Origin of the sequence: Rhodoferax mekongensis (genome assembly GCF_032191775.1) — a bacterium.
GTDB classification, from domain to species: Bacteria; Pseudomonadota; Gammaproteobacteria; order Burkholderiales; family Burkholderiaceae_C; genus Allorhodoferax; species Allorhodoferax mekongensis.
In genome coordinates this window covers 3,087,076-3,144,560 of sequence record NZ_CP132507.1, presented here as the reverse complement: position 1 = coordinate 3,144,560, position 57,485 = coordinate 3,087,076, and the positions used below count along the sequence as shown (strand labels likewise).

At 62.1% G+C, this 57,485-nt stretch carries 47 protein-coding genes (2 of these 47 only partly in view); 16 read left to right on the top strand and 31 right to left on the bottom strand.

Annotated features, from left to right (window positions below; translation table 11 throughout):
• Positions 1-1,114: the 3' portion of a methyl-accepting chemotaxis protein gene (locus RAN89_RS14955; protein WP_313867044.1), read on the top strand. Its footprint begins 485 nt before the window's first position; the window shows 1,114 of its 1,599 coding nt (coding positions 486-1,599); its start codon lies off the left edge, out of view; it ends in the stop codon at positions 1,112-1,114.
• 8 nt (positions 1,115-1,122) lie between these two features.
• Here RAN89_RS14955 and RAN89_RS14950 read toward each other — a convergent pair whose 3' ends face one another.
• From RAN89_RS14950 to RAN89_RS14940, 3 genes are all read right to left on the bottom strand, one after another.
• Entirely contained in the window at positions 1,123-1,581 is a 459-nt protein-coding gene (locus RAN89_RS14950; RefSeq protein ID WP_313867043.1) for a RidA family protein, read from the bottom strand.
• 101 nt (positions 1,582-1,682) lie between these two features.
• A complete protein-coding gene (locus tag RAN89_RS14945) occupies positions 1,683-2,678 on the bottom strand; it encodes a transglutaminase family protein (protein WP_313867042.1) in 996 nt (331 codons plus the stop codon).
• Positions 2,678-5,299, bottom strand: coding sequence for a circularly permuted type 2 ATP-grasp protein (locus RAN89_RS14940; RefSeq protein ID WP_313867041.1), 2,622 nt, complete (start codon positions 5,297-5,299; stop codon positions 2,678-2,680). Before RAN89_RS14940 ends, RAN89_RS14945 begins: the two co-directional genes overlap by 1 nt.
• Positions 5,300-5,396: 97 nt before the next feature.
• Between RAN89_RS14940 and RAN89_RS14935 the strand changes: the two genes are divergently transcribed.
• Complete coding sequence (locus RAN89_RS14935; RefSeq protein ID WP_313867040.1) at positions 5,397-6,017, top strand: flavin reductase family protein; 621 nt, start codon at positions 5,397-5,399, stop codon at positions 6,015-6,017.
• A gap of 61 nt (positions 6,018-6,078) precedes the next feature.
• Here RAN89_RS14935 and RAN89_RS14930 read toward each other — a convergent pair whose 3' ends face one another.
• The 4 genes from RAN89_RS14930 to RAN89_RS14915 form a co-directional block, all read right to left on the bottom strand.
• A complete protein-coding gene (locus RAN89_RS14930) occupies positions 6,079-6,381 on the bottom strand; it encodes a high-potential iron-sulfur protein (RefSeq protein ID WP_313867039.1) in 303 nt (100 codons plus the stop codon).
• A 140-nt stretch (positions 6,382-6,521) separates the two neighbouring features.
• A complete protein-coding gene (locus RAN89_RS14925; protein ID WP_313867038.1) occupies positions 6,522-7,229 on the bottom strand; it encodes a P-loop NTPase family protein in 708 nt (235 codons plus the stop codon).
• A gap of 35 nt (positions 7,230-7,264) precedes the next feature.
• A complete protein-coding gene (locus RAN89_RS14920) occupies positions 7,265-8,350 on the bottom strand; it encodes an AbrB family transcriptional regulator (protein ID WP_313867037.1) in 1,086 nt (361 codons plus the stop codon).
• 42 nt (positions 8,351-8,392) lie between these two features.
• Positions 8,393-11,944 (bottom strand): transglutaminase family protein, encoded by a 3,552-nt coding sequence (locus tag RAN89_RS14915; protein ID WP_313867036.1) that lies wholly within the window; start codon positions 11,942-11,944, stop codon positions 8,393-8,395.
• A gap of 157 nt (positions 11,945-12,101) precedes the next feature.
• Between RAN89_RS14915 and RAN89_RS14910 the strand changes: the two genes are divergently transcribed.
• The 4 genes from RAN89_RS14910 (at position 12,102) to RAN89_RS14895 (ending at position 18,115) form a co-directional block, all read left to right on the top strand.
• Positions 12,102-14,606, top strand: coding sequence for a DNA internalization-related competence protein ComEC/Rec2 (locus RAN89_RS14910; RefSeq protein ID WP_313867035.1), 2,505 nt, complete (start codon positions 12,102-12,104; stop codon positions 14,604-14,606).
• 59 nt (positions 14,607-14,665) lie between these two features.
• Positions 14,666-16,180 (top strand): circularly permuted type 2 ATP-grasp protein, encoded by a 1,515-nt coding sequence (locus RAN89_RS14905; protein WP_313867034.1) that lies wholly within the window; start codon positions 14,666-14,668, stop codon positions 16,178-16,180.
• Between the two features lie 18 nt (positions 16,181-16,198).
• On the top strand, positions 16,199-17,155 hold the full coding sequence (locus RAN89_RS14900; protein ID WP_313867033.1) for an alpha-E domain-containing protein: 957 nt from the start codon (positions 16,199-16,201) through the stop codon (positions 17,153-17,155).
• A gap of 90 nt (positions 17,156-17,245) precedes the next feature.
• The gene (locus tag RAN89_RS14895; RefSeq protein ID WP_313867032.1) at positions 17,246-18,115 is read left to right on the top strand and encodes an HDOD domain-containing protein; all 870 of its coding nucleotides are present in this window, start codon (positions 17,246-17,248) and stop codon (positions 18,113-18,115) included.
• A gap of 39 nt (positions 18,116-18,154) precedes the next feature.
• Here RAN89_RS14895 and RAN89_RS14890 read toward each other — a convergent pair whose 3' ends face one another.
• Both RAN89_RS14890 and mltB read right to left on the bottom strand, forming a co-directional pair.
• Positions 18,155-19,576 carry an SPOR domain-containing protein gene (locus tag RAN89_RS14890; protein ID WP_313867031.1) on the bottom strand — a complete coding sequence of 474 codons (1,422 nt, stop codon included), beginning with the start codon at positions 19,574-19,576 and terminating at the stop codon, positions 18,155-18,157.
• Positions 19,577-19,579: 3 nt separating this feature from the next.
• Entirely contained in the window at positions 19,580-20,626 is a 1,047-nt protein-coding gene (gene mltB, locus RAN89_RS14885; protein ID WP_313879248.1) for a lytic murein transglycosylase B, read from the bottom strand.
• 185 nt (positions 20,627-20,811) lie between these two features.
• Here mltB and RAN89_RS14880 point away from each other — a divergent pair, with 185 nt between their 5' ends.
• Positions 20,812-22,170 (top strand): DUF945 family protein, encoded by a 1,359-nt coding sequence (locus RAN89_RS14880; protein WP_313867030.1) that lies wholly within the window; start codon positions 20,812-20,814, stop codon positions 22,168-22,170.
• A 4-nt stretch (positions 22,171-22,174) separates the two neighbouring features.
• On the opposite strand, the gene RAN89_RS14875 is transcribed toward RAN89_RS14880, so the two are convergent.
• The 3 genes from RAN89_RS14875 to RAN89_RS14865 are packed head-to-tail and all read right to left on the bottom strand — an operon-like array spanning position 22,175 to position 26,193.
• The gene (locus tag RAN89_RS14875) at positions 22,175-24,181 is read right to left on the bottom strand and encodes a transglutaminase TgpA family protein (protein ID WP_313867029.1); all 2,007 of its coding nucleotides are present in this window, start codon (positions 24,179-24,181) and stop codon (positions 22,175-22,177) included.
• Between the two features lie 24 nt (positions 24,182-24,205).
• On the bottom strand, positions 24,206-25,276 hold the full coding sequence (locus RAN89_RS14870; RefSeq protein WP_313869409.1) for a DUF58 domain-containing protein: 1,071 nt from the start codon (positions 25,274-25,276) through the stop codon (positions 24,206-24,208).
• Entirely contained in the window at positions 25,273-26,193 is a 921-nt protein-coding gene (locus tag RAN89_RS14865) for an AAA family ATPase (RefSeq protein WP_313867028.1), read from the bottom strand. The genes RAN89_RS14870 and RAN89_RS14865 overlap by 4 nt, the downstream gene beginning before the upstream one ends.
• A 40-nt stretch (positions 26,194-26,233) precedes the next feature.
• On the opposite strand from RAN89_RS14865, the gene RAN89_RS14860 reads away from it, so the two are divergent.
• The 6 genes from RAN89_RS14860 (at position 26,234) to RAN89_RS14835 (ending at position 33,364) form a co-directional block, all read left to right on the top strand.
• The gene (locus RAN89_RS14860) at positions 26,234-27,187 is read left to right on the top strand and encodes a histone deacetylase family protein (RefSeq protein ID WP_313867027.1); all 954 of its coding nucleotides are present in this window, start codon (positions 26,234-26,236) and stop codon (positions 27,185-27,187) included.
• A 19-nt stretch (positions 27,188-27,206) separates the two neighbouring features.
• Entirely contained in the window at positions 27,207-28,493 is a 1,287-nt protein-coding gene (locus RAN89_RS14855) for a mechanosensitive ion channel family protein (protein WP_313867026.1), read from the top strand.
• Positions 28,494-28,710: 217 nt separating this feature from the next.
• Positions 28,711-29,460 (top strand): electron transfer flavoprotein subunit beta/FixA family protein, encoded by a 750-nt coding sequence (locus RAN89_RS14850; RefSeq protein WP_313867025.1) that lies wholly within the window; start codon positions 28,711-28,713, stop codon positions 29,458-29,460.
• Positions 29,461-29,462: 2 nt separating this feature from the next.
• Positions 29,463-30,395: an electron transfer flavoprotein subunit alpha/FixB family protein gene (locus tag RAN89_RS14845; RefSeq protein WP_313867024.1), complete on the top strand. Its 933-nt coding sequence runs from the start codon at positions 29,463-29,465 to the stop codon at positions 30,393-30,395.
• Between the two features lie 99 nt (positions 30,396-30,494).
• Complete coding sequence (locus RAN89_RS14840) at positions 30,495-32,285, top strand: acyl-CoA dehydrogenase (protein WP_313867023.1); 1,791 nt, start codon at positions 30,495-30,497, stop codon at positions 32,283-32,285.
• Positions 32,286-32,398: 113 nt separating this feature from the next.
• A complete protein-coding gene (locus RAN89_RS14835) occupies positions 32,399-33,364 on the top strand; it encodes an NAD(P)H-dependent flavin oxidoreductase (protein WP_313867022.1) in 966 nt (321 codons plus the stop codon).
• A 97-nt stretch (positions 33,365-33,461) separates the two neighbouring features.
• On the opposite strand, the gene RAN89_RS14830 is transcribed toward RAN89_RS14835, so the two are convergent.
• From RAN89_RS14830 to RAN89_RS14790, 9 genes are all read right to left on the bottom strand, one after another.
• Positions 33,462-35,855 carry a DUF1631 family protein gene (locus RAN89_RS14830; protein ID WP_313867021.1) on the bottom strand — a complete coding sequence of 798 codons (2,394 nt, stop codon included), beginning with the start codon at positions 35,853-35,855 and terminating at the stop codon, positions 33,462-33,464.
• Positions 35,856-36,045: 190 nt separating this feature from the next.
• On the bottom strand, positions 36,046-36,696 hold the full coding sequence (locus RAN89_RS14825; RefSeq protein ID WP_313867020.1) for a glutathione S-transferase: 651 nt from the start codon (positions 36,694-36,696) through the stop codon (positions 36,046-36,048).
• An 18-nt stretch (positions 36,697-36,714) separates the two neighbouring features.
• The gene (gene trhO / locus RAN89_RS14820) at positions 36,715-37,656 is read right to left on the bottom strand and encodes an oxygen-dependent tRNA uridine(34) hydroxylase TrhO (protein WP_313867019.1); all 942 of its coding nucleotides are present in this window, start codon (positions 37,654-37,656) and stop codon (positions 36,715-36,717) included.
• A 49-nt stretch (positions 37,657-37,705) separates the two neighbouring features.
• Positions 37,706-39,070 carry an MBL fold metallo-hydrolase RNA specificity domain-containing protein gene (locus RAN89_RS14815; RefSeq protein ID WP_313867018.1) on the bottom strand — a complete coding sequence of 455 codons (1,365 nt, stop codon included), beginning with the start codon at positions 39,068-39,070 and terminating at the stop codon, positions 37,706-37,708.
• A 117-nt stretch (positions 39,071-39,187) separates the two neighbouring features.
• Complete coding sequence (dnaJ, locus tag RAN89_RS14810) at positions 39,188-40,318, bottom strand: molecular chaperone DnaJ (RefSeq protein ID WP_313867017.1); 1,131 nt, start codon at positions 40,316-40,318, stop codon at positions 39,188-39,190.
• Positions 40,319-40,409: 91 nt separating this feature from the next.
• Positions 40,410-42,356, bottom strand: a complete 1,947-nt coding sequence (gene dnaK / locus RAN89_RS14805; RefSeq protein WP_313867016.1) for a molecular chaperone DnaK — start codon at positions 42,354-42,356, stop codon at positions 40,410-40,412.
• Positions 42,357-42,475: 119 nt separating this feature from the next.
• Complete coding sequence (grpE, locus tag RAN89_RS14800) at positions 42,476-43,036, bottom strand: nucleotide exchange factor GrpE (RefSeq protein ID WP_087494374.1); 561 nt, start codon at positions 43,034-43,036, stop codon at positions 42,476-42,478.
• A 128-nt stretch (positions 43,037-43,164) separates the two neighbouring features.
• Entirely contained in the window at positions 43,165-43,524 is a 360-nt protein-coding gene (locus RAN89_RS14795) for an FKBP-type peptidyl-prolyl cis-trans isomerase (protein WP_313867015.1), read from the bottom strand.
• A 146-nt stretch (positions 43,525-43,670) separates the two neighbouring features.
• Complete coding sequence (locus RAN89_RS14790) at positions 43,671-43,982, bottom strand: winged helix-turn-helix transcriptional regulator (RefSeq protein ID WP_087494372.1); 312 nt, start codon at positions 43,980-43,982, stop codon at positions 43,671-43,673.
• Between the two features lie 263 nt (positions 43,983-44,245).
• Between RAN89_RS14790 and RAN89_RS14785 the strand changes: the two genes are divergently transcribed.
• Complete coding sequence (locus RAN89_RS14785) at positions 44,246-44,533, top strand: late competence development ComFB family protein (RefSeq protein ID WP_313867014.1); 288 nt, start codon at positions 44,246-44,248, stop codon at positions 44,531-44,533.
• A 33-nt stretch (positions 44,534-44,566) separates the two neighbouring features.
• Here the strand turns inward: RAN89_RS14785 and RAN89_RS14780 are convergent, their stop codons facing one another.
• Positions 44,567-45,409, bottom strand: a complete 843-nt coding sequence (locus tag RAN89_RS14780) for a shikimate dehydrogenase (RefSeq protein WP_313867013.1) — start codon at positions 45,407-45,409, stop codon at positions 44,567-44,569.
• 176 nt (positions 45,410-45,585) lie between these two features.
• Positions 45,586-47,889 (bottom strand): RNA polymerase sigma factor RpoD, encoded by a 2,304-nt coding sequence (rpoD, locus tag RAN89_RS14775; RefSeq protein WP_313867012.1) that lies wholly within the window; start codon positions 47,887-47,889, stop codon positions 45,586-45,588.
• A 300-nt stretch (positions 47,890-48,189) separates the two neighbouring features.
• On the opposite strand from rpoD, the gene RAN89_RS14770 reads away from it, so the two are divergent.
• Positions 48,190-48,954 (top strand): substrate-binding periplasmic protein, encoded by a 765-nt coding sequence (locus RAN89_RS14770; protein WP_313867011.1) that lies wholly within the window; start codon positions 48,190-48,192, stop codon positions 48,952-48,954.
• Positions 48,955-48,960: 6 nt separating this feature from the next.
• Here the strand turns inward: RAN89_RS14770 and dnaG are convergent, their stop codons facing one another.
• The 3 genes from dnaG to RAN89_RS14755 all read right to left on the bottom strand — a co-directional run bounded on the left by dnaG (position 48,961) and on the right by RAN89_RS14755 (position 53,591).
• The gene (dnaG, locus tag RAN89_RS14765; protein ID WP_313867010.1) at positions 48,961-50,988 is read right to left on the bottom strand and encodes a DNA primase; all 2,028 of its coding nucleotides are present in this window, start codon (positions 50,986-50,988) and stop codon (positions 48,961-48,963) included.
• Between the two features lie 136 nt (positions 50,989-51,124).
• Complete coding sequence (locus RAN89_RS14760) at positions 51,125-52,981, bottom strand: gamma-glutamyltransferase family protein (RefSeq protein WP_313867009.1); 1,857 nt, start codon at positions 52,979-52,981, stop codon at positions 51,125-51,127.
• 25 nt (positions 52,982-53,006) lie between these two features.
• Positions 53,007-53,591, bottom strand: coding sequence for a peroxidase-related enzyme (locus RAN89_RS14755; protein ID WP_313867008.1), 585 nt, complete (start codon positions 53,589-53,591; stop codon positions 53,007-53,009).
• Between the two features lie 275 nt (positions 53,592-53,866).
• Between RAN89_RS14755 and pcaC the strand changes: the two genes are divergently transcribed.
• Positions 53,867-54,271: a 4-carboxymuconolactone decarboxylase gene (gene pcaC, locus RAN89_RS14750; RefSeq protein WP_313867007.1), complete on the top strand. Its 405-nt coding sequence runs from the start codon at positions 53,867-53,869 to the stop codon at positions 54,269-54,271.
• Between the two features lie 22 nt (positions 54,272-54,293).
• Here pcaC and RAN89_RS14745 read toward each other — a convergent pair whose 3' ends face one another.
• The 5 genes from RAN89_RS14745 to RAN89_RS14725 form a co-directional block, all read right to left on the bottom strand.
• The gene (locus RAN89_RS14745; RefSeq protein WP_313867006.1) at positions 54,294-54,518 is read right to left on the bottom strand and encodes a helix-turn-helix domain-containing protein; all 225 of its coding nucleotides are present in this window, start codon (positions 54,516-54,518) and stop codon (positions 54,294-54,296) included.
• Positions 54,519-54,674: 156 nt separating this feature from the next.
• A complete protein-coding gene (locus RAN89_RS14740) occupies positions 54,675-55,085 on the bottom strand; it encodes a hypothetical protein (RefSeq protein WP_313867005.1) in 411 nt (136 codons plus the stop codon).
• 178 nt (positions 55,086-55,263) lie between these two features.
• Positions 55,264-56,163 (bottom strand): lyase family protein, encoded by a 900-nt coding sequence (locus RAN89_RS14735; RefSeq protein ID WP_313867004.1) that lies wholly within the window; start codon positions 56,161-56,163, stop codon positions 55,264-55,266.
• Positions 56,164-56,185: 22 nt separating this feature from the next.
• Entirely contained in the window at positions 56,186-57,088 is a 903-nt protein-coding gene (locus tag RAN89_RS14730) for a sugar phosphate isomerase/epimerase family protein (protein ID WP_313867003.1), read from the bottom strand.
• 5 nt (positions 57,089-57,093) lie between these two features.
• On the bottom strand, positions 57,094-57,485 hold the final stretch of the coding sequence (locus tag RAN89_RS14725; RefSeq protein ID WP_313867002.1) for a 4-hydroxyphenylpyruvate dioxygenase. 493 nt of this gene lie beyond the right edge of the window; only the last 392 of its 885 coding nucleotides appear in the window; its start codon lies beyond the right edge, outside the window; the stop codon is at positions 57,094-57,096.

Sequence of the window (57,485 nt, the reverse complement as noted above, 5' to 3'; positions counted from 1 at the left end):
TGCCGAGTTTGTAGCCATGCAGGATACCGAAAGCGAGCAGGCCCGCCAGAGCTTTGAGGCGGAAGGGCGCAAGCTCATCATGCTGTCCACCAGCGGGCTGGTGCTGGTGATTTGCGGCATTCTGGTAGGGGCTGCATTTCTGATCCGCTCCATCAAGCGCCCTCTGGTCCAGGCCAACCAGCTGGCATCCCGGATTGCCGAGGGTGACCTGACCAGTGTGGTGGATGAGTCCCGATCCGACGAATTCGGCGACCTGATGCGCTCACTGGCCGCCATGAACCGGGCGCTATCGCTGATGGTGGCGCAGGTCCGGCATAGCACGGACAGCATTGCGACTGCCAGCACGGAGATTGCCACCGGCAACAACGATCTGGCTCACCGTACCGAGGAAACCTCCAGCAACCTCGCCTCCACGGCATCGAGCATGGACAGCCTCACCCAAGCGGTACGTTTGAGTTCAGAGAACGCCCATCAGGCGGGCACCCTGGCGGCCAATGCCTCCAGCGTGGCCCAGCGCGGTGGCGAGGTCGTAACGCAGGTGGTGCGCACCATGCAGGAGATTGACGCCAGCAGTAAAAAGATTGCCGACATCATCAGCGTGATCGATGGCATCGCCTTCCAGACCAACATCCTCGCCTTGAATGCAGCGGTGGAAGCCGCCCGCGCCGGCGAACAGGGGCGGGGCTTTGCGGTGGTGGCGTCTGAGGTGCGTTCGCTGGCTGGTCGCAGTGCGGAGGCTGCCAAAGAAATCAAGGCACTCATAGGCACCTCGGTCGACAAGGTGGAGTCCGGCACCCAGCTGGTGACCCATGCGGGTTCTACGATGCAAGAGATTGTGCAGAGCGTGCGCCGCGTGGTGGATGTGATCAACGAAATCACCGCCGCTTCCAGTGAACAAAGTGGCGGCATTGCCGATGTGAACCACGCCATTTCCAATCTCGACCAGATGACCCAGCAGAATGCGGCCTTGGTCGAGGAGAGCGCCGCCGCAGCGGAGAGCCTGCGCGACCAGGCTGCACAGTTGGCGCAAGCCGTCTCGGTCTTCAAGGTGGATGCGTCGGCATCTGCAGCACGCCGGTTGCAGGGTCACCAAGCGCCGTTGATGTTGCGCTGAGCGGAGTTTCAGGCGACTTCGGCGATCAGCTCGATTTCCACGCAGGCACCCATGGGGATCTGCGCCACGCCGAAGGCGCTGCGGGCATGGGCGCCCACTTGAGGGCCGAAGACCTGGCCGAACAATTCGCTTGCGCCGTTGGTCACCAGGTGTTGTTCGGTGAAGTCGCCGGTGGAGTTCACCAGGGACATGACCTTCACGATGCGCTTGACCTTGTTCAGGTCACCCACGGCGGCGTGCAGGGTACCCATCAGGTCGATGGCGATGGCACGGGCAGCGGCCTTGCCTTCTTCGGTGCTGATGTTTTTACCCAGCTGGCCGGCCCAGACGGCGCCATCTTTTTTGGCGATATGACCGCTCAAAAACACCAGGTTGCCGGTCTGCACAAAAGGCACATAGGCTGCAGCGGGGATGGCCACAGGGGGCAGGGTGATTTGGAGTTCAGCGAGTTTGTCGTAAATGCTCATGGCGTCGATCTCAAAGGTTTATAGATAAAAAGTGCTGCTGGCGCCCATGGAATATGCGCGAGAAGCTATGAAAATAATAGTAAATGGCCGCTCGCCCGGACTCAGCCCGACTGGGACTGCGATTGGCTTTGCGTTGCCACAGGGGCGGCTTCCATCCGCAACGGTGCGTCATTATGGTCAGGCACCGGCGCGACCGGTGCTTCCATGCCGATTTCTTCCACCGTCACGCCCACGGTCAAGGTGTGCCGCGAGCCTCCATGGATCACACCACGCAGGGGCGATACATCGCCAAAATCCCGGCCGGTGGCCACCGTCACGTAGTCCACACCCGGCGCATGCCAACCCCAGCGATTGTTGGTGGGGTCGAAATCCACCCACCGTTCGCCCTCCGGCAGGTCTGGCACGTAAACGCTGACCCAGGCGTGGGAAGCGTCGCTCCCGATCAGCTTGACCTGACCGGGTGGCGGACGGGTCAGCAGGTAGCCGCTTACATACCGTGCGGGCAAGCCCATGCTGCGCCAGCAGGCCAACATGATGTGGGCAAAGTCCTGGCACACGCCCTTGCGCTGTTCCAGCGCCTGCAGTGCCGGGGTGTTGATCTGGGTGCTGTTGGTCTCGTAGGTGAAGTCGGTGTGGATGCGCTCCATCAGGTCGCGGGCCACGCTCAGCACATCGGTGCCGGCCACAAAACTGGGGCGTGCATAGCCAGCAAACTCCAGCTGGCGGGGCACAAAGGCGCTCGCAAACACAAACTCGGCGGCCGGTTCGTAAACGGTGCCTGCCTGGTAGCGCAAGCGGTCGCGCAGGGTTTCCCATGGTAGGTTGCTGGCCGGTTTTTCAGCCTCGCGGGTGGATACCAGGCTGCAGGCTCGCACCTGCAAAATGCCATGGGGCACCTGCAAGGAAAAGAAGCAGCGGTGGTTGCCGAACACATCGGGTGCGCTTCGCTGCTGGGCGGGTTGCGGGTTGATCAGCAGGCTGTGGCTCAGCACGCTCTGGCTACCGTGGGCGCGTGGCTCCAAGTAGGCTACATGCTGGGCGGTTTCTACTGCGGGCTGGTAGTCGTACCGCGTTTCGTGGGTCACTTGCAACAGCATCAGGTGCCTACGCTTTGCTTGGTTTCCCCGGAGTGGGTGAAATAGGTCGTGCTGATGTCTTCGGACACCGTGTACGCCGCCGTGCACAGCGATGCGAGCAGGTTGCGCAGCGGCTGCATCACAGGCTCGCCAGCAGGACTTTCGCACAGGGCAGCCAGGTCCCAGCTGTCGGGGGCGGGCACTTGCAGGCTCATGGAGCTCAGCTCGTTGGCAGGGCTCAGCGCCAGTTTCGCCAGGCGACCGCGCAGCGTGTGCGCCACCCAAGCCAGGGAGCGGGGGTTGTCGCGGTCCAGCACCAGCAGGTCAATCAGCGCAGCGACATCGCGGCTTTGCTGGTACTGGGCATGGAAGGTAATGGTGCTGTCGAACAGGCCCAGCAAGGCTTCAAATCCGCCGTCGGTGTCCACGGCGCCCGTGTCAAAGCACTGGTCCAGCGCAGTGGCCAAAAAGTTCAGCCGCTCCACGTGGCGGCCGATGCTGAGCAGGCGCCATCCATCGTCGCGGGTCATGCGATCGGTCTGGGCACCGGTGATCGCGGCCAGGTGGTCACTGGCATCCTTGAGGATGCGCAGGGCTTGGTTGGGCGCGTAGTCCCCCTGGGCGGCCAACTGGGCACAGCGCTGGAACACTTCTTCTTCCGCCCGGACGATGGTGCTCCAATGTTCTTGCGACAGGCGCTCGCGCACGGTGGCGGCGGCCATCTTGAGGGCCCGCATGTTGTAGCCTACGCTGGTGGCCCCGTCAGGCGAGGCCAGGCTGGCGATGATGGAGCGCTCAAAGACCCGCCGCGCCTGCACAGCGGATGGCACACCGGGGAGCACCAGGGTGTTGATCTGGGCCAGCTGCGTGAGCCACTGCAGCAAGGGCGCGCTGGACTGTTCTTCACCGCCCAGGTACTCCAGCGCCAGGCGGGCCAGTCGGATGGTGTTGTCAGCGCGCTCGGTGTAGCGGCCCAGCCAGTACAGGTTTTCTGCGGCACGGCTGGTGACCAGGCGTTTGCGTTGGGCCAGCACGGCTGGCGTTAGCGTGGTGGGCAGCAAGGTGGTGGTGTCCACTTCGCCGCGGGTGAGGGCCCACACGTCAGCGCTGCTGCCGCCGCGCTGCATGGAGGCGATGTCCGCGCTGGCTCCTGCCACGCGTGCCAGGCCGCCAGGGAGCACCCGCCATTGGGCTTGTCCGGCAGCGTCACGCCCGTCCGACACCGCGAACACCCGCAACATGACGGAGCGGGCTTCCATGCCGGGGTTGCCTTTGCCGTCTGCATCGCTGCGCCAGGTGGGCATTTGCGACAGGGGCATGTAGGCCTGCACCGTGTGCTCTTCACTCTGGCGTACGATGCGCCCGGCCAGGCGGTCCAGGGCGCTTTGTTGCATGGTGTGGCCCAGCACCGCCTCAAAGCTGGGGTGGATGCTGGAGCCGGGATAGGTGGGTTTGATGGTGCGCTCGCCCAGTAGCGGCAGCGCTGCTTCCATGGCACTGCGCTCACCGCACCACCAGGTCGGCAGGGCCGGCAAGCTCAGACTCTCGCCCAGCAATGCCTGGGCAATGGCCGGCAGAAAGCCGAGCAGCGCGGGAGACTCCAGAAACGCCGAGCCCGGGGTGTTGGCCACCAGCACGTTGCCGGCGCGGATGGCTTGCAACAAGCCGGGCACGCCCAGCGTGGAGTCGGGCCGCAGCTCCAGCGGGTCCAGGTACTGGTCATCCACCCGCTTGAGCAGCCCGTGTACCGGCACCAGGCCTCGCAGGGTCTTAAGGAACAGGCGCTCATCCCGCACGATGAGGTCGCTGCCCTCTACCAGCGTGAGGCCGAGGTAGCGCGCGAGGTAAGCGTGCTCGAAATAGGTTTCGTTGTACGGGCCGGGCGTGAGCAGGGCAATGTGCGCTTGGGCGCCGGCGGGACTGGCCGTTTTGAGACTGTCCATCAGCGCGCGATAGGTACTGGCCAGGCGCTGCACCTTGAGGGCCTGGAAGGCCTGTGGAAACTGCCGGGACACCGCCAGCCGGTTTTCCAGCAGGTAGCCCAAGCCGCTCGGTGCCTGGCAGCGCTGGCCTACCACCCACCAGTTGCCATCCGGCCCACGGGCCAGGTCAAAGGCGGCCACATGCAGGTGCACGCCCCCCACCGGTTGCACGCCCGCCATGGGGCGCAGGTAGCCGGGGTGACCCTGCACCAAGGCAGGCGGAAGCAAGCCGCGGCGCAACAGTTCCTGGGGACCGTAAACATCCGCCATGACGGCGTCCAGCAAGCGCATGCGCTGCTGCACGCCCGCTTCGATATGCGCCCAATCGGGGGCGTCCACAATCAGCGGGAACAGGTCCAGCGACCAGGGGCGCTGCGGTCCTTCCGCATCGGCATACACGTTGTAGGTGACGCCGTTGTCACGGATTTGTCGCTGGAGGCTTGCAACATGCTGATCCAGCGCTGCTTCGCTGCCGCCTTCCATATTGTTAAAGAATTGGCGCCAAACGCCCGTCAGATAAGCGTCGGCAGCTTGGGAATTGATAGCGCCCCGCAACTCGTCAAAGTGGCCGCTGGCCGCAGCACAGGCGCGCGCGTAGCGCAGCACATCTGCTGCAGCTTCTTCCGGGCGGTCAGGGGGGGATTCGTCGGCTTGTGTCACTGAACGAGAGTATGCCAGCCCGAGGACGGGCTGTATGTGCGCAAGCAATCGCCGTGCCGGTAATACTAGAGGTCTCTCCGCACTGAAGGCCGGCACCATGTCCTCCACGCAGCATTTTTATGAACCCCGGCTGGGTCACGGCCTGGCGCACGACCCCTTCAACGCGATCGTGGGCCCCCGCCCCATAGGCTGGATTTCCACCCGTAATGCCCAAGGCGCGCTCAACCTTGCGCCCTACAGCTTTTTCAACGCCTTTAATTACGTGCCGCCTATCGTGGGCTTTTCCAGCATCGGACACAAGGACACGGTGCGCAATGTGGAGGCGACCGGCGAGTTTGTCTGGAATCTGGTGACCCGGCCTCTGGCCGAAGCCATGAACCAGACCTGCGCTGCGGTGGGGCCGGAAGTCGATGAGTTTGCCTTGGCCGGCCTGACGCCGGTGGCATCCAGGCTGGTGGCGCCGCCCCGGGTGCGGGAGAGTCCGGTCAGTTTTGAATGCCGTTGCACCCAGATCGTGCAGTTGCAGACGGCAGCGGGTTCCACGGTGCCCAGTTGGTTGGTACTGGGTGAGGTGGTCGGGGTGCATATAGCCACCTGTTTGCTGGTGGACGGTGTGTATGACACCGCGGCTGCCGGCCATGTGCTGCGCGGTGGCGGGCCGGGTGACTACTTCACCATCGGGCCTGAGCAACTGTTCCGGCTATTCCGCCCCCAATAAAAAAAGCCACCTGCAGCGGCTGCTGCGGTGGCTTTTGCGTGGGGCTAGCGCCCCATGGCCATCAGGCCTTCTTGGCGTAGGCGCTGCACCAGCCTTTGCCGGCCACTTGCTTGCCGGCAAACAAGGGGCAGCCACCAGCGGCGTCTGCAGCTTTGCCCTGGTAGAGCGCGCAGTTGGAGCATGCCTGGCCTGCTGCGTACTTGGGGAACTTGGTCTTGTCCACCTTGGTGGCATCTGCCTTGTAGCCCAAGGCACCGGCTTGTGGGTCTTTTTCGTCGACCATGGCGGCTGCGTGTACCTGGCTTGCCAGCAGCGCAGTGCTGCCGAGCGCGACTTGAAGCATGAAAGTGCGACGTTGTGTCATGGCTTGGTTTCCTAAGGTGAATGTGGGGCCCGCACGATAGCGGACTTGCTTCGCATTGTTATGAAAAGGCCGCCGGAGCCTCTTGATCCTGATCAATACCCGGCTAAAGCACTCCAGTGTTGTGCCGGCCGGGTCCGCGCTCAGCCCAAAGGCAGCGCGTCCAAGGTGGCGTAACAGCTCTTGAGCCAGGTTTTGACGCGCTGCCGTTCCAGCATGCCCAGGGCATCTGCGCCTTCCTTGTGGTTCACCGCCGCCCAGAAGCTGGCGCTCTGGCGGTCGATTTTGCGCATGCTGGCTTCGTGCAACTGGGGAAGGCTGATGACATGGCCTCCCAGTGCCACGGCTTTCTTGAGCGCGGCAGAGTCTTCGAGCTGCGAGAAATCGCTGCCTCGGCCCAGGTTTTTCACCACGATGTAGTTGGGGCCGGCGCCATAAGTGGCCACCAGGCGGTCCAGCAGGTCCACCGAGTCTTTGCCCGCATCGGCCACATGCCAGAAGTTCACGGTGATGCCCATGCTGGCCATCAGTGAGACAAGGTCGGAGTCCTTCACCCAACGGGCCAGCGGCGCGGCGGTCTGGGCTGCCAGATCGACGATGACGTTGGGAAGAGGGCCAACGGCGGACTCTTCCTCAAACACCGCAGCAATCAGGTCCAGGCCTTCGTAGGTGTCCACCACCACGGGTGAGGCGTAGTCGGCATAAAAGCGGGTGAAGGAGGTGTGCGAGCGATCGGTGTCAAAGCCTGTAAAAGCGCGCCCCTTGTCAATGAAGTGCTGGGCCAGCAGGCGGGCAACCACTGATTTGCCGACGCCGCCTTTTTCGCCGCCGATGAAGTTGATAGAGGGCATAAACATCCTGTGTGAGTTGAAAAGAAGAAAAGGCTTCAGGCCGCAGTGCGCGCCGATAGACGTTGCACCAGCCAGCGCGAAAGGCGCGGACCCAGCAGCAACACCATGAAAAAACGCACCATTTGCATGGCCATGACAAAACCTGCATCGACTGCGCTGCCCACGGCAATCACCGCCACCGAGTCCGCACCGCCGGGGCTGGTGGACAAGTAGGCGGTGAGGGGAGCTACACCCGCAAACCCCATCAGGCAGCCTGCAATCAAAAGCCCAAGCACGATCAGCGCAGCGATGGCGACCAGCACCCGTGGCAGCACGCGCCAGGCGTGCTCCAGAATCGCGCGGTTAAAGCGCAGACCTATACCCCAGCCCAGCGCGGCATACGCCAGTGCCAGCAAGGGGCCCGGCAGCTCCAGCTTCCAGGGGCTGAAGTTGTCCATGGCCAGTGCCAACACCATGGGAATCAGCAAGGGGCCGCCCGGGAAGGCGAGGGTGCGGCCCAACCCGGCGGCGGCCAGCACCAGCGCAAGAGTCAGGCCGGCATGCAAGGGGTTCTGGATGTGCAGCCAATGGGCCAGCTGGACATCCCAACCGGCTGCGGTTTGCCCAAGGGAAGCGCCTGCTGCAAAGTGAGCCACCAGCGAAGCAATCGCCGTGACCAGAGCGACCCGCAGGTACTGCATGAACGCCACCAAGCGCGTGTCTGCGCCGAAATCGCCCGCCATCAGCACCATGGCGGAGGCCGCGCCGGGTGCCAAGCCCCAGATGGCGGTGCTGCCGGGCAGCAAGCCGCTGCGCATCAGCCAGAAGCCCAGCAGCGCACTGGCCGCCATGACGGAAAACGCAATCCCCAGAAACAGCGGCCATTCGCCGGCCACGCGATGCAGCACCTCGAAATGCAGGCTGCGTGCCATCAGGCAGGCAATCACCGACTGGCCAATGGCAAACAGCGGCGCGGGCACCCGCACATTCATGTCCTGCGTGGCAAGCAGGACGGCGGCCAGCATGCAACCCAGCAACATACCCGCAGGCACGCCCATGAGCAAAAAGGCTGCACTGGCCAAGGCGCTGCAGAGCAGTAGTGCAGGCCCGTGCAGCCGGGGCTGCAGGCGGAAGAAAGACATTCGCATCTGCTGGATTAGATGCGAACCGTGTGACGCTTCAGATCAGTTCCTGCGCATGTCTTTGGTGAACGGAAACTCCTTGCTGCCTGCCACGTTGATCGTGGCCGGTGGCACTACCAACTTGCCAGGCGTGTGGCCCATGGCGGCGAAGCGCGCCAAGCGGCGGCTTTCGGCCTCGTAGCTGTTGACCGGGAAGGTGTCGTAATTGCGCCCGCCGGGGTGGGCCACGAAGTACTGGCAACCGCCCAGTGAGCGCTTCATCCAGGTATCCACGATGTCGAACGTCAGCGGGGCGTGCACACCAATGGTGGGGTGCAGGCTGCTGGGTGGGTTCCAGGCCTTGTAGCGCACGGCGGCGACAAACTCGCCCACCGTACCGGTGCTTTGCATGGGCAGGGCTTCGCCATTGCAGGTGACCACATAGCGGCTCTCGTTGAGGCCGGTGACCCGCACTTCCAGCCGTTCCAGGCTGGAGTCCACATAGCGGGCGGTGCCGCCGGCGGAGCTTTCTTCGCCCATCACATGCCAAGGCTCCAAGGCGTTGCGCAGGGTCATCTCCACGCCCATGCTCTTGACCGAGCCCACCATCGGGAAGCGGAACTCGTAGTGCGGGGCGAACCAGCTGGTGTCAAACGCGTAGCCGGCCGCGTTCATGTCGGCGATCACGTCATCAAAGTCCATTTTGATGAAGGTGGGCAGCATGTAGCGGTCGTGCAGTTCGGTGCCCCAGCGGGTGACCGGGGCCTTGTATGGCGACTTCCAGAAGCGGGCGACCAGTGCGCGCAGCAGGAGCTGCTGCACGCTGCTCATGTGCGGGTGCGGCGGCATCTCGAACGCGCGCAGTTCCAGCAAGCCCAAACGGCCCGTGGACGAGTCCGGCGAGTACATCTTGTCGATAGAGAACTCGCTGCGGTGGGTGTTGCCGGTCACGTCAATCAGGATGTTGCGCAGCGTGCGGTCCACCAACCAGGGCGGCATGCTCTGGCCGTAGAGCTCGCGGTTTTTGTAGATCTGCTCGATGGCGATCTCCAGTTCGTAGAGCTGGTCGTTGCGGGCTTCGTCCACGCGCGGGGCTTGGCTGGTCGGGCCCACAAACATGCCGGAAAACAGGTAGCTCAGGCTCGGGTGGTTGTGCCAGTACAGCAGCAGGCTGGCAAGCAGCTCGGGTTTGCGCAGGAAAGGGCTGTCTGCAGGTGTGGCGCCGCCCATCACAAAGTGGTTGCCGCCACCGGTGCCGGTGTGGCGGCCATCGGTCATGAACTTCTCGGCACTCAGGCGCGACTCGAACGCTGCGTTGTACAAAAACTCGGTGTTGTAGACCAGCTCTTTCCAGTTGGTGACCGGGTGCACGTTGACCTCGATCACGCCCGGGTCCGGGGTAACTTGCAAAAGCTTCAAGCGCGGGTCGCGCGGGGGCGGGTAGCCTTCCAACACGATTTGCATTTTGAGTTCGGCTGCAGTGGCTTCAATGGCGGCCAGCAGGTCCAGGTAGTCCTCCAAGCGCTCCAGGGGCGGCATGAACACATACATCACGCCCGATTTGGAGCCCACGGCTTCGGCCTTGGGGCCGCTGGCGCGGCGGGGGTCGCGCACTTCCACGCACAGGGCTGTGCGGGTGATCCAGTGGGCGGACTCGAAGCGGTCCGGAGCCTGTGCATACATCGCGGGCTCAGGCTGCTTGGCGCTTTGGGCGTTGGTGGCAATGCTGGTGTCGCCGGTACCTTTGGCCGTTTGCATCTTGCGACCGGCTTCCGGCACGGCGAGGTTGCCGGCCAGGTAGGGCACGCCGTTGGCGGCAACTGATCCTGCACCTGCGACCCCGGCGGCGCCAGCGTTGGCGGTCGTCGCGACCGTGGTAGCGTGGGGCGCATAGCGCTGTGCAAAGGCTGCGTGGGAAGGCAGCGCGCCGCGGTCTACGGTCGGGTCCCGTTCCACCAGATACGGGTAGTCGCCCTGGCTCACCCAGGGCAGGGAATCCAGCGGCAGTCGCAGGCCCATGGGCGAGTCGCCTGGCATGAGGTACATGCGCTCGTCGCGGAAGAACCAGGGGCCGGTGGTCCAGCTCGGACCAGTGAGGCGCGGGCCATCTCCCACCTTGAGCGGCAGCACATAGCCCACCACCGAGTCCAGCTTCTGCTCGAAGACGCGGCGCAGACGGGCGCGCTCCATCTCGTCATCGAGTTTGCTGTTGAAGGGGTCCACATTCACCGGCAGGCGGCGCTCACGCCACAGGTAGTACCAGGTGTCTTCATAGCCCGCCTGCACATACTTGTCGGTCAGGCCCAGCTTGCCCGCCAGGGTGCGGATGAAGTAACCCGCATCTTCTGCGGTGTAGTGGGTGGGCTTGCGCTCGTCGGTGAACAGGGCGGGGTTGTTCCACACCTTTTGTTTGTCGGCACGCCAGTAGATGTTGAGCGCCCAGCGCGGCAGCTGCTCGCCGGGGTACCACTTGCCCTGGCCGAAGTGCAGAAAGCCGCCTTGGCCGTATTCGTCGCGCAGTTTGTGCACCAGCTCGGTGGCGAAGCCCCGCTTGGTGGGGCCCAGGGCGTCGGTGTTCCACTCGGGCGCATCACGGTCGTTCACCGCCACAAAGGTGGGCTCGCCACCCATGGTCAGGCGCACATCGCCGGCCACGAGTTCGGCGTCTACCGCGTCGCCCAGGGTCATGACCTCAGCCCACTGCTCGGGCGTGTAAGGCTTGGTGACGCGGGGGGACTCGTACATGCGGGTGACTTGCATGTGATGTTGGAACTCCACCTCGCACTTGTCCACGCCGCCCTCGATCGGGGCTGCGCCGCTGGGCTGCGGGGTGCAGGCCAGCGGGATGTGGCCCTCGCCTGCCAGCAAGCCGCTGGTCGCGTCCAGCCCGATCCAGCCTGCGCCGGGCAGATAGACCTCGCACCAGGCGTGCAGATCGGTGAAGTCGATTTCGGTGCCGCTGGGGCCGTCCAGGGATTTGACGTCCGGTGCCAGCTGGATCAGATAGCCCGACACAAAGCGCGCTGCCAGCCCGCAATGGCGCAGCAGTTGCACCAGCAGCCAGCCGGAGTCACGGCACGAGCCGCTGGCCAGGGTCAGGGTTTCTTCCGGCGTTTGCACACCGGGCTCCATGCGGATGGTGTAGCTGACGGCCTTGTGCACCAGCTGGTTGATGTAGACCAGAAAGTCGATGGTGCGACGTTCCTTGCGGTCTATGCCGTCCAGGAATTTTTGGAAGGTGGGGGTCAGTGGTTCGGCAGCCAGGTAGGGCGCCAACTCTTGGGCCAGCAGCTTGTCGTACTTGAATGGGAAGTTCTCGGCTGTGGGTTCCAGGAAGAAGTCAAAGGGGTTGTACACCGCCATTTCGACCACCAGGTCGACCGTGACTTTGAACTCCTTGGTTTTTTCGGGGAACACCAGGCGGGCCTGGTAATTGGCAAACGGGTCCTGTTGCCAATTGATGAAGTGGGTGCTGGGCTCGACCTTGAGCGAGTAAGAAATGATCTTGCTGCGGCAGTGCGGGGCAGGGCGCAGGCGGATGACTTGGGGACCGAGGTTGACCAGACGGTCGTACGAGTAATGGGTAACGTGGTTCAGCGCTGCGTGAATGGACATGGGCCGGTCTCGGTAGATCTCACAGGGGACGCTGTGCAGCGGTTGCCGCACGGCCCCCATACTAACAATCGGGTTTGACAGGCTTTCCAAGCAAGGTCCGCGCCATGGGCTTTCTGAGTGCTTCACACCACAATGTGGCTGGCGTTAGCATGAAGGCATGTATGCAGCGGCACCCCGACTGGCTGGAGGGTCCCGCACCGGCCTCGCGCTCGGTGCGGGCCTGTTGGCCGGCATCGCTTTGCAGCTGCAGCAGGCCGCATTGGCGGTGTGGTGGGTTTATGCAGTGTTTGTGCTGCTGGCGCCCGCTCTCTATGCGCGGGTAGCTACCAAAAGAATAGCAAGTGCACGGGTGCAATGCCTGGTGCTGATCGCCGGGCTTGCGTTTGCCTGGGGCCTCACCGGTTTGCGGGCGGTGGTGTTTGTGAACCAGGCCCTGAACCCGGCGCTTGAAGGGCGCGATGTGTGGGTGACCGGGGTGGTGGCCGACATGCCGCAGGCCACCGAGGCGGGGGTGCGCTTCCGCTTCGCCCCTGAAGAAGCCACGTTGGATGGTCAGCCCGTGCGCCTTCCGGCCTTGCTGGATGTGGGCTGGTACACCAGTGCCTACAACGCACAAGCCCAGCTTCCTGAGCTGCAGCGCCCGCCGGCGGACGTGCGGGCCGGCCAGCGCTGGCGCCTGCAACTGCGCCTGAAAGCGCCACACGGCAGCGCCAACCCCCATGGGTTTGACTACGAGCTGTACTTGTGGGAGCAGGGCGTGCAGGCCACCGCTTATGTGCGCGCCACTGCCAGCGCGCCGGTGCCGCAGTTGCTGGGGCAGACCTGGCAGGCGCCCGTCGCCCTGGCCCGCCAATGGACGCGGGAGCGCATCCTCACCCATGTGGCAGATGCCCGCTCAGCCGGCTTGCTGGCAGCGCTGGTGGTGGGCGACCAGCGGGCCATAGACCGCAATGACTGGGATGTGTTCCGGGCTACCGGGGTATCACATCTGGTCAGCATTTCGGGCATGCACATCACCATGTTTGCGTGGGCGGCTACCCTGCTGGCAGGCCGTTGGTGGCGGCGCTCCGTGTGGCTGTGCAACCGGTTGCCGGCAGCGCATGCCGGCTGGCTGCTGGGGGTGACCTTGGCTTGCGCCTACGCGCTGTTTTCGGGCTGGGGCGTGCCGGCGCAGCGCACGTGCTTAATGCTGGCCATGGTGGTTTTCCTGCGCGTCGTAGGGGCGCATTGGCCCTGGCCGTGGGTGGCGCTGTGGACGGCGGTGGTGGTGCTGATGTGGGACCCGTGGGCGATGTTGCAGGCCGGTTTCTGGTTGAGTTTTGTGGCGGTAGGCATCTTGTTCGTAAGCTCTGTTGCTACGAATTCAGGAGCTGCTCGCGCAGATTCCACGGGCACCGGAGGTCAAAATGACCAAGAATCCGGAATGGCAGCCCCGCAGAGGGCGTGGGCCCGATTCCTGCACTCCGTTTGCGGATTGTGGCGGGAGCAGTGGGTGATCACCCTCGCGCTGGCGCCACTGGTCTTGTTGTGGTTCGGGCAGGTGTCCTTGGTAGGGCTGGTGGCGAATGCATTTGCCATACCCTGGGTCACGCTGGTGATCACACCTTTGTCCCTGGCCGGCGTGCTGTGGCCGGAGGTGTGGACAGCCGCCACCGGAGCCGTCGCGCTGCTGTATGCGGCGCTCGATGGATTGGCCGCCTTGCCGTGGGCCACGCTCAATCTGCCCCTGCCGCCCCCCGCATTGGGTATCTGGGCGGTGGCGGGCGGCGTGCTGCTGGTGTTGCCCCTGCCTTGGGCAGTGCGGGCTATGGGGGTGATGCCGGTGCTGGCTTGCCTGCTCTGGCGGCCGCCGCTGCCGGCGGAGGGCGAGTTCTCGCTGTTGGCGGCGGATATCGGGCAGGGCAACGCGGTCTTGGTGCAAACCGCCGGACATGCCTTGCTGTTCGATGCCGGCCCGCGCTACAGCCTGGAAAGTGATGCGGGTAACCGCGTGCTGCTGCCCTTGATCAAGGCGCTGGATGTGCAGCTGGATACCGTGGTGCTCAGCCACCGCGATACCGACCATGTGGGTGGCGCTGCCGCCGTGCTGATGATGCAGCCACAAGCCGCCCTGCTGAGCTCCATCGACCCGCAGCATGCCTTGCAGCAACTGCGCAAGTCCAGCCGTTGTGAAGCGGGGCAACGCTGGGTGTGGGATGGGGTGGACTTCGAGGTGCTGCAGCCGCCGGCCGGTGCGTATGAACAGCAACCGGCACTCAAGGCCAATGCCCTGTCCTGCGTGCTGCGCATCAGCAACGGCAGGCAGACGGCCTTGCTCACCGGAGACATTGAGGCACCCCAGGAGCTCCAGATGGTGGGTGACCCGTACACGGCTTCCAAGCTGCGCGCCGATGTGCTGTTGGTGCCGCACCACGGCAGCAAAACATCCAGCACGCCCGAGTTCCTGCAGGCGGTGCAGCCACGCCATGCACTGGTGCAGGCAGGCTATCGCAACCGCTACGGCCACCCGGCCGCGCCTGTGCAGGAGCGCTATGCGGCTGTGGGCACCCATTTGGTGTTATCGCCCCGTTGTGGTGCGGCGCGCTGGCGCTCTGCGGAGCCCCAAAATGTGGCATGTATGCGGGAAGACGAGCGGCATTATTGGGCTCATGATGTGCCATAGTGGTGCATCGGCGCTGTGGCCCGAAGTTTGCATAAGAGGTAATCAGAGAGGTCTTTTACATGCAGAAATTCGACGAGATGTACACCCAGCTCCCTTATGAATTTTTCAGCAAGGGCAGCCAGATAAGAGACCACTACAAGATTTACGACGAATGGCTTGCTCGCCAGCCCGGCGACATGATGGCCAAACGCCGCGAAGAAGCGGAGATGATCTTCCGCCGCGTGGGCATCACCTTCGCCGTCTATGGCGAAAAAGACGAGGACGGCTCCGGCACCGAGCGCCTGATCCCGTTTGACCTGATTCCCCGCATCATCCCGGCCCACGAGTGGTCCAGCATGGAAAAAGGCTTGGTGCAGCGTGTCAATGCGCTCAACCGCTTCATCCACGACATTTACCACGACCAGGATATTCTGAAAGCCGGTGTGGTGCCGCGTGACCAGATTGAAGGCAACGCCCAGTTCCGCCCCGAGATGGTGGGGGTGGATGTGCCGCACCAGATTTATTCCCATATTTCCGGCATCGACATCGTGCGTGCGCCGGACGCCAAGGGCAAGGGCGAGTACTACGTGCTCGAAGACAATCTGCGCGTACCCAGCGGCGTGAGCTACATGCTGGAAGACCGCAAGATGATGATGCGGCTCTTCCCTGACCTCTTTTCAGCCCACCGCGTGGCGCCTGTGGCTCATTACCCTGACTTGCTGCTGGAAACCCTTCGACAGAGCAGCCCTGCCACCACGGCCGAGCCCACCGTGGTGGTGCTCACCCCCGGCATGTACAACAGCGCCTACTTTGAGCACGCCTTCCTCGCCCAGCAAATGGGTGTGGAGCTGGTGGAGGGGCAGGACTTGTTTGTCAAAGACAACTTTGTCTACATGCGCACCACCCGCGGCCCGCGCCGTGTGGATGTGATCTACCGCCGTGTGGACGACGACTTCCTGGACCCCACTGTCTTCCGCCCCACATCGACCTTGGGTTGCGCTGGCCTCATCAACGCCTACCGCGCGGGCAATGTGACCATCTGCAACGCCGTGGGTACCGGTATTGCGGACGACAAGTCCATCTACCCCTATGTGCCCAAGATGATCGAGTTCTATTTGGGTGAAAAGCCCATCCTGAACAACGTGCCCACCTACATGTGCCGCAACAAGGATGACTTGGCCTACACCCTGGCCAACTTGAAAGACCTGGTGGTAAAAGAAGTGCATGGCGCCGGCGGCTACGGCATGCTGGTGGGGCCTGCTGCCACCAAGGCCGAGATAGAAGACTTCCGCAAAGCGGTGCTGGCCAACCCCGCCGGCTATATCGCCCAGCCCACCCTCAGCTTGTCGAGCTGCCCCACCTTTGTGGAGAGTGGTATTGCCCCACGCCACATCGATTTGCGCCCCTATGTGCTGTCTGGCAAGACCGTGCAAATGGTGCCCGGTGGCCTGACCCGCGTGGCCTTGAAAGAAGGTTCGCTGGTCGTTAACAGCAGCCAGGGCGGCGGCACCAAGGACACCTGGATTCTGGAAGAAGACGTGCCTGCGGCCCCCGCTGCAACAGCCGCCACCCAGTCGCAAACACAGTCAGCTTAAGGACGAGGAAACTTTTGTATGTTGTCACGCACCGCTGACCACCTTTTCTGGATGTCCCGCTACACCGAGCGGGCCGAAAACACTGCGCGCATGCTGGATGTGAACTACCAGACATCGCTGCTTCCCCAATCACAAGCCGTCGCCCAGATGGGTTGGCAAGGCTTGCTGTCCATCAGTGAATTGCTGTACTCCTACAAAGAGCGGCATGGCGAAATTCAGGCCCGCGAAGTGATGGACTTCATGGTCAAGGACGAGAGCAATCCGTCTTCCATCATGTCTTGTCTGAGCGCTGCGCGCGAGAACGCCCGTGCGGTGCGCGGAGCGCTGACCACCGAGGTGTGGGAAACGCAAAACACCACCTGGCTCGAAGTCAAACGCATGATCAAGAGCGGAGACTTCGAGAAGGACCCTTCGCAGTTTTTTGAGTGGGTGAAGTTCCGCTCCCACCTGTCCCGCGGAGTGACCGTGGGCACCATGCTGATGGACGAGTCTTTGCACTTCATGCGCTTGGGCACCTTCTTGGAGCGGGCCGACAACACCGCGCGTTTGGTCGATGTGAAGTTCCATGCCGTGCAAAGTGATTTTTTTGGTGCTGCCAGCGAGAAGGACCAAGAGTACGACTTTTACCACTGGAGCGCGATTCTGCGCAGCGTGTCGGCGTTCGAGATCTACCGCAAGGTGTACCGCGATGTCATCAAGCCTGAACGCGTGGCGGAGTTGCTGATTCTCAAGTCCGACATGCCCCGCTCCTTGCACGCCAGCCTGAACGAAGTCGTGGGGAACCTGGCCCTGGTAGCCAGCAACCCGGAGAGCGAAACCCTGCGCCGCGCCGGCAAGCTGCGCTCGGAGCTGCAGTACGGACGTATCGACGAAATTCTGGCGACCGGCCTGCACGCTTACCTGACCCAGTTCCTGGACCGGGTCAACGACCTCGGCGCGCATATCAGCCGCGAGTTTCTGGTTCCAGTGACCTGAAGCAATGGGACAAACCCATAGAAAAAACGGCCCGCGAGGGCCGTTTTTTATGGGGTGTACTGAGCATAATGTTCAGACCAAGGAGCACCTATGCGCGTAGCCGATATTGACCGCGAGATTGAGACAGCGCGGGCCGAAGGGCCGCTGAAAGACATCGTCATCCAGCCCTGCCCGGCGCTGTTGTCCGACCTGCGTGTCGAGGTGAACCGTGAAGACCCGGAGCCTGCCACGATCGCCCGCATCGCTTCGCGCGATGTGGCCATGGCGGCAGCGCTCATCAAGGTGGCCAACAGCCCCATTTATGCCCGGTCCCGCCCGGCCGCCACGGTGGCCGAAGCAGTGGCGCTACTAGGGATTTCGCAGACGGTGTCCATCCTGACGGGCTTTCTGTTGCGCGAGACCATACGGGTCAAGTCGCCCTTGCTCGAACACTTTTGGGAAACGTCGACCCGGCGGGCCTATGCCATGGGCTACATCGCGAGGCAGATGTACGGCGTGAATGCGGACATCGCCCACACCTGCGGCTTGTTTTGCAATGTGGGCATACCGGTGATGTTGCAAGGCATCAAGGGCTACGAGGCCACGCTGGCCCATGCCTTGGCGCAGACGGAGAAAACCGGAACAGAGCTGGAGAACGATGCGCACCGTACCGACCATGCGGTGGTGGGGGCTATCGTCGCCAAAACTTGGCGCCTTTCTCCCAATGTGGCCCACGCCGTGCGACTGCACCACGATTTCACGGTGCTCAAGGACGACAACATTCCGTCCACGGTCCGCACCCTGGTGGCCATGGCCTTGCTCGCGGAACATCTGGTCGCCTTGCATGAGGGGGCACAGGAAAACCGGGAATGGGAGCTGCACGGAGCGGAGTGTCTGACCTTCCTGCACGTGAGCGGGGAGGAAATTCAGCACTGGTCGGACGCCCTGCACGAACAGTTCACCGGCCCTGCCGGTTTTTAAACTGTCAGGCGCCCGGCAAGCGGGCTTAAGCAACGTGGTTCAGGGCAGGGGGGCGACGCGGGCTTCCAGCTCCAAAGCGCGCACCTTGTCGGCCGCGGCGTCGGCCTCGGCCAAGGTATCAAACGGACCCACCTGGACGCGGGTGCGGTTGCCTTTGGGGAAGCGGATCTCTTTGCTCACCACCGGCAGTTCCGCGTCCATGAGTTTGACCAGCGCATTGCGTGCGTTGTTGGCATCGCCAAACAGCCCCACATTCACCACGAAGCGACCGGCAGCCGGCGTTTCTTCAGGCGCGATCACAGCAGTGCGTAGTGTTGCTGGTGCCACGGGAGCTGACTGTCCCAGGGATGCAGCCACTTCGCGCGCGGCGGACTCCGCAGCGGCAGAGCGCAACGCCACCGGTGCCGGCCCGGGTGGTTTGGGGGCAGCTTTTTCACCGGAGGACTTGGCTGGCGCAGGGGCCGGGGCCGGGGCCGGGGCAGATGCTACGGCGGTTGGAGCAGGGCGTACGGGAGTCACGGCACTCGCGGAGGCCGCTGGCTTGTTCGCGACGGCAGGCGCAGATGCGGATACCGGGGCTTTTGCGGCTGTTGCAGAGGCTGCGGCAGCGGGCAATTTGGCCGGGGTCGATGCGGCGGGGTCGGGCGCACTGGCTGCAGTCTGCCCGGGCTTGGCTGCGGGTGAAGAAGCCGCTACGGTGGGCGGCTTCGCGGCAATGACAGCGGAACTGGTCCCAGGGGCTGCAGGAGTTGCGGTTGAGCTGGCCGGCGCCGCTGCAGATGACGCCAGCGAAGGTACCGAAGCAGAGGCTTTGGCGCTGTCCGCCGCCGTGGCGTCTACCGCCCGGCCGCTCGCCACATTGCGCCCTTCAGGTGCTGCACTTACCGCCACGGGCGTGCCCGCGGGCAGGGGCTCAAAGCCGGAAAACATGGCATACGACTGGGCAGCGATGGCGGCTACTGCCACGTTGCACGCGGCAATGATGATCAAACCTTTGCGGGTACTGGCCTGTTTGCTGAGTTGGGCGCAGGCCTCCGGCACGGTCTGATTTTTGGCGAGGGCGTTTTGCACCCGTTGGCGGGTGGCTAGGTAATAAAGCGCGTTGCCACCCAAGCCGGGCACAGCAAAGGCCAAGCCCACCAAAGCTGCCAGCAAGCCCCACTGGGTGCCTTCCGAAAACTGGAACACCAGTTTGCCGATGCCGAACAACAACAGGGCCAATGCCACGATGCTGCCGCTGTACACCAGGGCTGCATGCCAGAGTTGGCGGAACATCAGCCAGTTCAGGGTATTGAGCGCAGCAGCCCAGTTCCAACTCAGCCCCGGACGGTCTGCTGCCTCGAACCGCGTAAAGCGGGGCAGGTAGTAGCCGTTGCTGATGTCACCGATGGCCGCACGGTAGAGCGCGGTGGTGGAGTGCTCGTCCGTGTTGTCCAGTGCGGTGGTGGGGGCGGTGGCCATGGCTTATTTTGGCATGCCTGTCTGGGCTTGTACGGCTTGGGCCACGGCCTGTCCGAGATCAATGACCGCCATGGCGTAGTAGCTGCTCCAGTTGTAGCGGGTAATGACGTAAAAGTTCTCGGTGCCTGCCACATAGGTCGGGGGCTCGGCCCCGTTTTGCAGTTCGATCAGGGCCAGCAGGCCGGGGTGCGCCTGGCCTGCGGCATCCAGCACCACACCTTTGTCCTGCATGGTGGGGGGGCTGAAGGTGGGCACGATGTCCGGCGCCATCAAGGCCGCTTGGTCCAGGCGTGCCATGTCGAACTGCACCGGGTAGTGGGTGGGCATGCCCCGTTGCCACTTGAAGGCCTGGAAGTAATTGGCCACGGAGCCGATTACATCGGCCTGGCTGTGGAACAGGTCTACCCGGCTGTCCGCGTCAAAGTCGATACCGTACTTGGCCCAACTCGAGGGCATGAACTGTGGCCAGCCCATGGCGCCGGCGTAGCTGCCGCGCAGGGCCATGGGGTCGGTGCCGGTGCGTTGGGTGAGGCTGAGGTAGGCCTCAAGTTCGGTCAAAAAGTAGGCAGCCCGTGCAGCCTTGCGCGGGTGGGCGTCCGGAAAATCAAAACTCAGGGTGGTCAACGCGTCAATGACGCGGTAGTTGCCGAGTTGCTGGCCGTAAATGGTCTCGACACCGATGATGCCGACGATGATGCTGGCCGGTACACCTGTCTGGGCTTCTGCGCGGGCCAGCGTCTCTTGGTTGGCGAGCCAGAATTTGACGCCTGCCTTGATGCGGATGGGCTCCACGAAGCGGCTGCGGTAGAGGGCCCAGTTTTTGGGGGTGCCTACCGCAGGTGGCGTGATCGCCCGCACGATGGCCGGCACCATACGGGCCTTGGACAAGGTGGCGCGGACCCAGGCAGGGTCCAAGTTGCGGCGCTGGGCGATGTCGTCTGCCGCGCGCATGACGTCTTCCCTCTGGCCGTACGGCGTGCCCTCGGTGGCTGCTACTGCAGGCTTTGAAGTGGCTTTGGTTTTATGGTGTTTTTTGCCATTGGCGCCCATGGAATGTGCGCAAGCAGCTATCAAAATGAGAGCGGTCAGGATTTTTTTCAGGGACACAATAGAGTCTTGCAAAGGGTGGGTGCCGGTCTGCCGTCAGAGGCCGGCATTTGCATGGCAGTGTAGCCAGTGCCGAAGGGCTTGCGGGCACAATGCCAGCTTGTTGTGTTCATCGGGTAGCAGTTTTCATGCGTCTTTCCTCTCGCCTCTGTGTCGTCCTGGCCGGCAGTGCCTTTGTTATCACTGCAGGCGCCCTGGCGGTTCCCTGGTACAGCTCGCGCATGTTGGCGGCCGGCTTGCAGGAGCTGGCGCTCGAGCACTCCAAGGGCGACTTGCGCATCCGTAATCTGGCGCACGAGGCCGGTTGGTTCAATTCTTCTGGAGCGCTGGATCTGGAATGGCATAACCAATGTGCCGAAGACTCCCAGGGGCCGACCGTAGTGCATCTGGAGTACCGCGCCCGCCATGTGCCGGATTGGAAGGGCCTGACGCGCTTTGACTGGTCTGCAGCGCCGGCGGGCGAGGCAGCTACCGGTGTGCAACAACTGCTGCGCGGGGGCAAACTCACCGGAACCGGGCACGCGGGCTTCGATGGCACTTTCAGTACCGAGATGCAACTGCCTGAGCTGGCCATGGTGGCCAAGGGCGAAACTCTGCAGGTGACGCCCTCCGGCGGGCGCATGGAGCTTGGGAAAACGGCCTTGCGCTTTGACTGGGTCTTTGAACGCATGGCATTGCGCGGCATTGGCCATGCCCTGGAGGCGAAACACATCGCCCTGAGCCTGGATCTGAAAAACCGGACGGTAGGTACGGGCCGCGCGGCTTTGGACATTGAAAGCATGAGTACCACCGGCGTGACCCTGCAAGGCCTTCGCGTCAGCAGCGAAACGACCGAGCGCGGTGACCGGCTGGACTCCAGGGTTACCGAGTCGGTGCGCAGTGCGCAGTTGCTGGGGCAAAACCTCCAAGACCTGGTGCTGGAGGCCGAAGTCAAAGGCTTGCATACCGCCAGCGTGCAGACGCTGAGCAAAGTGTTCAGTGAGAGTTGCGGCCTGCAAAACGCGACGGCCGACGAGAAGCTGCAAATGCGCACTGCCCTGAAGAAGCTGCTGCTCGCCGGGTTCAGTGTGGGCATCCCCAAGCTGCAGGGCAGCGGCAACGAAGGCGGTCTGGATGGCAATCTGGTGCTGACCCTGGCCCCCGCGCAGGGCGACGAAGTGTTGCTCGCCAGCCAGCTCTCCAGCAGCGGGCGCATCCATATCAAGGGCAAGCTCATGCAGCCTGAGCAAAAGGCATTCGCCTTGTCCACCGGGTACGTGAATGAAGTACCTGATGGGGTGCAAGCCGGCTTTGAGTACGGCGGCGGCATCCTGAAAGTCAGCGGCAAAACGCTGGATAGCGCCATGGTGCAACTGGGTCTCCAGAAGCTGGATGCCTGGATCAAAGCGTTTCTGGCGGGTGAGAGTTTGGCACTGCCCGAGGAGGAGCTGCCCGCAGTGGCGCCTTCAGAAGCGCCTGCGGGTCCCCCCGCCGCACCGGCTTCCTGAGCCCTCAGGCCTGGAGCCAGCGCAGGGTGTTCAGTTCGCCGCGCAAGTTGCGCAAATCCGCGGCGTTGCCGTTCTGTTTGGCATAGCGCCAGGCTTCCAAGCGCATGAGCCAAGCGATAGCCTCGGGCGTGGCCCGCGCGTCACCCTGAAGCAAGTTCGCCAGTGCGCGTGGCGTCCCATCGTCCGGCACCGGCAGGCCCAGTGCACGCAGGCGCTGTCTTGCAGCTTGCAACAAGCGCAGCCAGGGGTCCTGGCGTTGCCGCTCCCACCAGTTCCAGCCAGCGCCCGCCAGGCTGGCCGTGACGATCAGGACTATCAGCACGGTGCTCAGGTCCTGCCAATCTGGCGCGCTGAAGCCGATGTTGCGCAGCAAATCCATTTGCTTGGCCTGGCTGTAGTTCAGCACCCACTGGTTCCAACGGTTGTTGGTGGCTTCCCAGATCGCGCGCAGGTTCACCGAGAAGCCGGGGCTCACGGTGTTGAGGGCTTGGGTAAACACATTGGGTTGGGGCTGCAAGCGGGTGTAGGTGCCTATACCCACCCGGCCCGGCGAGACGGCCGATGTCGGGTCCACCCGCACCCAGCCGCGGCCGGCCATCCAGACTTCAGCCCACGCGTGGGCATCGCTTTGCCGTACGGTCCAGAAACCATCCACAGTGTTGACCTGCCCGCCCTGGTAACCGGTGACTACACGGGCGGGTATATCCAAAGCGCGCATCAGGATGACAAAGCTCGACGCAATGTGTTCGCAAAAACCGGCCTTGCGGTCGAACCAGAACTCGTCGGACGTGTGGGTGCCATAGACACCCGGTTCTAGGGTGTATTCGTAGCCTCCTGTGCGCAGCTTGTTCATCACCGCCTCGACGAGGGTTTGGGCTCCGGCGGTTGCCAGCTCCGGCTGGCGGCGCAATTCAGCGGCGAGCTGCAAGGTACGTGGGTTGAAGCCCGGAGGGAGGTCCAGGAAGTCCTGCAGGCCCACGGCCAAGCGGTTGGGGCCGTGCCGGAAGTCAGGGTAGCTGGTGGCGCGGTAGCGCACCAGATCCGCAATCGGCTGGTCGGCTTGCCATTGCAGGTCGGGCCCCATGCTCACGCTATAGCCCACGATCTCGGGTGCCTGTGGTGTGGCGTCCAACACCATGAGCCACGGGCGGTTGTTAGCCGCCAGGGTGACTTGGTAGCTCACTGGGTTGCCGCGTACCGCGAGTTCGGGCTGCAGCTGGACGCGGGAGGGGAAAGCCGAGCGCAGGGGTTTCCATTCCCGCCCGTCAAAGGTGGAGAACACCGGGCCGCGGAAATACATTTGATCCTGGGGCGGCGGCGGGCCGTCAAACTTGATGCGCATGGCAATGCTGTCGTCCAATGCGAGGCTGGCAATCGTGCCTACCTGCATTTGGCCGGAGAGGCCGCTGCGCCCGCTCATCGCGTCGCCCGGCAAGCCCCACAGCGGAGCGATGCGGGGGAACAGCATGAACAGTGCCGCCATGATGGGGGCGCCGGCCAGCGCCATCCACCCCGCCATGCGTGCGGCTTGCATCAGGGGCGGGCGGCCGACCGGCATGTGGCTGTTGACCAGTGCCGTCAGCAGGCCCAGCAGGGCGATCACCATGGCCCCCGCAGTCAGCAGGCTTTGCGAGAAAAAGAAGTTGCTGAGTATGGTGAAAAAGCCCAGAAAGAAAATGACGAAGGCATCGCGCCTTGCACGCATCTCCAGGGTTTTGAGTGCCAGCAGCACCACGATGAAGGTGACCCCGGCATCCCGCCCGAGCAGGGTGCGGTAGCTGAACCAGGTGCCGGCCGTGGCCAGTGCCAACAAGGCCAGCAGCCACCAGCGCGAAGGCAGGGGGCGGCTGCCCCAGGCCAGCACGCCGCGCCACAGCAGCACGCCGCCTGCCATCGCGCTGCACCACCAGGGCAGACGGTCCAGTTGCGGCAGGATGACCCAGGCAATCACCCCCAACAGAAACAGGGTGTCGCGGGCCTCACGGGGCAGGGTTTGAAGGCGTTGCAGCATGGCGGTTGTCGGGGTTCGGTGGGCTCAGGCCAGCGCCAGGGCTTGCAAGCAGTTCTTCTGGTGGGCCGGGCCGCTATCGGGCGCCAACTCGTGCGAGCCCCAACGCAATCCGTAGCGCAGGCCACGGCTTTCGGCTTGCAGCACCCATGCACACAGGCGCGAGAGGGCCAGCTCTCGCACGCCACCGGCAGCGCGGTTGCGGAGCTGGTTTTCCACAGCGCCCAAGTCCAGCCACAGCTCCAGTCGCTGGGCTTGTTGGGCGTCGCGGCTGACCAGTTCGTCGCTCTTGGCGGCCTTCTTCCAGACCACGAGTTTGAGCGGGTCGCCCCGGCGGTAGGCGCGTACGCCATCGAACTCGCCGGTGGTGTGGCGCTGCGCGGTTTGGGCGCCGCCGCTGCGGGGCTCGCCCGGTGGCAAGGGGGGCGGGTTCAATTCCGGCGCGGGGTAAACCAGCACCTTGGAGGCCGGGCGCCACACGGTCCAGACCCGGAAGGTCCCTAGCGGAAAGCGGGTTTCTGCGGTCAAGGCAGGCAGGGGCTGCAGCCCACGCACCGTGGCGGGAAAGCTGATCTGCACCTTGGCGCTGCCTTGCGGGCCCACGTCGGTCCAGCTCCAGTGTCCGCTGCCCAGAACAGCCAGGCCTATGCCGTAACGGTTGCGTTTGGACGGGTTGTTGAGTTGTATGCCCAATGGCACGCTGGCGCCCGCAAAATGTGCGTCAGGTGCTATCAAATGCATAGTGAGACCGCTGAGCGTTCCGTGGCACACATGCACGCCGATGATGGCCGCCCCGGTCAGCATGAAGGTGAGCAGGTAGCCCAGATTAAGCTGGTAGTTGATGCTGGCCACCAGCAGCACCAGCAGCGTGAGCCCCAGCATGAACCCCGGCCGCGTGGGCAGGATGTACACATTGCGCTGGTTGAGGGTGGTGCTGTCCTTGAGTGGCAAGCGCGCCTGCCACCAGGCTTGAAAGCGCCGCCGCACAAGGGTGACCGGATTCCAAGTCAGGGCACCTGTGGAACCAGCTTCGCTGGGCCGCCGGGTGCGCCCCCCTGGGGGGGAGGCGCCAAGGGCGCTTAGTGGGGGGGCCATCAGGGCAGCGGAACTGCTTGCAACATCGCGCGCACCTGCTCTTCAGCACCGCGCCCCGCGTCACCCACCGGAATCAGCCGGTGCGCAATGGTTTGTGGCAGCACGGCCTGCACATCGTCGGGGGCCACGTAGTCCCGGCCGCTGATCAGGGCCTGGGCTTTGGCGGCTCGCAGCAACGCAATAACGGCGCGGGGCGACAGACCTTGCAGGAACCAGCGGCCGCTGCGGGTCGCGGTGATCAGGTCTTGCACATAGTCCAGCAGCGGGTCGGCGGCATGCACGGCTTGCACCGCCTGCTGCAGGCGATCGAGTTCGTCGCCTTGCAGCAGGCTGGGCAGGTGGTCCACCATGGCGCGGCGGTCCTCGCCTGCGAGCAGTGCGCGCTCAGCCGCACGGTCCGGGTAGCCCAGGGAGATGCGCATCAGAAAGCGGTCCAGCTGGGATTCGGGCAGCGCGTAGGTGCCGAGCTGGTCCAAGGGGTTTTGGGTGGCGATGACGAAGAAAGGGCGGGGCAGGGCGCGGGTTTCACCTTCGACGGTGACCTGCTTTTCTTCCATGGCTTCGAGCAAGGCACTTTGGGTCTTGGGGCTGGCGCGGTTGATTTCGTCCGCCAGCAACACCTGGGCAAACAGGGGGCCGGGGTGGAATACAAAAGCTTCTTTGCCGCGCTCATACACCGACACGCCGGTCAGATCGCTGGGCATCAGGTCGGAGGTGAACTGCACCCGCGAGAACTGCAGGCCGAAGGTGCGCGACAGCGCGTGGGCCAGGGTGGTTTTGCCTACACCGGGTACGTCGTCAATCAGCAGGTGACCACCGGCCAAGAGGCAGGCTACGCAGTCGCGGATCTGATCGGGTTTGCCCACAATCACCGTGTTAAGCTGGTTGAGCAGGGATCTGAGTTTGTCTTGGATGTCCATAAAGAGACCTTACCCGAAAATCAAAAAAGCCGAGACACAGGTGAAGAAGACCGGATACTTTACGCACCGCGATTGCCTCTTGCACGAGATGGGCCGCGGCCATCCGGAATGCCCCGAACGCTTGAGTGCGATCGACGACAGGCTGCTTGCCGCCGGCGTACTGGATGCGCTGGATCGCCGGGAGCCGCCACTGGCGCCGCTGGCTGACTTGGAGTTGGCCCACAGCCGCATGTACGTGGCCTCAGTCCGTGGACGCGCTGACGCCTTGCGCGACGATGTTGCGGCGGGTGGTCCGACCCATGCCCAGGTGGACCCCGATACCTCCATGAATATCCACACATGGGATGCGGCTTTGCGCGCGGCAGGTGCCGCATTGGCCGCCACCGACGCGGTCATGGCGGGGGAATTGGAGAATGCGTTTTGCTCGGTGCGCCCGCCCGGGCACCACGCCTGCAAAAGCGAAGGTATGGGCTTTTGCATTTTCAACAATGTGGCAGTGGCTGCGCGTTACGCGCTGGAGCGTCACGGTTTGCAGCGCGTGGCCATCGTGGACTTTGATGTGCACCACGGCAATGGCACAGAAAACATCGTCGCCGGCGACCAGCGCATATTGATGCTGGGTTTTTTCCAGCATCCGTTTTACCCCTACGGGGGCGCCCAGTCGCATGCCAGCAATCTGTTGAATGTGCCCGTGCCGGCCTATACCCGGCGCGATGCCATTCGGGACCTGGTGAAGGAACAGTGGCTGCCGCGCCTGGAGGCATATCGCCCGGAGATGATTTTTGTCAGCGCCGGCTTTGATGCCCACCGGGACGACGACCTCGGCCAGATGGGCTTGTTGGAAGACGACTACGCGTGGATGACGCGGCAGATCAAGGCGGTGGCGGACCGACATGCGCAGGGACGCATCGTTTCCTGCCTGGAGGGCGGGTATAACCTCGACGCCTTGGCGCGCAGCGTGGAAGCCCATGTGCGTGTGCTGGCAGATTTGTAATTGATATTTTGTGAAACCGATGGCTTCTTTGAAACACATTCCCGCACCCCAGCCGATTGATGACTTTGCCGGCTGGCTGGATGCATTTACCCAAGCGACAGTTTTGCTGGAGCTGGCGGCATTGGGCGTGAGCGTGCTTGCCGCCTGGGGGCTGGTGGCCGCGTTGCGCAAAGCGCTGGGGCAGCAGCAAGAGAAATCGATCTGGTTCGGCCGGCGGGTGATCGACGGGGTTTTGTTCCCCTTGGTGCTTTTGTGCCTGGGCTATGTGGCGCTGGAGCTGCTGAGCCACTTTGTAAACATCGCGGTGTTCCGGGTCGTGATACCGGTGTTGATCTCGCTGGTAGTGATCCGGGTGGGCGTCAAGGTGTTGCAGGCAACGTTTGCGGAGTCGACTTGGATCAAACCTTTGGAACAGACCATCTCATGGGTCGCCTGGATGGCCATGGTGCTGTGGGTGAGCGGCTTGTTGCCGGTCATCCTCAATGAGCTGGATTTGATCACCTGGAAGGTGGGCGGAACCACGCTGTCGGTGCGCAACATTCTCGAAGGCATGGTGACCGCGGGCGCGGTGCTCATCATCACGCTGTGGATTTCGGCCGGCATTGAATCCCGCCTGCTCCGCTCAGCCACCGGCGGCGAACTCTCGCTGCGCAAGGCGGCCAGCAATGCTGTTCGCGCGGTGCTGATGTTCGTGGGTTTGATGATGGCGCTCTCAGCCGTGGGCATTGATCTCACCGCTCTCTCGGTGCTGGGCGGGGCCGTCGGCGTGGGTATCGGTCTGGGCTTGCAGAAGCTGGCGGCCAACTATGTATCGGGCTTTGTGATTCTGACGGAGCGCAGCATGCGCATTGGTGATGTGGTGCGGGTCGACGGGTTTGAGGGGCAGATCACCCAGATCAACGCCCGTTACACCGTGGTGCGCAGCCAGACCGGGCGCGAGTCCATCGTGCCGAATGAAATGCTGATTACCCAGCGCGTGGAAAACCTCTCACTGGCAGACCCCAAGGTGAACCAGAGTGTGTCGGTGACCGTGGGCTATGACAGCCATGTGGAGCAGGTCATGGCCTTGCTGCTGGAGGCGGCACTGAGTCAGCCGCGCGTGTTGCGGGAGCCAGCACCGGCGGTGCAATTGGCCAACTTCGGGGCAGATGGGCTGGAGTTTTCTGTGGCTTACTGGATTGATGATCTGGAAAACGGGCAGGGCAATCTGCGTTCAGAAATCAACCTCGCCATACTCAAGACCCTGCGCGAGCACGGCATTGACATTCCCTACCCCCAACGGGTCGTGCATACCAAGGTGCATTGACGGTTTCTGAGTCCCCGCCCTAAAAGTTCGCGGGACAAGTCTGCACAGACCGGCGAGCCCCGCTATAATCGCAAAAAAGCACGGTCGTTCTATTTTATCTATTTCAGCTTGCCGGTTCCCGCCTTTCGCAGGGAGCAGGCAGTCCGGCATAGAATCTGATGATTGACGTGCACGTCAACTAAAACGACCAAATTTTTAACCATCTGGAGTCGCAGCAATGAAAGTCCTGGTACCCGTCAAACGTGTGGTGGACTACAACGTGAAGGTTCGCGTCAAGTCGGACAACACGGGTGTAGACATCGCCAACGTCAAGATGAGCATGAACCCCTTTGACGAGATCGCCGTGGAAGAAGCCGTGCGCCTCAAGGAAAAGGGCGTGGTCACGGAAGTGATCGCGGTGTCCTGCGGCGTGACCCAGTGCCAGGAAACCTTGCGTACCGCCATGGCCATTGGTGCCGACCGCGGCATCCTGGTGGAAACCACCGAAGAGCTGCAACCCTTGGCCGTGGCCAAGCTGCTCAAGGCGCTGGTCGACAAAGAGCAGCCCGGCCTCGTGATCCTGGGCAAGCAAGCCATTGACGACGATTGCAACCAGACCGGCCAGATGCTGGCAGCCCTGGCTGATTTGCCCCAGGCCACGTTTGCTTCCAAGGTGGAAGTGGTGGACGGCAAGGCCCACGTGACCCGTGAAGTGGACGGCGGCCTGGAAACCCTGGCCGTGACCCTGCCGGCCATCATTACCACCGACCTGCGCCTGAACGAGCCCCGCTACGTCACCTTGCCCAACATCATGAAGGCCAAGAAGAAGCAGCTCGACACCTTCAAGCCTGAAGACCTTGGCGTGAATGTGGCTCCCCGCATCAAGACTCTGAGCGTGGCTGAACCTGCCAAGCGCAGCGCCGGTATTAAGGTGCCCGATGTGGCGACCCTGGTGGACAAACTGAAGAATGTTGCAAAGGTAATCTGATCATGACCGCTCTTGTTATCGCCGAACACGACAACGCATCCATCAAGGGTGCCACCCTGAACACCGTGACTGCTGCCGCTCAAGCGGGTGGCGATGTGCACGTGCTGGTTGCCGGCAGCAATGCGGCTGCCGCTGCTGCTGCCGCTGCGCAAATCGCCGGTGTGTCCAAAGTGATCCATGCCGACACCGCAGCGTTCGAACATGGATTGGCCGAGAACGTGGCAGCGCAAGTGCTGGCCATCGCCGGTGCCTATAGCCACATCGTTTTCCCGGCTACTGCCTCCGGCAAGAACATCGCTCCCCGTGTGGCGGCCAAGCTGGATGTGGGCCAAGTGTCCGACATCACCAAAGTGGTGAGCGCCGACACTTTCGAGCGCCCCATTTATGCCGGCAACGCCATCGCCACGGTGCAAGCCACCGACGCCGTGAAAGTGCTGACCGTGCGCACCACCGGTTTCGACCCCGCAGCGGCCACTGGCGGCAGTGCAGCGGTGGAAACTGTGGCTGCTGCTGCCACCAGCGCTGCCGTGACTTTTGTGGGCTCTGAGATCGCCAAAAACGACCGTCCCGAGCTGACAGCTGCCAAGATCATCGTCTCCGGTGGGCGTGCTTTGGGCTCCTCTGAAAAGTTCACTGAAGTCATGACGCCCCTCGCTGACAAGCTGGGTGCGGCCTTGGGTGCATCCCGCGCCGCGGTGGACGCCGGTTACGCGCCCAACGACTGGCAAGTGGGCCAGACTGGCAAGATCGTGGCACCCCAGCTGTATGTGGCTTGCGGTATCAGCGGAGCCATCCAGCACTTGGCTGGCATGAAGGATTCCAAGGTCATCGTCGCCATTAACAAGGACCCTGAGGCCCCCATTTTTAGCGTGGCGGATTTCGGTCTGGAAGCCGACCTCTTCACTGCGGTGCCGGAACTGATTGCGGCACTCTGATGCCGGTCCGAAAAAGGGGCATCGCGCGCGGTGCCCTTTTTTTGGTCCAGCCCGTTACCTACCCTGTCTGTAACCCCCCACAATAACTGGAGACTCACCATGAGTTACGTCGCCCCCGTCAAGGACATGCTGTTCAATATTCAGCACCTGGCCAACATCGAACAGATCGCCCAACTGCCCGGCTTTGAAGATGCCGGCCTAGACACCGCCCAGGCCGTGCTGGAAGAATCCGCCAAATTCACCGAAGGCGTATTGGCGCCCTTGAACTGGGAAGGCGACAAAAACCCCTCCAGTCTGAAAGACGGCGTGGTCACCGCCACTCCGGGTTTCAAGGATGCGTTCAAGCAATTCACCGACGGTGGCTGGCAAGGCCTGCAGCACCCTACGGACTTCGGCGGTCAGGGCCTGCCCAAAACCATTGGTGCCGCCTGCGGCGAAATGGTCAACAGCGCCAACATGAGCTTTGCCTTGTGCCCTCTGTTGTCGGACGGTGCCATCGAGGCTTTGCTGACAGCCGGGTCTGATGAACTCAAAGCTACCTACCTCGAAAACCTGGTGAGCGGCAAATGGACAGGCACCATGAACCTGACCGAGCCCCAGGCAGGTTCCGATCTGGCCCTGGTGCGCAGCCGCGCTGAGCCTCAGCCGGACGGCACTTACAAAGTCTTCGGTACCAAAATCTTCATCACCTGGGGTGAGCACGATATGGCCGAGAACATCGTCCACCTGGTGCTGGCCCGTGTGAGCGGCGCTCCTGAGGGCGTCAAAGGCATCAGCCTGTTTGTGGTGCCCAAATTCATGGTGAACAAAGACGGGTCTTTGGGCGCCCGCAACGATGTGCATTGCGTCTCCATTGAGCACAAGATGGGCATCAAAGCCAGCCCGACTGCAGTGCTGCAGTACGGCGACAACGGTGGTGCCATTGGCTACCTTGTGGGCCAGGAAAACCGGGGGCTGGAGTACATGTTCATCATGATGAACGCGGCCCGCTATGGCGTGGGTGTGCAGGGCATTGCGATTGCCGAGCGCGCTTACCAGAAGGCGGTGCAATTCGCACGCGACCGCGTGCAAAGCCGCCCGGTGGATGGCTCTACACCCGGCAGCGCCCCCATCATTCACCACCCTGATGTGCGCCGCATGTTGATGACCATGCGCGCTTACACCGAAGGCTGCCGTGCCTTGGCCAGCGTGGCTGCCAGCGCCTACGACGCAGCGCACCACCACCCTGACACTGAGGCCCGCAAGCAGTACCAGGCCTTCTATGAGTTCATGGTGCCGCTGGTCAAAGGCTACAGCACCGAGATGAGCCTGGAAGTCACTTCGCTGGGTGTGCAGGTGCACGGCGGCATGGGATTCATCGAAGAAACCGGCGCAGCCCAGTACTACCGCGATGCCAAGATCCTCACCATTTACGAGGGCACCACGGCCATTCAGGCCAATGACCTGGTGGGGCGCAAGACCTCCCGCGACGGTGGCCAGATTGCCAAGGGTATCGCCGGCCAAGTGGAGGCGACCGAAGCCGATTTGCTGGCCAGCGGCTCCGCGCATGCCTTGGCTGTTGCCAAGCGCCTGAAGGCAGCACGTTTGGCGTTCATCGACGTGGTCGAATTCGTGGCTGGCAACACCAAGGCCAGTCCAAACGCCGTGTTCGCCGGCAGCGTGCCGTACCTCATGCTCGCAGGCAACTTGATGGCCGGCTGGCAACTGGCCCGATCGCTGTTGGTCGCCGAAAAGGCCATTGCTGCGGGTGAGGATGTGGCCTTCATGCAGGCCAAGATCACTACCGCACGCTTCTATGCCGACCACTTGTTGAGCAAGGCCGGTGGCCTGCGCGACAGCATTGTGGAAGGTGCCGACAGCGTCACCGCCTTGCCGCTCGACGCTTTCTGATGGGCTTGCCGGCGATGACGGCAAAGTTGATGCTATAGATTTGGTAGCTTCCCGCGCATATTTTGCGGGCGCTACCAGTCGATTACTTCCCTACAAGTACCCGAGGAGACCCCATGTCCAAACTGCCTGCACCGCTGGATACGCTGCCCTTTCCGGTGATCGGCTCGCCGCTGTTCATCATCAGCAACCCGAAGCTGGTGATTGCCCAATGCATTGCGGGTGTGGTGGGCTCCATGCCGGCACTCAATGCGCGTCCGGCCGAGTTGCTGGAGGACTGGCTGAAAGAGATTACCGAGGCTTTGGCGGCCCACAACGCGGCCCATCCGGACCGACCGGCCGCGCCTTTTGCCATCAACCAGATCGTGCACAAGAGCAACGACCGCCTGGAGCACGACATGGCTCTGTGCGTGAAGTACAAGGTGCCGATCATCATCACCTCACTGGGCGCGCGCGAAGACATCAATGCCGCAGCTCACTCTTACGGCGGTGTGGTGTTGCATGACATCATCAACAACAAGCACGCGCACAAAGCCATTGAAAAAGGCGCGGACGGCCTGATCGCCGTGGCTGCTGGTGCCGGTGGTCATGCGGGTGTGAAGAGCCCGTTTGCCCTGGTGCAGGAAATCCGCCAGTGGTTCGATGGCCCATTGGCCTTGTCCGGCTCCATTGCCACGGGTGCCTCGGTGCTGGCGGCGCAAGCCATGGGCGCAGACTTCGCTTACATCGGCTCGGCCTTTATTGCGACCGAAGAAGCCCGCGCCGTGCAGGAATACAAGCAGGCCATCGTGGACAACAACTCGGATGAGATTGTGTATAGCAACCTCTTCACCGGTGTGCACGGCAACTACCTGGCGCCCAGCATCCGCGCGGCGGGCCTGGACCCTGCCAACCTGCCGGAGAGCGACCCGAGCAAGATGAATTTTGGCGGCGCATCGGCCAAAGCCTGGAAAGATATCTGGGGCTGCGGGCAGGGCATCGGCGCCGTCGACAAAATTCAACCTGCAGGCGAGTTTGTGGCTCAGCTCAAGCGGGAGTACGCCGCTGCCAAGGCTGAACTGCTGGCGCGCAATTACGCCTGAAAAAAAGCGATTTAGTCTGCTAGCGCCCGCGCTACTTGCGCGAGGCGCTATTTTTTTGATAGTGCAGAACGTCGGGCTTGGCTATGCCCCGTGACACTCAGGCTTGCAGACGTAGCTCGGGCTCGTTGTCTGCCATGAGCCGGTTCAATGCGCGTTCCACGATAGGCGCCTGATCGAGCATCTGCAGCTCCTGGCGGCGCAGCATGGCGGCGACTTCCCGCTCGGACAGCACGAAGGCGTCGAAGCCTTCGCGGTTGGTGAACAAAAAGCGCGTGCGCATCGGGCTGACCCAGCTCAGGCGGCAGCGGAAGGGCGGAGTGTCAGGAGACACTTTTTCAAACCACACGCCACGGGTCAGCAACTGCGCGTTAGCATCGAATTCATCCATCTGGCTCTGGTCCTGCTCCGCCAGCTTGATGGCGCGCCGCTCATCCAGCGCCTGCATGGCTTCCTCGCCCGCACTTTCTTCCAGTGCCGCACCTTGGGTGTCCAGGGGCGCAGCGGCCTTCATGCGGATGGCCAGCATGTGGGTGGCGATCAAGCGGCGTGTGAAGTTGCCACGGTCTTCGCCTTCCCAGTGAATGCTGTCCAGCTCCGTGTTCAGGGTACGGACCAGCTCAGGCAGCAGGGCGACGAGTTTCTGCCGCTCCTCGCTGGTGGTTTTGGGCTGCGTGCTCCAGATCAGCTGGTCCATGATGTCCAGTGTATGGTTCCAGTGGCCCGCATGGCTGTCTTCGGTCATCCAGGCCAGAGCAATCACTTGTCGCCACTGCATGGCCAGGAAAGGCTTGAGAAAGGGCGCCAGTGGCAAATGGGCCGGCAGGGCAGTAATGCGTGCATGCACGATCTCGTCGGCATGGGCCAGCGCTGCGTTGAGTTGTTCCTGGTTGTTTTCTTTCTGGGTGACGGGCTCAATGTGCACATCCACCTGCTGTTCGCACTCGAACAGGAATTCGGTGAACTCCGCCAGCAGCACGGTAAAGAGTGCCAAGTCGTCATCAAACTCGTGCAACACCCGCTGAACGGTGCCTTCAATCCGCAGGTAGAGAGGATCCTGTTCGCCTTTTTCAGGTGTCCAAGTGACAGAGGCTGACGCCAAGGTGTCCACCAGTTTGCGGGCCGGGTGTTCCGTGCTCAAGAAGAAGTCGCGGTCCATCATGGCTGCGCGCAGCACCGGAATCTGCAGGCGCCCGATGATGACTTTGAGCTCTGCCGGAATAGCCCCGTCCGCAAACACGTAGTCAAACACCTCGGCCAGTGCATCCACGGTGCCGCGGTCCAGCTCCTGGGCGTCCTGAAAAGCGGGTTGGGCCCGGAGTTGGCGCAACACGTTGCGGTGCTGTGCCGGTTCTCCTTCAGGCTGGTCGTCCTGCAAAAACTGGAACTGCGAGCCACGTCCTGCACCTGCTTGCATGGCGCCCAGGTATTGCAGCAAAGCGGGGTCGGCCGGAATGGCGATGCTCGAACCATGACCCTGTGCATCGCCGTCTTCGCCGGACATTTCAAACCCTTCCGCGCCGGCGGCAGAGGCGCGGCCTACACCCAAGCGCTGCAGGAAGTTGCGTACTTGCTGGACGATCTGTTGCCCTGTGGGCGCCAACGCGGCCCAAGCGGGGCGGTTGCCGGAATTTGGAGGGGCAACGGCCCCAGCGCCTACCGATGGTCCGGCTGCGACTGGACTGCCGTTTTCTTGTGTTCCGGTCGGAGTTGCCTGATGGGCCGCTCCCAAGGGTGCGGGCGCAGACAAGGGGGCGAAATTGGACGGTGAACTTGGCGCCTTGCGGATGCGGTGCACGGTGGTGGCTTGCACACCTGCCTGCGTCAGCATGGAAATCAGGTCGGTGTACAGCGGCTCCAGGTCGATGAAGTGACCGGGCTCCAGCGCATCGACCAAATGCTCCGTCACCTGGGGGTCCAGCTCGCTCTTCTCCCAGCCCAGCATGAATCCCTTGAGCAGTACCAGGGGGCGGAACGGGTTCTGGGACAAGGAAACAGTTTCATCGCCGACCAGAGCAGCCAGCTTGGTACTTAGCGCAGTCAACAGGGGTTCAAACCGATTGTTAAAGCGCTGAGCCACCCGGTCCAGCAACAGGATGCGGTGGACTTCATCCACATCAATGAGGCTGAGCGACATGCCGTCCAGCGTTTGGCCATGCGCCTGCACGGGGGCGGAAAGCTGGGTCATGCCCGGCCACACCTGGGCAATGTCCTCATGCAAAGACTTTTGCAATTCAGCGCGATAGTTCTTCAGAAAGCGCTCGGACTGACGGTCCAGCAGCATGGATGCAGCACGCAAGTTTTGCCCGTGCATCATGGGCACTTTGCCATCGGCCAAATCCAGCAAGTGCCCGCGCAGATGCTTGATTTGCTCCGCGTCGCGTTCTTCAAAATACCCCAGCGTTTTGCCGACCATGGCACGCACCAGACGTTGTGCCCGGGCGCGTGTCTCGGGCGTGCTGTTGCCGGCATGTAATGACTGGAAGGCGCTCATGAACCAACGTGGGCGTGGCAGTGACGGATTCGACCTCCACGCACATTTTTCTGGGGTTTAACTGAGCTGGAATGATCGCACGGACCCGCTGTGCAGGGCAGGGGGCGAGGGGCAATTTGAGGTCGTCCGGGCCCGTTGGAGCATGGTTTCTGGTAACCAGTTGTAATTGCTTACCGCGTTGCGGAAAAGCTCAGTGCTCGGGGAACCAGGTCACCGCATCCCCTTCTTTCCATGCAGGCGCTTTGTGCATGCAGCGGGCAAAGGTGTCCGATGCTTCAAAGGCCTGTAACCAGCCTTGCAGGGCGTTCCAGGGTTGCGCGGAAAACCAGTGAGCATCGGTATGTGCGAATTGCCGTATGAAGGGAGCAATGGCAGCATCTGCCATGCCCCAATGCGGTCCATGCAAGAAATCCTGCACGCTCAACACCTCATTGATTGCTATTAAAAACATAGCGCCTTGCGCACGATTTTCAAGCCCGTCAAACAGATGGAAGCGATGCGGGTATTTGTAGCGGTCGAGGTGTTGTTTGAACTCCCCATCGCAGCGGGCGATGAGATGCAGGCTGCGCTCCAGCGCATCGTCAGTCGCGGGTAGCCAGTGCAAAGGGTCATACTCGCGCAGTACCCGGAGCATGATGTTCAAGCTCTGGTCTATGACTTCGCCATTCGCCGTCACCATGACCGGTACGGTGCCCTTGGGGGACGCGGCCAGCAGGGCGGCAGGTTTATCCTTGAGCACGACTTCCCGCAGTTGGACGCGCGTGCCGCTCGCCAAGAGCGCCAGACGTGCACGCATGGCGTAGGGGCAGCGGCGGAAGGAGTACAGAATGGGTTCCGTCATGGTGCCATGCGGCCAGATTCAGTCAACGCGCGGCATGACGGCGCCTATGTGCACTTGTTGTCGTGCCTTGGCCAGTTCCCATTGGCGCTGGCGTTCGCGGGCACTGGCCTTTTGCGTGTCGGAGGTGTGGCCATGGCAGCGGGGGCAGCTGACGCCGGCTTCATACAGCGGGGAATCGGTGGCTCCTTCCTCCAGAGGGTAGCGGCACGAACGGCACAGGCCATGCGGCCCCGGAACCAGCCCATGTCCTACCGAGACGCGCTCGTCAAACACAAAGCACTCGCCTTGCCAGAGGCTTTGTTCCGGAGGAATGGTCTCCAAGTATTTGAGGATGCCGCCCTCGAGGTGATAGACCTCGTCATAGCCTCGCTCGCGCATGTAGGCAGTGGACTTTTCGCAGCGAATGCCGCCTGTGCAAAACATGGCCACCTTGGGCTTTTTGCCGGATCGTCCCAGCAGTTCGGACTGCTCGATCCAAGCAGGCAACTCGGCAAAGCTTTTGATGTGAGGGTCAACGGCGCCCGCGAAGGTACCAATCTCCACTTCGTAATCGTTGCGGGTGTCCACCACCACCACATCGGGGTCGGAGATCAAGGCGTTCCAGTCTTCCGGCTTCACATAGGTGCCGGCCATTTTGGTGGGACTGATGCCCGGCACCTGCATGGTGACGATTTCTTTTTTCAGCCGCACTTTCATCCGGTAGAACGGGGCTTTTTCGGAAAAGGACTCTTTGTGCTGCAAATCCGCCAACAGCGGGTCCGCTCGCAGATAAGCCAGAACGGCATGGACGTCCTCAGGCATACCTGCAATCGTGCTGTTGATCCCTTCGCGGGCCAACAAGATCATGCCTTTGACATGGTGGCTTTCGCAGAAAGCCAACAGAGGCGCTTTGCGTTCGGCGTAGTCCGGCAGGTCCACAAACTTGTAAAACGCAGCGGTCATGTAAACAGGTTTCGACATCCCCCGATTGTGCCTGCCGCGCAGGCTGCCCGCAGCAGAGGCCGCCGCCTCACAATGGCCATGTCGATCCCTGCTCCGGCACCATGGCCCGCCAATGGAGCTCCCGTTCAATCCGTGTGCGCAAGTTATCAGCGGCTGGCATGTCACCGTGGACCACATAGACCTGATCAGGCGGGCTCGGCATCTGTTGCAGCCAGCGCAGCAATTGATCGGAGTCCGCGTGCGCGGACGCGGATTCGAGCTGCATCACCTCAGCCTGGATCTCCACGTCCTTGCCATGAATGCGCACGGTACGCGCTCCGGACGCCAGGGTAGCTCCACGGGTGCCGGGGGATTGGTAACCAGTGAGGATCACCATGTTGCGATGGTTGCCGGCATGGTGCGCCAGATGGTGCAGAACCCGGCCTCCGGTGGCCATGCCGCTGGCCGACAGAATCACCATGGGTCCATGGCGTGCTGCGAGTGCCTTCGATTCATCGGTGCTGCTGACCATGGTGGCGGCCCGAGTCATGGCCCGCACTTCGTGGGGAGTGAGGCGGTGCTCTCCCGGGTGGTGTTCGAACAGGTGGGTGGTACTCACTGCCATGGGGCTGTCCAGGAACACAGGGAGGCCATGGGGAATCAGGCCCTGCTCTTTGAGCTGTGCGATCGCCAACAACAAGGCCTGTGCCCGCCCCACTGCAAACACGGGCACGATTGCAACCCCCCCGCGGGCGGCGAGGCGTTGCAACACCGGGCCGAGTTCATGGAGCAACTGGTCCTGTGGGTGAGTTCGGTCACCGTAGGTGGATTCGATCAGGACGGTATCGGCGGAAGGGGGGGCATCGGGCGGATTCATCAGGCTGTCGTCCGGGCGCCCCAAATCGCCTGAAAACAAAATGCGACGCCCGGCCACCTCCAGCAGGATGCTGGATGCGCCCAGAATGTGGCCTGCTGGCTGGAAAGTCGCTTTCCAGCCGGTAAGGGGCGCGAAGGTGCTACGTTGGGGGACAGTTTTGAACAGTGGAAGGCAATCCAGCGCGTCCTGGCGGGTATAGAGCGGCAGGGCAGGCTGGTGTTTGGAAAAGCCATGGCGATTGGCAAACAGGGCATCTTCTTCCTGGATGTGACCGCTATCCGGCAGCAGGATGCGAGCGAGATCGCGTGTGCCGGCAGAACAGTACACCTTGCCCCGGAAACCTTCGCGTGCCAACAAAGGCAGATAGCCACTGTGGTCGAGGTGGGCATGTGTCAGCAATACCGCGCCCAATGCATCCGGTTCCAGGGGGACCGGTGCCCAATTGCGCAGCCGCAGAGGTTTGTAGCCCTGAAACAGGCCGCAATCCACCAGTAAACTTTGATCGCCGTGGCGTACCCAGTATTTGGAGCCGGTCACGGTGCCTGCGGCTCCCAGAAACGTGATGTTGACAGACATGCTGCATTCCTTGCGGCCGCTGCAGTGTGCAGGATGCACACAAAAAAAGCCGCCGGGTCCTTTATAGACCGCAGCGGCTTATTTCGTGTTCAGGGCATGCCCTGAACTTGATGCAGATCAGCTGAAAAAGCTCTTCAAACGATCGGTCCAGCTGTCACCGGACGGCGAGTGTTTGCTGCCGCCTTTTTTGAACGATTCATCCAGCTCCTTGAGCAGCTTGCGCTGATGCTCCGTGAGCTTGACCGGTGTTTCCACGGTGATGTGGCAATAGAGGTCGCCGGGGTAGCTGGAGCGCACACCCTTGATACCCTTGCCGCGCAGTCGGAACTGCTTGCCGGTCTGGGTGCCTTCGGGGATGTCGATCGCTGCTTTACCCGCCAGCGTCGGCACATCAATTTCGCCACCCAAAGCGGCGGTGATGAAGCTGATGGGCACCGAGCAATGGATGTCATCGCCATCGCGCTCAAAAATGTCGTGTTTCTTGAGCCGGATCTCGATGTACAGGTCGCCGGGCGGGCCCCCATTGGTACCGGGTTCGCCGTTGCCAGCACTGCGGATGCGCATGCCTCCGTCAATACCGGCCGGGATTTTGACTTCCAATGTCTTCTGGCGCTTGATCTTGCCCTGGCCACTGCATGTGTTGCAGGGGTCGGGGATGACTTTGCCATTGCCGCGGCAGGTGGGGCAGGTCTGTTGCACGCTGAAGAAACCTTGGCGCATCTGCACGGAACCGGCTCCGTTGCAGGTGCCACAGGTCTTGACCTGGGTGCCCGGCTTGGCGCCGGTGCCTTTGCAGGTGTCGCAGTTGTCCCAGCTGGGGATGCGGATTTGGGCATCTTTGCCTCGCGCCGCTTCTTCCAGCGTGACTTCCATGGCGTAACTGAGGTCGCTGCCACGATAAACCTGACGTCCACCCCGTGCACCACCACGCTGTTGGCCGAACATGTCGCCAAAGATGTCGCCAAAGGCCTCAGCAAATCCACCAAAGCCTTCACCGCCGCCGCCACCCCGATTGGGGTCCACGCCGGCGTGGCCGTATTGGTCGTAAGCCGCGCGCTTCTGGGCGTCAGAGAGCATCTCATAGGCCTCTTTGGCCTCCTTGAATTTCTCTTCAGCGGCTTTGGCAGCGTCACCCTGATTGCGGTCAGGGTGGTACTTCATCGCCAGTTTGCGATAGGCCTTTTTGATCTCTTCTTCCGAGGCGCCCTTGCTGACGCCCAGTACTTCGTAATAGTCGCGTTTGGCCATGTGTCTCTTGTGCCTGTTAACAACAGAAAAGCCGCGTTGAACCCCGACTGGCGTTCAACGCGGCATCTTTGTGCTGCGCTAGTGTGCCAGCTTAGCCTTTTTTCACTTCTTTGACTTCAGCGTCCACGATGTTGTCATCGTCTGCTGGCTTGGAGCCCTGTGCGCTTTGTTCCGCGGCAGCAGGCTGCTCACCGCCTTCAGCGGCTTGCTTGGCTTGCATGTCAGCGTACATCTTCTCGCCCAGCTTCTGGCTTGCTGCCATCAGCGCTTCGCTCTTGGCTTTGATGGCGTCCTTGTCGTCGGACTTCAGGCTGTCTTCCACGTCCTTGATGGCCGCTTCGATCTTTTCCTTCTCGCCGGCGTCCAGCTTGTCGCCATACTCGCCCAAGCTCTTCTTCACGCTGTGGGCGTTGGCTTCGGCTTCGTTACGGGCCTGGACCAGCTCCAGCTTCTTCTTGTCGTCAGCGGCGTTCAGCTCGGCGTCTTTCACCATCTGCTGGATTTCTTCTTCCGACAAGCCGGAGTTGGCCTTGATGGTGATCTTGTTTTCCTTGCCGGTGCCCTTGTCCTTGGCGCCCACGTGCAAGATTCCGTTGGCGTCAATGTCAAACGACACTTCAATCTGCGGTGTGCCGCGCGCTGCGGGTGGGATGCCTTCAAGGTTGAACTCGCCCAGCATTTTGTTGGCAGAAGCGATTTCGCGTTCACCCTGGAACACCTTGATGGTTACGGCAGGCTGGTTGTCTTCTGCCGTCGAGAAGGTCTGCGCAAACTTCGTTGGAATGGTGGTGTTTTTGCTGATCATCTTGGTCATGACGCCGCCCAGGGTTTCAATACCCAGGGACAAGGGGGTCACGTCCAACAACAGAACGTCCTTACGGTCACCAGACAACACTTGACCTTGGATGGCAGCACCGACGGCCACTGCTTCGTCAGGGTTCACGTCTTTGCGTGGCTCCTTACCGAACAACTCCTTGACCTTCTCCTGCACCTTGGGCATGCGGGTCATACCGCCGACCAGAATCACGTCATGCACTTCGGAGGCGGACACGCCGGCGTCTTTCAGGGCGGTACGGATAGGGGCAATGGTGCGCTCAATCAGCTCTTCCACCAAGGACTCCAGCTTGGCGCGGGTCAGCTTGATGTTCAGGTGCTTGGGGCCAGTCGCATCTGCGGTGATGTAGGGCAGGTTGATGTCGGTTTGCGAGCTGCTGGAGAGTTCGATCTTGGCCTTTTCAGCGGCTTCCTTCAAACGTTGCAGAGCCAGCACGTCCTTGGACAAGTCCACGCCCTGTTCTTTTTTGAACTCGGAGATGATGTAGTCGATCACGCGCTGGTCAAAGTCTTCACCACCCAGGAAGGTGTCGCCGTTGGTGGACAACACTTCGAACTGCTTCTCGCCATCGACGTCAGCGATTTCGATGATGGACACGTCAAACGTGCCGCCACCCAAGTCGTACACGGCGATCTTGCGGTCGCCTTTTTCGTTCTTGTCCATACCGAATGCCAAGGCAGCAGCGGTGGGTTCGTTGATGATGCGCTTGACGTCCAGACCGGCAATGCGGCCAGCGTCTTTGGTGGCTTGGCGCTGCGCGTCGTTGAAGTACGCTGGGACGGTGATCACGGCCTCTGTCACCTCTTCACCAAGGTAGTCTTCAGCTGTTTTCTTCATCTTGCGCAGCACGTCGGCGCTGACCTGCTGGGGGGCCAGCTTGTTGCCGCGCACTTCCACCCATGCGTCGCCGTTATCGGCAGCGGCAATGGTGTAAGGCATCAGGTCGATGTCTTTCTGGACTTCTTTTTCAGTGAACTTACGGCCGATCAGGCGCTTAACCGCGTACAGGGTGTTCTTGGGGTTGGTCACGGCCTGGCGCTTGGCGGATGCACCCACCAACACTTCGCCATCTTCCTGGTACGCAATGATGGACGGGGTGGTGCGTGCGCCTTCAGCGTTCTCGATCACTTTGGGCGTATTGCCTTCCATCACAGCGACGCAGCTGTTGGTGGTTCCCAAGTCAATGCCGATGATTCTTCCCATGGTGTACTCCTTAAACTCTAAAAATTCAGATGTGGATAACGTGTGGGCTACTCAAAACGTTTCAAGTGCCCACAGGTTCAAAAAACGAAATATTGCGTTTGTGGCGTGCGCTGGCGCGCTTATTTGGGTGCTGACACGGTAACCAAGGCGGGGCGCAACACGCGGTCCGCGATGGAATAGCCTTTTTGCAGCACATTGACCACGGTGTTGGCTTCCTGCTCGGAAGGCACCACGCTGATGGCTTGGTGTTGGTGCGGGTCGAACTTGGTGCCGGCTGCTGGCGCGATGGCAATGACCTTGTTGCGCTCCAGCGCGGCGACCAATTGGCGCAGGGTGGCTTGGGCGCCTTCGCGGATCTGCTCGGGGGTAGCGTCTTTGATGACCAGGCCGGCTTCCAGGCTGTCCGCTACGGGCAGCATGCTCTCGGCAAAGCTTTCCACGGCAAATTTGCGGGCCTTCGAGATTTCGTCCTCTGCGCGGCGGCGGGCATTTTCGGCTTCGGCTTTGGCGCGCAGGAACTGATCAGCCAACTCAGCGCTCTTGGCTTTCAGGGTAGCCAGCTCAGCCTGCGCTGCGGTCAGCGCATCGACTTCGTTGGCAGCCGCAGCCGCCAGAATCTCTTCGGGGCTTTGGGGGGCGTCTGTGGCCGGGGTGCTGGGGGTGCTTGGGGTATCTGACATACGGTTCAATCCGGTTGAATGCGATTGCGCCCTATATGGCGATGCATAACCATGTTTTCAAGGGGGACTTGCCGGATATCTTTGCGATATCCGGTCAAGCGCGCAGTGGCTGGCTGAAGATCTCGGGGTTAGCCGCGAACGCCCAGCAATTCCACATCAAATTTCAGCGTGGCGTTGGGGGGGATCACGCCTCCCGCACCGCGGGAGCCGTAGCCCAATGCTGCGGGGATGATCAGGGTGCGGGCACCGCCGACTTTCATGCCGGCCACGCCTTCGTCCCAACCGCGGATCACCATGCCGGCGCCCAGGTGGAACACGAACGGATCGTTGCGGTCTTTGCTGGAGTCGAACTTGGCACCTTGCACGCCATCGTTGTACAGCCATCCGGTGTAGTGCACGGTCACGCTTTGGCCTCTGGAGGCCTCGGGGCCGGTGCCCTCGATGGTGTCTTCAAACTGCAGGCCGCTGGCGGTAGTAGGCATGGTCAATTCCTTTTGCTATAAAAACAGGAGCTGGCCGCGCAAAGTGCAATGGGCGCTGGCGGCCGGAAAAACCCTCGATTATGCCCCACGCAAAAAAAAGACAGGCATGGCCTGTCTGATGGTGGGAGGGCCGCAACACGGCCGTTCAATGCTTATTTCGTCTTTTTCGCTTGGGCGGTTGACCACTTCACGGCAAATGCCTGCAGGTCACCCAAACGCTTGAGCAAATCTGCGCCTGCAGCGGTGACCACGTAGCCGTCGGAGCCGTGGGTGAGGAGGCCCGCCTCGCGCAGTTCCTTGATACGGGTGTTCAGGGTATTGGGGGTGATGCCGCCCACGCTGTCTTGCAATAGGCGGAAGGTCTGGGCATGGCCGTCGCGCAAGGCCCACAAAACGCGTATCGCATAACGGGATTCCAGCAATTCCAACAGTTGTCCCACTGCGACCGTTTCTTTTGCACTCATTACCTTGCCCTTTGTTGTTGGTACTTTGTTTGGTTCCGGCGGTTCGGTGGCGTCGGGCCACCAAATCGAAATCGAGGAGAAACTATAGCGCAGTTTTTCAGCTGCTACAAGTTTCATAGCTGTTAACGTATGTAAACAGGGCGTCACCCCTACCAATTGCCCAAGTGACGTCTATGTCCTGTCTGTACTTGTCACTCAGCGACGCGGGTGCTATGGTTGCCGGTTAGCATCGCGTGATCGACTTATCCGGAGGCAGCCGCACCATGACTTTCAACTTTGAACAGGTTCACAATTACTACGAACGGCTGGTGTTTGAAGAGGTAGTGCAGCGTGCCGCCCAGTACCCCGGGTTCACCAATGACATGCTGGCCGACGTGTCTTGCGTTGCCTTGAATCGCCTGCCGGCCCGCTATGTCCGTCACGATGTGGACATGATGTTTTACCTGACCGAACAGGAGCGCCAGGCGATCGAGCTATCCCTCGAAGAAGTGCTTTCCTTTGCATTCCGCTTCGTGGGCGAGCGCAGCGCCAAGACGGCACCCGAGGCGTAAATTCCGTGGGCAAGGCGGCGCCTTGCCCTCATCCTAGAAAGTCGCCAGCACTTTGTGGAGCAGCGCGGGGCTCACCGAGGGTAACTGGCCGAACCAAGCCTCAAAGGCTGGGCGCGCCTGGTGCAAGAGCATCCCCAAGCCATTCACCGTGGGGTTACCTCTTGCAGCAGCGGCTGCCAGCAGCGGTGTCTCCAGCGGCACATACACAATGTCGGACACGAGCGCAGACACGGGCAAAGCGTCCAAACGCAGGTCCAGCGCCGGTTGACCATGCATGCCCTGGTTGGTGGTGTTCACCAACAGGGCTGTACCGGCCAAAGCATCGTGTCGTTCAGACCACGCTACAGCGGTTACGCGGGGGCCGAACTCCTGTGCCATGTCCACTGCTTTGTGGTCGCTGCGGTTGGTCAGGCGAATGTCCGGCACACCTTCATCCAGCAGGCCAACGATCACGGCGCGGGCAGCACCACCGGCGCCCACCACGCAAGCGGGACCATCAGCCGGCTTCCAACTACTGCCGGCCTCGTACAGACTCTGGATAAATCCGAACGCGTCGGTATTACGCCCGCTCAAGCTGCCGTCCGCGTTCACCACGATGGTGTTGACTGCACCGATGCGCTGCCCCAAAGCATCCACGTGGTCGACGATGTTCATCGCGTCCACTTTGTGGGGGATGGTGAGGTTGCATCCCGCAATACCGAGCACGGGCAGGGCGCGCAGTGCTTGCTCAAGTTTCTCGGGTTGAACAGGCAGCAGCACGTAGGCACCGCGCAGTCCGTGTTCGGCGATCCAGTGGTTGTGAATGATGGGGGAGCGGGAGTGGGCCACAGGCCATCCCATGACACCGGCAAGTCGGTAAGGTTGATCGTTAGCCATAACAGGTCGGATAAACGGGAAGTGAAATCGGTACTATCAAAAAAATAGCGCCCCGCGCACATCGCATGTGGGCCGGGGCGCTATTGCGTAGAGAAATTTCCCGTAGGGCCGCCCCAAGGGAAATTAGCCCCCTTGGGGGGCAGCGACCCACGCAGGGGCGGAGCGTGGGGGCCACATTACAGCGTATCGGTGAAGCTGCGCAGTTTGTCCGAACGGCTGGGGTGCTTGAGCTTGCGCAGTGCCTTGGCTTCGATCTGGCGGATGCGCTCGCGGGTCACGTCGAACTGCTTGCCCACTTCTTCGAGGGTGTGGTCGGATGTCATCTCGATACCGAAACGCATGCGCAGCACCTTGGCTTCACGCGGGGTGAGGCTATCCAGAATGTCCTTGACCACATCGCGCAGACCGGCCTGCATTGCGGCTTCCATGGGCGCGGTGTTGGCACTGTCTTCGATGAAGTCACCCAAGTGGCTGTCGTCGTCGTCACCGATGGGTGTTTCCATGGAAATCGGCTCTTTGGCGATCTTCATGATCTTGCGGATCTTGTCTTCCGGGATCTCCATCTTCTCGGCCAAGACAGACGCATCGGGCTCAAAGCCAAACTCTTGCAAATGCTGGCGGCTGATCCGGTTCATCTTGTTGATGGTTTCGATCATGTGCACCGGGATACGGATGGTGCGCGCCTGGTCGGCAATCGAGCGGGTGATGGCCTGACGGATCCACCAGGTGGCGTAGGTCGAGAACTTGTAGCCGCGGCGGTATTCGAACTTGTCCACGGCCTTCATCAAGCCGATGTTGCCTTCCTGGATCAGGTCCAGGAACTGCAGACCGCGGTTGGTGTACTTCTTGGCGATCGAGATCACCAGCCGCAAGTTGGCCTCGATCATTTCTTTCTTGGCTGCACGCGACGCGTATTCGCCTTCGTTCATGCGCTTGTTGATGTCCTTGAGCTGGTCCAAAGGCACCACCACTTGCGCTTGCAGGTCGATCAGTTTTTGCTGCAGGTCCTGCACCGGTGGAATATTGCGGCCCATGACAGCTGCCCATGACTTGCCGGACGCGGCTTGCTTCTCAATCCACTTCAGATTCAGGAGGTTGGATGCCACCTTGTTGCCGGCCTTGTCGCGGCCGCTGAAATCAGCAATGAACTGTTCCTGCGGGTAACCGCACTTGTCCACGATGATGCGGCGCAGTTCGCGTTCCTTCTTGCGCACGTCGTCCACCTGGGCGCGCACCATGTCGCATAGCTTTTCAATCGCCTTCGCGGTAAAGCGGATGGTCATCAGCTCGTCGCTCAGGGCTTTTTGCGCCTTCACATACGCGGGCGTGCCGTAGCCTTCCTTGTCGTAGACCTTATGCACTTTCTCGAAGAGCTCGCGCATCTTGTCGAACTTTTCCAATGCCTGTTTCTTCAGCTCTTCTAGCTTTTTGGTCAGCGCCTTGGAGCCGCCCTTGCCATCGTCATCGTCGGCTTCGTCGAATTCGTCGAAGTCTTCTTCAGCCACATAGTCGTCGGCCTCGTTGGGGTTGGAGAAGCCGTCCACGATGGTGGTGATGACGACCTTGCCTTCACGGATTTCCTCGCCCAGGCGCAGGATCTCGGCAATGGTGGCGGGCGATGCGGAGATCGCCTCCATCATGTCCATCAAGCCGCCTTCGATTCGCTTGGCAATTTCAATTTCGCCTTCGCGGGTCAGCAGTTCCACCGTGCCCATTTCACGCATGTACATGCGCACGGGGTCGGTGGTGCGGCCGAATTCCGAGTCCACGGTGGACAGGGCAGCTTCGGCTTCTTCTTCCGCTTCTTCCACCGTTGCGGCGGTGGAGACGTTGTTGTTCAGCAGCAGGGTTTCCGCATCAGGGGTCTGCTCATACACCGCCACGCCCATGTCGTTCAACATGGAGATCACGACTTCCAGGGTTTCCGCGTCCACCAGCTTGTCGGGCAAGTGGTCGGAAATTTCGCCGTGGGTCAGGTAGCCGCGGGTCTTGCCCAGGGTAATCAGGGCCTTCAGGCGCGCACGGCGCTTGGCCATGTCTTCTTCGGACAAAACGGTCTCGTCCAGACCGAATTCTTTCATCAAGGCGCGTTCTTTCGCCTTGCTGATCTTCATGCGAAGGGGCTTGACCTTTTCGCCGGGCGCTGCTGCGGGTTCGGGCTCACCCACCAAATCGGCTTCAATATCCGACATGTCCATCTCGTCACCGCTGGGCTCGGCAGCCGCTGCCTTGGGCTTGCGGCCGCGCTTGGCACCGGTAGTGGCTTTGGCAGGGGCTGCAGATTCGTCTGCAGCTGCCTTGGCCGGACGGCCAGCTTTCTTTTTGGCGGGCGCTTCTGCTGCGGCGAGCAGCGCATCTGCGGCTTCTTTCAACTGGGCGGCTTTGGATTTCGGTGCGGTCACTGCGGGTGCTTTCTTTTCGGTTTTGGCGGCGGCCTTGCTGGCAGACTGAACGGGCTTGGCGGATTTTGAAGCGGGCATGCAGAAACCTCTGGTCAACAAAAAACTAACAAACGACAGAACAGGCGCCGGCTACGTTGCGTGCGGGACGCGGTGTAGTGGCAAGGCAGGGAGACTGATTCCCCGGTGGCAAGATGGGAGGGCGATCATTTGGAGTGCAGTCCTTGCGGTAAGGTGGCCGTTTGTGAGTGGAGTTTCACGGTGGCCTGGCCCGGAGGTGCTGCTGTCGCTCTTGCCGAAACAATCAGACATTATAGTTGTGATTCAAACATAGTGAGTCGTTGGATGAAAAACAGATGGACCCGGTGCCTCAGGGACACTATGTTGGCCTGCCTGATAGGTGTGGCCGGTGGGGTGCATTCGGCCGGACCGCCCTTGGAGCTGATGGCGCTCACCGAGCAATTGCCGCCCCTGAATATGGAGGTCGACGGCAAGGTCACAGGCTTTGCCAGTGAGCTCTTGGACATGATGGCGGCGGACGCCGGCATAACCGTTCGAAAGCAAGTTCTGCCCTGGGCCCGTGCTTACGACCGCGCACTGCGACAGGGTGACACCCTGATTTACTCCATGGTCCGCACGCCCGAACGGGAGAATTTGTTCCGCTGGGTGGGGCCCATCAGTCCGCGCCGTGTAGTGCTGTACCGCTGGGCGGACCGCAATGACATCGTGCTCAAAACGCTGGATGACGCGCGGCCTTACCGGATCGGCACGACCCTGGAGTCCGCGTCTACCAAGTTGTTGGAAAAGCAGGGTTTTGCGCCCATTCCCGCCACGGACGCGGCCGGCGGCGGACTGGAGCTGGGTGTGAATGACGAGGCGAACATGCGCAAGTTCATTGCCAAACGCTTCGACTTGCTGGTGTCGCTGGACTGGGCGGCAGTGCACAACGCCAAAAATGCCGGCATTGATCCCGCTTTGCTGGTACCAGCCTTGGTGCTGGACGATGCTGCGGCGTATTGGTTTGGATTGAATCCTGCCATCCCGCCGGATATTGCCAAGCGACTGGATCAGGCCCTGCTCAAATCCAAGGCGGACGGGCGCTACAACCAGTTGCGGCAGAAATACCTGCTCAAGAACACCCGCTAGCCTTGCTCAGCTGTCTGCTGCCGTCGGTTGCACGGCCAGCTCAAGTTGCTTGCGCCGGTGTTGCAATTCCCGGTAGCGTGCCAACGCTTGAGGGTCTTTGGCTGCCGCTGAAATGGCCTCGGTTTCTTGCAGTTTCAGCTTGTCGATCAGCATGCGGTTGAGCAAATCGCGCAACTCAGGCCCGGACTCACTCAGGGGCTCCGAGGCCAGCACGGGGCCGGCGGTGAGGCGCTGCACCAGGTCTTCGGCCGGGTGTCCCACGATTTCTTCTTTCAAGGTGCCGCGCGATACCGGCCCGTGCTCATGCAACTGGCTTTCCAGCCAAGTGAAAAGCTCGCCATGGGGTGCCGGCAGCTCGCAGAGCAGGCCGTGGTCTTCGCTGGAAAGAATGTCCCACAACTCGCTGTGGTTGAGCAGAATGCGGGCCGCCAGGTCCGGCCGGCTGTCCAGTTTGGCCAGCGGGCCGGCGGGGCGCGCTTCGCGGTTGCCGAATTTGCTCCCTTTGCCGGACCACTTGCCTTCCCATTTGCCGTCGCCCTTGCCACGGGGCGTCCAGCCTTCTTTTTTCCACTCGGTTTTCTTTTTCCATTCGTCCTGCGGAATCCAGGGCTCTGAGAACTCTGCCGGCTCGTCATAAGCAAAGTGCTCGTCGTCCGGGCCGAACTCGGTGGCGGCTGGCGCTTCGCGTTTGCGCCGTGGCGTTTCCGCAGGCGCGGGCTTGGCTGCCCCGTTTGCCCACAGGGCGCCCAGCTCGGTGCTGCCCAGTTGCACCAGTTGGGCAATTTCGCTCAGCAACTGGAGCTTGAGCGCGCCATCGGGCAGCTGGTTCCACAGAGGCTTGGCGTTGCTGGCCATGCGGGCCCGGCCTTCGGCGGTGCTCAGGTCGCAGCCGTCCTGGGCCGACTCCACCAGAAATCGGCTCAGCGGCGTGGCCTTGGCCACGTAGTCGGCAAAGGCCTCCTTGCCGTAGGCGCGGATGAAGCTGTCCGGGTCGTGCTCGGCAGGCAGGAACAAAAACTTGATGCTGCGCACATCGGACGCAAAGGGCAGCGCGCCATCCAGCGCCTTGCGGGCAGCGCGTCGACCTGCGGCGTCTCCATCAAAGCTGAACACCACAGCGTCCGTGAAGCGGAACAGCTTTTGCACATGGTCGTTGGTGCACGCCGTGCCCAGCGTGGCCACGGCATTCGGAAAGCCCAGTTGGGCCAGTGCCACCACGTCCATGTAGCCCTCGGTCACCAGCACATAGCCGTGCTCACGCAGTGAGCTGCGGGCTTCAAACAAACCGTAGAGCTCACGCCCTTTGCTGAAGACCGGGGTTTCGGGGGAGTTGAGGTACTTGGGCTTTTCATCGCCCAGCACGCGCCCGCCAAAGCCTATGCACTCGCCCTTGATGTTGCGGATGGGGAACATCACGCGGTCCCGGAAGCGGTCGTAGCGTTTCTCGTCGGCACCGTTTTCCGCTTCGTGAAGGATGACCAGGCCGCTTTCCACCAACAGCGGGTCGGTGTATTCGGGGAAGATACTCGCCAGATTGCGCCAGCCTTCGGGGGCATAGCCCAGCCCGAACTGCTTGGCCACTTCGCCGGAAAGGCCGCGGCCTTTGAAATATTCAATCGCGCGGGGCGACTCCTTGAGACCGCGCTTGTAGGCATCGCAGGCTTTTTCCAGCACGCTGGTCAGGGTGTTCTGCCTTTCGCGCTGGGCTTGGGCGCGGGCCCGGTCCTGGGGGCTGCTTTCTTCTTCCGGCACCACCATGCCGAACTGGCCGGCCAGGTCCTTGACGGCCTCGATGAAGGTCATGCCGGCGTGTTCCATGAGGAAGCCGATGGCGTTGCCGCTCTTGCCGCAACCGAAGCAGTGGTAGAACTGCTTGGTCGGGCTCACCGTGAACGAGGGCGATTTTTCTCCGTGAAACGGGCACAGGCCCATGAAGTTGGCGCCCCCCTTCTTGAGTTGCACATAGCGACCCACGATCTCCACCACGTCCGCACGCGCGAGCAGTTCCTGGATGAAGCTTTGGGGGATGGCCATGGGGCGATTGTAGGGAGGTACGCCATGTCGGCGCCTCTTCCGGGGTGTGCTAAAGCGATGTTTTTGCTATCAATTCAGAAGCTGCTCGCCCATATTCCACGGGCGCCAGAGCCCGTTTTCATAGGGGATTGAAGGCTCAGTCGCCCAACACAATTCCTTCGCGCCTCGGGTCGGCCCCGCCGAAATAGCCCGCGGTGGTGCGCTCAATGGCCTGCAGGCCGCTGGGCATGGGCACCTCCAGCACGGTGTGGCCACGGGCACGCAGGGCTTGCACCGTGGCGGCATCAAAGCGGCCGGCCTCCAGCAGGGTGGGGCCGTTGAGCGAGCCGAAGTTGGGCAGGTCTATGGCCTGCTGGGCGTTCAGGCCCCAATGGAGGTTTGCGTACAAGGTTTTGGCGGTGAAGTGGATGATGAGCGCGCCGCCAGGGCTGCCCCCGCTCATCAGCAGCTTGCCGCTGGCTTTGTCGAACACCAGGGTGGGCGACATGCTGGAGCGTGGCCGCTTGCCCGGTTCTACCCGGTTCGCCACGGGCCGGCCGTCGGTTCCTGTGGGGCTGAAGCTGAAGTCGGTGAGCTGGTTGTTGAGCAGGAACCCGCCGGAAAGACCTACTCCGCGGTTGACCATCTGGCGCGAACCCCAAGCATCTTCAATCGTGGTGGTCATGGCCACGGCGTTGCCGTAAGCATCCACCACCGAGATGTGCGATGTGCCGTATTCGATCTGGTCCGGCATGGGGGCGTAGCTCAGCGGGGTGCCTGCGGGCTGGCCGGGCAGGGCCATTTGCATGCTCTTTCCTTGCGGACTGCTGTCGATCAGTGCAGCGCGGTTGCGCAGATAAGCGGGGTTCAGCAAGCTGGTCCAAGTGCCACCGGGAGCTTGCACAAAGGCGGGGTCGCCCAGGTACTGCGCACGATCGGCAAAGGCCAGACGCGCAGCTTCAGTGTAGAGGTGCACCCAATCCGTCGTCGGCAGCCCTTGGACCAGTGGCAGGGCGGAAGCGGGGGTGCTGTCCAGCATGCCCAGGATCTGGCCAATCGCCAGGGCGCCCGAACTGGGGGGTGGCATGCCGCAGATACGCACCTCGCGCGCGGGGGCACCGGCACGGGTTGCGCGGTAGTCAAAGCACAGTGGCTCGCGCACCACCGGGCGGTAGCCGGCCAGATCCCGGGTGCTCAGGCTGCCGGGGTTGGTGGGGTGGCTTTGCACTTTGCGGGCGATGGCTTGGCCTACCTCGCCTTGCAGCAGGGCAGAGGGGCCGCGGTCCGCAATGCCTTGCAGCACCGCAGCCAGCTCGGGGTTGCGCAGCACATGCCCCGCAGGCCAGGGTTTGCCGGCCGCGTCATAGAAGTAGGCCGCGGCCACCGGGTCTTTTTTCAGATGCGGTTCTGCGGCCAGCAGGGCCGCCATACGCGGGCTGACCGCAAAGCCTTCTCTTGCCAGGGTGATGGCCGGCTGGAACAGGCTGGCCCAAGGCAGCTTGCCGTGTTGTGCGTGGGCCTGTGCCAGCATGGCCACTGCACCGGGCACGCCCACCGAGCGGCCGCCCACTACTGCGTCCGTGAATTTCAGGGGTTGCCCCTTGTCGTCCAGAAACAGGGCGGGCGTTGCGCCGGCGGGTGCAGTCTCCCGGCCATCGAAGGCCTGGGTGGTTTTGCCGTCGAAGTGCAGCAGAAACGCACCGCCCCCGATGCCACTGCTTTGCGGCTCCACCAGCGCCAGCACCATTTGCACGGCAATGGCCGCGTCCACCGCGCTACCGCCTGCGGCCAATACCTGCCGGCCCGCGTCGGTGGCCAAAGGGTTGGCTGCGGCAACCGCATAGTTGCGCGTGGCCCAGCCCGGCTTGGTGCTGCTGCCGGTAGCCGCTTCCGGCTGAGTCGGCGGGGAGATGTAGTTCAAGGGGACAGGTGTCGGACCGGATGCACAGGCGGCAAGCAGCGCGGCCACTGCCAGAGAGGCAAGCGTGCTGAGAGTGTGGTGGCGAGTGGGCATAGGGCCTCTGGCGGAGCAAGACAAGTTATTTGGCCTTGGGTACGCGACCCAGCAGGTAAAACTCCGGGTTGGGCAGCATGCCGGTCACGTTGGCCATGCGGTTGGACAGGCCGAAGAAGGCGGTAATGCCTGCAATGTCCCAGATGTCTTCATCGTCAAAGCCATGCGCGTGCAGGGCGGTGAAGTCTGCGTCTTCCACGGCATGGCTCTCCAGACAGACCTTCATCGCAAAGTCCAGCATGGCGCGCTGGCGGGGTGTGATGTCGGCCTTGCGGTAATTGATGGCGACTTGGTCTGCCACCAAAGGCTTCTTTTCATAAATGCGCAGGATGGCGCCGTGCGCCACCACGCAGTAGAGGCAGTGGTTGGCCGCGCTGGTGGTGGTGATGATCATTTCGCGCTCGCCTTTGGTGAGGCTGCTGCCCTCGCGCAGCATGAGGGCATCGTGGTAGGCAAAGAAGGCGCGCCACTCAGCAGGGCGTCGGGCAAATGCCAGGAACACATTAGGGATGAAGCCGGACTTTTCCTGCACCTCCAGAATTTTGGTTTTCAAGTCCTCAGGCAAGGTGTTGAGGTCGGGCAGGGGGTAGCGTGTGGAGGGGCTGGTCATGGGTCTTCCCGGGTCGGTTTTTGATTGTGGCTATGGCCGTCATGCTTTTTATTGCTTTTACAGCAGCGTCGCGGCTCCCTACCATTCATCCTACTGCGGCAGGCGACTGTTCACCACCGCAGAAACCTTGAACCCGAACTCAGGAGTGAATCCTCATGAAACACCTCAAAACCAGCGCCGGCATCGTCATCAATGGAATGGACTTGATCGTGCTTTTGTCGCACCTGGGTCAGTGGCACGCGGGCTAACATGGGGCTTTTCCCTGAGAGCCCGCCATGACCGAACCAAGCCAAGCCTTTGAGTCCAGCAACCCGGAAGCCTTTGCCCGTGGCCTGACCACGCGGCGGGAGGTGATGGGGGATGCGTTTGTGGATGCTGCTTTTGCCGGGGCGAATGCCTTTACGGCTCCGCTTCAAGAGCACATTACCCGTGCGGCATGGGGCGATGTGTGGCAACGCCCGGGGCTGGACCGCAAGACGCGCAGCCTGATTACCGTGGCCATGCTCACCGCACTAGGCAAGCAGAACGAGCTCAAAGGCCATGTGCGCGGCGCACTGAACAACGGCGCGACGGTGGAACAAATTCAGGAAGTGCTCTTGCACGCCACGGTGTACTGCGGTGTGCCTGCCGCAGTGGAGGCGTTCCGCTCTGCGAATGACGTGGTGAGCGTGCAGAAATAAGCCGCGCCAGCTGCAGAAGGCCTTAGTCGTTGGACAGTAGCTCTGCGGGCTGAACGCCCAGCGAGTCGGCGAGTGCCACTAAAACCAGCAGGGTGGGGTTGGCAGAGCCGGATTCGATACGGCTCAAATAAGTGCGGTAAATGCCGCAGCGCTCTGACAGAACTTCCTGAGAAATTTCAGCTTCCTGCCGCAGTCCCTTGATGCGTTGTCCGACGATACGTTTGTAATTGATCTTGTTTTTTGTCACTGGCGCAGTGTCCGGCGAATGCGTTTTCTTGCAAACACATTCATTCGCACAAGCTGGGGGCGCGGGGCGGCGTGGCATGGTGGTGGAGCGCGGGCTTCCAAAGACACCATCCTCCAACGATGCAGGGGGTGCGGTCCGTGCGTTGGCACCCCGTGGCTAGAGGAATCCGAGCAGAAGATCCTGTGCCGCTCCGGGGAGCGTTCTCGCGCGGATTTCCTCGCTGCAGAGGTTGAAAACTTCCACCTCCGGGGGGAGGTGAACCGCGATCTGGTCCATAAAGCGGTTCACCCCGACCGCAACCTTGTGGGATGCGGGGCTGCCAATTGCTTCGCGGAGCACGGGCACCATGCCGAAGACCTTGCAGATGTCCTGCAGCTTGCGTGATGCGGCTTCCAGGGCTGCATGCTCCCCCTCCAGCATTTGCATCACATGCCCGTTGGCAAAAAGGGTGATGCCATGCAACTCCTTGCCGTAGGCGGAACCGTAGGCAGCCTGTACCACTGGCGGCAAGGCAAAGCCGTACTCGTCTACCAGGGAAGCTTTGAAAATCCAGCGGGCATATGCCATTCACGTGTACCTGATTCTTGTCTTGCGGAATAGCTAGCACGGCACTGTAGAAAACAGGGATCGCAACCGGAACACACTCATTCGCACAAGCACCGCCTTCACCCCAGCAAGTGGGGCGCGTGGATAGCCGAATATGAGTGAAATGGGGCTTTGGCGCCCGTGAAATATGCGCGAGCAGCTACTTTTTTTGTAGCGTCTGTGCCATGCCCCAAGAGGCGGCGTGGGCTGCCATCAGCAGCTGGGTCCAGTCGCTCTGGTCCGCCTGCCAGAAACCCAGGCCACGTTCATGGGCGTGGGGCATGGAGGTCAACAGCCCCGCTGCACGCTGGGGTGCGCGTCGTGCCATGGCCAGCGCCACCAGGCAGCCTGCGGCGGGTTCCTCTTGCTCAGCGTCCCGCACCAGGGTGCGGGCCAAAGTGCCCAGACTGCCGACCAACAGCGCCACATCACAACCCAGGGCCAGCCAGGCATCGCGTTGGGTATCCCAGGGGAAGGCGGGTACGCAGAGTTCCAGGGTCTTGGCCACCTGGGTCTGGATGGCAGCGCCCGGCGTACCCAGGCTGGCCATGGTGCCGCCCAGTTGCACGGCCAGAGCGTCTGCACTGCTGTGTGCCAAGCGCTGCAAGGCCCGTTGCAAGGGCGCAGCTGCAGTGGGCTGGTTGGCTTTGCGTTCGAGATGGTCTACGCAGTCCTGTACATAGCCTCGGGTGACGGCCAGCACTTGGCGGCTCATGAGCGCCATGGTGGTGTCCACCAGGTCTTGCTTGGTGCAGCCGAAATGCACAAAAGGCACCGCCGCCGGGTTAAACAGGCCCACGGTTTCGCGCAGGCTCTTTACCAAGGGCTGGGCGAGGCTGCCGGTGGCGGCGCTGTCGCGCACAATCTTCGGAGCATCAAACAGCTCCACTTTGCAAGTGCCGACGATAGAGACGGCGGCCTCGGCAGGAATCAAACCCTGGTCGGCCTGTGCCTGCGCCAACGCAGCTTCTACCCGCAGCATGGCCGCCACAAAGCGCTGGGCCCCGAAGGACTCCAGCACTTCGGGGGCATACAGAAAGTCGTCAAACACACTGCTCATGGCGGGCGGGTTCCCCTTGGTATCAGGCGTGAGCCTGGCGCAGGCGCATCTGGTTGGGCAGGGGGACCGAACGGCGCAGCACATCTTCGCCCAGCCACAGGGCAGCGCGACGCGCGCGGGCAGCCACAGTTTCCAGCGGCATTTGCTGGTAGTCGTCGTTGAATACCTCAAAGCTGTAGTCACCGCGGTAGCCCAGCTGGTGCAGCTTGAGCACGAGTTCCGCCAGTGCCTCGCTGTGCACGCCTTCGCCGGGGAACACGCGGAAGGTGCGCGCCGTGGTGATGCGCTCCTCGACCGTTTTGATTTCGTTCCACATGAAGTCAGCCAGCTGCACCAGAAAGATCTTGCTGGGGGCCAGAATCTCCAGCTCGTCCAGCGGAGTCTTGGTGGCAAACAGGTGGAAGGAGTCAAAGCCCAGACCCAAATTGGGCATGTCGGCTTGGCTAATGAGGTCCCACGCTTGGGGAAACTCATTCACGTTCCGGCCCCAGGACAGGGCCTCGAATGCGATTTTGATGTTCATCGGAATTGCCAGCATGGCCAGCTTGCGCAGGTCCTGCACCAGCTTGTCCGTATCGCCTGTGGCGTGGGTGGAGGTGCTGGAGCAGGCCAGCATGACGCGGCAGTCCAGGGCCGCGCACATTTCCATCATGCTTTTGGCGATGTCGACCTTGTAGTCGTGCAGGTGACCGGAGAGCCCCTCAAAATCGCGCAGCACCTGAAAGCCGGTCACGCGCAAGCCGCTGTCCTTGACCTCTTGCACCGCAGCGCGCCAGCCCTCGGGGTGGCTTACCAGGTCACGGGCCAGCAGCATTACCTGGCTAAAGCCGGCCGCCTTCATGGCGTCCAGCTTGGCCTTCAGGGGCCCGGCCAGCGTGATGGTGTCCATCCCGAAGTCGTCGAATTTGCCTTCAAATTGGCTCATGGTGTTCAGCCCCGAGTGTGGTGAACCAGCTCAAACATGGCGTTGCCCATGGTGGGGCGGGTGAGCGCGCCCTTGCTGTCTTGCGCCGGGTCTTTGCTGGGCACAAAGTCCACACCGCGCTGGCGCAGGGCTGCCACGGTGGCTTGCACATCCGGTGTGCCCAGGCCCACGCGCTGGAAGCACTCGTCGTCTTCAACATCCAGGACACCGGGCTCCGGCTCTATGAGTTGCAGGTAAAAGGTTTTGCATGAACTTTGCAGAATGCGCCCCTTGGGCAGGATGCCGAAGCGGGTCTCGGGCTCCAGGGCGGTAAAGCCGAAGAGGGCGCTGTAAAACTCGGTCCAGTCATCGCTGCGGTCATTGCCGATGTACTGCACCACACCGAAGAAGTGCAGGC

Coding starts and splice junctions, on each gene's coding strand:
- RAN89_RS14915 (WP_313867036.1), bottom strand. CDS start 11,944: ATGTCCATTCACGCAGCGCTGAACCACGTTACCCATTACTCGTACGAC.
- RAN89_RS14730 (WP_313867003.1), bottom strand. CDS start 57,088: ATGAGCCAATTTGAAGGCAAATTCGACGACTTCGGGATGGACACCATC.
- RAN89_RS14825 (WP_313867020.1), bottom strand. CDS start 36,696: ATGACGGAACCCATTCTGTACTCCTTCCGCCGCTGCCCCTACGCCATG.
- dnaJ (WP_313867017.1), bottom strand. CDS start 40,318: ATGGCCAAACGCGACTATTACGAAGTACTGGGCGTCAGCAAGGGCGCC.
- RAN89_RS14930 (WP_313867039.1), bottom strand. CDS start 6,381: ATGACACAACGTCGCACTTTCATGCTTCAAGTCGCGCTCGGCAGCACT.
- RAN89_RS14895 (WP_313867032.1), top strand. CDS start 17,246: ATGCGCGTAGCCGATATTGACCGCGAGATTGAGACAGCGCGGGCCGAA.
- RAN89_RS14900 (WP_313867033.1), top strand. CDS start 16,199: ATGTTGTCACGCACCGCTGACCACCTTTTCTGGATGTCCCGCTACACC.
- RAN89_RS14755 (WP_313867008.1), bottom strand. CDS start 53,591: ATGACCAGCCCCTCCACACGCTACCCCCTGCCCGACCTCAACACCTTG.
- RAN89_RS14840 (WP_313867023.1), top strand. CDS start 30,495: ATGAGTTACGTCGCCCCCGTCAAGGACATGCTGTTCAATATTCAGCAC.
- RAN89_RS14865 (WP_313867028.1), bottom strand. CDS start 26,193: ATGGACATCCAAGACAAACTCAGATCCCTGCTCAACCAGCTTAACACG.
- pcaC (WP_313867007.1), top strand. CDS start 53,867: ATGACCGAACCAAGCCAAGCCTTTGAGTCCAGCAACCCGGAAGCCTTT.
- RAN89_RS14740 (WP_313867005.1), bottom strand. CDS start 55,085: ATGGCATATGCCCGCTGGATTTTCAAAGCTTCCCTGGTAGACGAGTAC.
- RAN89_RS14770 (WP_313867011.1), top strand. CDS start 48,190: ATGTTGGCCTGCCTGATAGGTGTGGCCGGTGGGGTGCATTCGGCCGGA.
- mltB (WP_313879248.1), bottom strand. CDS start 20,626: ATGGGCGCCAATGGCAAAAAACACCATAAAACCAAAGCCACTTCAAAG.
- dnaK (WP_313867016.1), bottom strand. CDS start 42,356: ATGGGAAGAATCATCGGCATTGACTTGGGAACCACCAACAGCTGCGTC.
- RAN89_RS14880 (WP_313867030.1), top strand. CDS start 20,812: ATGCGTCTTTCCTCTCGCCTCTGTGTCGTCCTGGCCGGCAGTGCCTTT.
- dnaG (WP_313867010.1), bottom strand. CDS start 50,988: ATGGCCATCCCCCAAAGCTTCATCCAGGAACTGCTCGCGCGTGCGGAC.
- RAN89_RS14850 (WP_313867025.1), top strand. CDS start 28,711: ATGAAAGTCCTGGTACCCGTCAAACGTGTGGTGGACTACAACGTGAAG.
- RAN89_RS14785 (WP_313867014.1), top strand. CDS start 44,246: ATGACTTTCAACTTTGAACAGGTTCACAATTACTACGAACGGCTGGTG.
- RAN89_RS14780 (WP_313867013.1), bottom strand. CDS start 45,409: ATGGCTAACGATCAACCTTACCGACTTGCCGGTGTCATGGGATGGCCT.
- grpE (WP_087494374.1), bottom strand. CDS start 43,036: ATGTCAGATACCCCAAGCACCCCCAGCACCCCGGCCACAGACGCCCCC.
- RAN89_RS14920 (WP_313867037.1), bottom strand. CDS start 8,350: ATGTCTTTCTTCCGCCTGCAGCCCCGGCTGCACGGGCCTGCACTACTG.
- RAN89_RS14910 (WP_313867035.1), top strand. CDS start 12,102: ATGTATGCAGCGGCACCCCGACTGGCTGGAGGGTCCCGCACCGGCCTC.
- RAN89_RS14790 (WP_087494372.1), bottom strand. CDS start 43,982: ATGAGTGCAAAAGAAACGGTCGCAGTGGGACAACTGTTGGAATTGCTG.
- trhO (WP_313867019.1), bottom strand. CDS start 37,656: ATGTCGAAACCTGTTTACATGACCGCTGCGTTTTACAAGTTTGTGGAC.
- RAN89_RS14760 (WP_313867009.1), bottom strand. CDS start 52,981: ATGCCCACTCGCCACCACACTCTCAGCACGCTTGCCTCTCTGGCAGTG.
- RAN89_RS14935 (WP_313867040.1), top strand. CDS start 5,397: ATGTCCTCCACGCAGCATTTTTATGAACCCCGGCTGGGTCACGGCCTG.
- rpoD (WP_313867012.1), bottom strand. CDS start 47,889: ATGCCCGCTTCAAAATCCGCCAAGCCCGTTCAGTCTGCCAGCAAGGCC.
- RAN89_RS14815 (WP_313867018.1), bottom strand. CDS start 39,070: ATGTCTGTCAACATCACGTTTCTGGGAGCCGCAGGCACCGTGACCGGC.
- RAN89_RS14925 (WP_313867038.1), bottom strand. CDS start 7,229: ATGCCCTCTATCAACTTCATCGGCGGCGAAAAAGGCGGCGTCGGCAAA.
- RAN89_RS14905 (WP_313867034.1), top strand. CDS start 14,666: ATGCAGAAATTCGACGAGATGTACACCCAGCTCCCTTATGAATTTTTC.
- RAN89_RS14830 (WP_313867021.1), bottom strand. CDS start 35,855: ATGAGCGCCTTCCAGTCATTACATGCCGGCAACAGCACGCCCGAGACA.
- RAN89_RS14735 (WP_313867004.1), bottom strand. CDS start 56,163: ATGAGCAGTGTGTTTGACGACTTTCTGTATGCCCCCGAAGTGCTGGAG.
- RAN89_RS14950 (WP_313867043.1), bottom strand. CDS start 1,581: ATGAGCATTTACGACAAACTCGCTGAACTCCAAATCACCCTGCCCCCT.
- RAN89_RS14845 (WP_313867024.1), top strand. CDS start 29,463: ATGACCGCTCTTGTTATCGCCGAACACGACAACGCATCCATCAAGGGT.
- RAN89_RS14875 (WP_313867029.1), bottom strand. CDS start 24,181: ATGCTGCAACGCCTTCAAACCCTGCCCCGTGAGGCCCGCGACACCCTG.
- RAN89_RS14855 (WP_313867026.1), top strand. CDS start 27,207: ATGGCTTCTTTGAAACACATTCCCGCACCCCAGCCGATTGATGACTTT.
- RAN89_RS14835 (WP_313867022.1), top strand. CDS start 32,399: ATGTCCAAACTGCCTGCACCGCTGGATACGCTGCCCTTTCCGGTGATC.
- RAN89_RS14890 (WP_313867031.1), bottom strand. CDS start 19,576: ATGGCCACCGCCCCCACCACCGCACTGGACAACACGGACGAGCACTCC.
- RAN89_RS14945 (WP_313867042.1), bottom strand. CDS start 2,678: ATGCTGTTGCAAGTGACCCACGAAACGCGGTACGACTACCAGCCCGCA.